This is a genomic window from Tepidamorphus gemmatus, assembly GCF_004346195.1.
GTDB lineage: Bacteria > Pseudomonadota > Alphaproteobacteria > Rhizobiales > Tepidamorphaceae > Tepidamorphus > Tepidamorphus gemmatus.
In genome coordinates this window covers 230,687-286,456 of the sequence record NZ_SMAK01000005.1, presented here as the reverse complement: position 1 = coordinate 286,456, position 55,770 = coordinate 230,687, and the positions used below count along the sequence as shown (strand labels likewise).

Genomic DNA, 55,770 nt, shown 5'->3' with positions numbered 1-55,770 from the left:
TCGCGCCATTGAAGATCTGCCGGGCCGTCTCGCCGACGGCGGCGATCTGTTCGGGCGTGTGCTTCACGAACGGATCGATGTCCGCCGTGATGCACATGTGGTAGATGTTCCAGTTGTCGTAGGTCAGGACGCCGTAGCGGTCCTTCATCGCGGGATCCAGGAACAGCTTGAAACCCTGGTCCTCGGCCATCTCGCGACTGATCTTGTCGGTGTTGACGACGAAAGAGAACGGCCCGAACCGCTGAACCATGCCGAGCAGTTCGGTGCCGCCATCGTCCATGGCCCAGTGATAGGGCGGATGGAACTGCGGCAGCATCTTCTCGAAATAGGGCTCGAAGCGGTCGCGCGGGATCGGCTTGATCAGCTTTTCGGGATAGAGAATCTCTCGCGCCCAGGGATTGTTGACGTTGAGCAGGTCCCAGACATTGTCCTCTCCGGCACGCAGCCGGTTGATCGCATCGGGATCGGAGATCAGGCCTTCAGCGCGGACGGTGGCATCGAATTCACGGCGGAAGGGATCGAGAACCTCGTCGGAGTTGTAGCCTTCCCAGCAGAAGATGTTCAGTTCCTTCTCGCGCGCGGCATGGGCCAGCCGCGGCAGTGAACCGGCTGCGGCCGCTGCGGCCCAGATCCCGGTCTGCTGGAGGAAGTTCCGTCTGGACAGCCTGTCGAACATGCTTCTTCTCCCTTGGTGAGCCCGTGTGACGTCCGCGACCGACCAGCCCGCACCATTCGACGTCCCCACCGCAGGCTGAAGGTCCCGGACCGCGTAACGCTCTCGGCGATCCCCGATCTTCGGCGATGCTCAGCCCGCACGCTTGACCGGAGGCGAGCCGGACTTGACAGCCCGCACCTAGTCGATCCCCATGATCGCCTTGAGTTCGGCCGAGGACATCACATGGCAGTAGATCATGTTGATGATCTCGAGCTCCTTGTGGTGCAGTTCGTCGGACCCGGCGGCACAGCAGTCCTCGACGACGATCACGTTGAAGCTCTCGTCGGCGAGGCTGCGCACCGTCGAGGAGACGCACTGGTCCGTGAATATGCCACAGCAGACCACATTCCGGATGCCCATGTTGTTGAGCATCAGGCGCAAATTGGTGCCGGTCAGCGCCGAATCGGTGGTCTTTATCACGCAGATTTCGTCACCGGTGGGCTGAAGCGGATCGACGAGCTGTGACGGCCAGTCATCCTTGGGCAGGAGCAGGTTGTTCCAGCCCGGCATCTTCTGGCTGAGCGAGCGTTCACGACCGTCGCGGGTGTGGGTGGCGATGCGGGCGAAGACGCATTCGATGCCGTGCTTCCGGAACCGCTCCAGAAGGTCGCGGGTCCGCGGCACGACCATGTCGCGCATCCGCTCATGAAACGGGGTCCAGGCGTCGTAACGCGCCCGCTCCGCGTCGGACAGTCCGGCAGGATCGGGCCGGTCGAGATAGGTGTTCTGGATGTCGATGACGAGCAGCGCCGTTTCCGCGAAGGCAAGCTGCGGATCCTCCGGCTCAGGCGCGTCCTGGTAGTAGATCGAACGGTAGGCGGTCTTCCAGCTCATGTCCTGCGTCCGTGGGCTAGTAGCGCGCGGCGAACAGGCCGCGGCGCTCGTAAACGTCCGCGGCTTCCTCGACGAAAGCGGCGATCAGGGGGGCGGCATGGTCGCGGCGCAGCATCGCCGCCGCCGCCTCCAGCTCGGCTCTCGAGCGGGCCCGCCCGGGGCGCAGCAGCTCGTAGATGCGCATCACCACCTCCTGGGGGATGTCGGCGAGTTCGGCGGCGCGCTCGAAGTTGGCGGCCAGCGTCGGGCGGCCGGCGGCTCGGGCGATCTCGGCCTGCTGGCGCAGCGCCTGCGGGGTGATGCGCAGATCCTCCATCGTCACCTCGCCGGACAGCACCGCCTCGATGGTCAGCGCATCGAGCGGTTTGCCGCGCCTGCCGGTCACGATCTCCGGTCGGCGCTCGGCCAGGGGATAGTCGTCCGTCCCGAGCTTGGTCATTCGGCGGTCCCCAGAAAATCCAGCACGATTTCCTCAGGCGTCGCGCCGTCGGTAGTGAGCGAGGTCTCAATGGCGTAGATCAGCGCGACGCGGCCGTGGTAACGGGCGCCGAGAGCCTCACCGCGCTGTGGTACCACCACCGGCTCCGGGGACTCGCCCCGCGCATAGGCGGCTGCATTCTCGCCCAAACCGCGATAATGGGCGAGCGTGGTGATGGGCGCGTTGGAGAACAGCTCGAGATTGTTGTGCGGAAGCCGGTCGCGCTTGTGGATGACCGCCGTACCCTTGGCCTGCAGACCTATGCCGATGCCGGAGCCGGCGAGGCGGGCGGCGCTGAGGCCGAGAAACGAGGTGTCGGCGGTGTGGCGCAGTCGGACGATACGGGCCGTCCCTCCCCCGGACTCGATGCCGGCGATGATCTCGGCGAGCACGCGGGCGAGAGAGTGGCCGGCCAGCGTCCGGAACAGCCGCGTCCCGAAGGCCGGGCTGATGCCGACGACGATCTCGCGCGGATCGCTGCCGGCGGATGCCGGTCCCATCGTGCGGTAGCGGATCACCGCAGCCTCTGCAGCCTCGAAGGCGGCCTCGGCGCGCAGCACCTCGCGGCGGTCGAGCTGGCCGCGAATTGCAGCGATCTCGCGGCGGCGCTCGGCAGTGAGCCGGTAACCGGACCCGGGTCCTTCGTAGCGGTTGGGATCGTTGATTGCCGAGATGACGCGGCCGCCACGCACCAGCGCCCCGGTCTGAAGATAGTCGCCGGATACTCTGAGCTTGACGATGAACAGCAGGTTTGCGGCTTCCTCGATAAACCCCCGGACGTGCAGCGCGCGGATCACGTCGAGGACGGTGATGTGACGCTCGCGGATCGCCTCGCTGATCACGGCAACCTGGCCGGGCGAGTAGCTGCGGGTCTCGTCGGAGCCGGATGCGTAGACCACCGACCGCTTCATCGCCGGGTCGGGATCGCCGAGCCCGAGTTCGGCGATCACCGCCGAGATCGCGTCGACCGCGCGGGTGCGCAGGTCGAGGATGCGGTCTTCGCCCTGCGGGGTGAGGCCGCCGTCGGCCTCGAAATCGCGCTGCAGGACGAGATAGTCCTCCATCTCCTCGCCGTTGAATGAGGATGGGTTGAAGGAATTGTCGTATTTCAGGATCGAGCCGAAACCCGAACAGATCAGATCGGAGCCGGCGATCAGGAAGGGCAGGATCTTGGCGCCAACCCTTATCTCGGACTCGGACGAGCGTGCGTCATTGCCGGAGGCGCATTCGAGGTCGAGCCAGACCGCGATGAGGTTCTCCGCCATCAGCTCGCGCACACCGCCGGGGATCGCGGCGGCGAGCGGTGCACCGTCGATGCCGCCGTTCTGGGTGCCCTGCACGCCCATTGCCCGCTGCATGCACAGGCAGCGCGCCTCGAGATAGAGCAGCGATTTCCGCTCGTGAAAGCCCATCAGCAATTCCGCTGCCGCGCCGGAGGTGCAGCGCATCTTGATGCCGCGCGAGGCATAGGCGGCGGCCAGGAACGCCTTCGACCACGGCGTGTCGTCGCCGTCGATGAAGGATTTCTCGGTGCCGTAGACCGAGACCGTCTCGGCATAGGAGGTGAAGCCGGCCATGCCAATCCTGAGCTCCTCTGCCTCCTCGCTCGAGCATTGGAACAAGACCCCCGGCCGCCCGACGGCCGCCCCGACGCAGCAGGCGAGCGCATTCGACCAGGCATTGCGGGAGACACGCATCGTGGTCTCGATCTCGTCGAAGCCGAAGGCGACCGCGGTCGCCGCATCGGCGGCGAGCTGCAGCGGATCATCCTTGGCGTTGGTGACGTGGGCCTGATTGCCGGGCGTCGCCCGGGCCCGCATCTTGCCGTAGGCGAACGCGATCTCGAGCGCGTTCAGATGCGCCACCACCTCGGCAAGCTTGGCAGGCGTCATGCCGTGCGCGAGCCGGACCAGCTCCTCGCGCGGCGTCGTCAGATCGACCAGCCGGCGGGCGATCTCGAGCGAATCCGTCCCCATCGCCTCCTCCACAATCGCCGGGTCGAGGTGGTAGCGGGCGATGAACAGGTCGATCATGTCGAATTCGGCCTCGTCGCGACCGTCCATCGCGACGATGCGGCCGTTGCGGACCAGCGCCGACGGCGCCGGATCGTGCGGGCCGGACATCGCACAGAAGCCGTTGTCGGGATCTTCGAGCGCGAAATTGTCGAGCCTTAGCGGGCGCCTGTCCCAGTCGTCGAAGCGGCGCCAGCGGTTCGCACTCGGCGGTTCCTCGTTCATCGCACGTCTCCGGTCGCCGCCGATCGCCATGCTGTTCGGCATGGCCTCAGGCGATGCATTCGCCGCCATCCAGCACCAGCGCATGGCCGGTCATGAAGGAGGAGCGGTCGGACGCAAGGAACAGGATTGCCTCGGCGACCTCCTCTGCCCGTGCCCAGCGGCCGAGCGGGATCTTCTCACGGACATAGGCCTCGATCGCGGCGCGGCCGCCCATCTGGCGGATGAATGGCTCGTTGAACGGGGTATCGACCCAGCCGGGGCAGAGCGCGTTCACCCGGACGTTGTAACGCCCGTAGTCGATGGCGATCTGCCGCACCATGGCGATCACCGCGTGCTTGCTGGTGGTGTAGGCGATCATTTCCTTGTCGTAGAACACGCCGGAATTCGACGAGGTGACGATGATCGAGCCGCGGCCCCGAGCGCGCATGTGTGGCATCACCAGTCGCGCCAGCATGAAGTGGGAGCGCACGTTCATTGCCCAAGAGGCATCCATGCCGGCCGGATCGACCTGTTCGAGCGTACCCTCGACCTGGATGCCGGCGTGGCTATGCAGGATGTCGATGCGCCCGCGCGCGGCGAGCGCCGTTTCGACCAGTCGCCGCAGCTGGGCATCGTCGGCGACGTCGGTCTCGACCGCCTCGGCGCTGCCGCCGGCCTCGACGATCAGGCGGACGGTCTCCTCGGCGCGCGCAGCCGAGATGTCGGCCGCGATCACATGGGCACCCTCGCGCGCCATCGCGATCGCCCCGGCGCGGCCGATCCCCGAGCCTGCGCCGGTGACGATCGCCACGCGTCCGGCGAGGATCATCGACCGTGCTCCGGGCGTCCGGTCACTCCCGGACGTCTGGCCGATTGCGAACGTCGAGTCATGCCGCTCCCCCTCCCTTCGAAGACCGCCGGCGACTATAAGCGCATCGCGGCGCGGCGCGGAATATCGGGGATGACATTGCCTGCGGCTTGCGGTCTTCTCGACGCGTGAACCGTCAGGGAGACGTGCATGGCGAAGACCATGAAGGGGCCGGGGATTTTCCTCGCCCAGTTCGCCGGCGACAAGCCGCCGTTCAACTCGCTCGCCGCGATCACCCGCTGGGCGGCGGAACTCGGCTATGAGGGCGTGCAGATCCCGACATGGGACGCGCGGCTGTTCGATCTGACCAAGGCGGCGGAATCGCATGCCTATTGCGACGAGGTCACCGGCATCTGCGCCGAGGCGGGCGTGCGCATCACCGAACTGTCGACCCATCTGCAGGGCCAGCTCGTCGCGGTCCACCCGGCCTACGACGAGGTGTTCGACGGCTTCGCCGCCCCGCATGTGCGGGGCAATCCGCAGGCGCGCACGCAGTGGGCGATCGAGCAGCTGCTGATGGCCGCCAAAGCCTCCCGCAATCTCGGGCTCGATACCCATGTCACGTTTTCGGGCGCGCTGCTGTGGCCCTATGTCTATCCGTGGCCGCAGCGGCCGGCGGGGCTCGTCGAGACGGGATTTGCCGAGCTCGCCCGGCGCTGGCGGCCGATCCTCGATGCCTTCGACGCGCAGGGCGTCGACATCTGCTACGAGATCCACCCGGGCGAGGACCTCTTCGACGGGGCGAGCTTCGAGATGTTCCTCGAGGCCGTCGACAATCATCCGCGCTGCCGCATCAACTACGACCCGTCGCATCTCCTGCTGATGCAGCTCGACTACCTCGCCTTCATCGACATCTATCACGATCGGATCGGGGCGTTTCACGTCAAGGACGCCGAGTTCAACCCGGACGGCCGGCAGGGCGTCCATTCGGGCTATCAGCCCTGGATCAGGCGCGCCGGCCGGTTCCGTTCGCCCGGCGATGGTCAGATCGACTTCAGCGGCATCTTCTCCCGACTTGCCGCCCACGACTACGACTCCTGGGCTGTGCTGGAATGGGAATGCTGCCTGAAGGCGCCCGAGGATGGGGCGGCGGAGGGCGCGCCGTTCATCCGCGACCACATCATCCGGGTGACGGACAAGGCGTTCGACGATTTCGCCGGGTCGGGGGCGGACGAAGCCGCCAACCGGCGGATGCTGGGGATCGGGTAGGATGGAGTAGCGTCGATGCAGATAAGGGCCATCACCAATGGTGTTGAAAGAGCCGCCTACAAGCTGTCGGGCAAGGTGTACAAATGTTTTCCACCGTCATCCAATAGAGCCTCTACCGCACGAGAGTTCGATTCCATCGAAGACGCGGCAGCGTTCCTCTGCAGGAATAGAGGGTGGGGGATACGAATGAATCCTGGGTCCGCGATCATATACGACAATATCGTGATACACCTTGACGACTTAATGTTTGCATGACGGACATGGGTCAGCCCATTGACTACAATACAGCCCCCATCCGCCTCGGCATGGTCGGCGGCGGGGAAGGGGCGTTCATCGGGACGGTGCACCGATACGCGGCCCGTCTCGACGGGGAGTACCGGCTGATCGCCGGCGCGCTGTCGTCGGATCCGGAACGGGCGAAGGCGTCGGGTGCCGCCCTCGGTCTCGATCCGGCCCGCACCTATGCCGACTTCCGGGTGATGGCCAGGCGGGAGCGGCGGCTGAAGGACGGCATCGAGGCGGTGACGATCGTCACGCCGAACCACATGCACTTTCCCGTCGCCAAGGCGTTTCTGAAGGCCGGCATCCACGTCATCTGCGACAAGCCGATGGTCGCCTCGTCGCGCGAGGCGCGGGCGCTCCGCAAGCTGGTGGAAGTCTCCGGCGCGCTGTTTGCTTGCACATACAATTATTCCGGATATCCGATGGTGCGCCAGGCCCGCGAGATGGTGGCCGCCGGCGAGATCGGCGCGATACGGGTGGTGCAGGTCGAATACCTGCAGGACTGGCTGACCGAACCGATCGAGGCGTCGGGCCAGAAGCAGGCCGAATGGCGCATGGATCCCGCTCGGTCGGGCGGCGCGGGCGCGATCGGCGACATCGGTACCCATGCCTTCCAGCTTGCCACATTCGTCACCGGGCTCGAACCGGTCGAGCTGTCGGCCGACCTTGCCGCCTTTGTCGAGGGCCGCCGGGTCGACGACAATGCCCAGGTGATGCTGCGCTTCGCAGGCGGTGCGCGGGGCATGCTGTGGGCGAGCCAGGTTGCGCCGGGCAACGAGAACGGACTGAAGCTCAGGGTGTACGGCGCACGCGGCGGCCTCGAATGGTCGCAGGAGGACCCGAACCGGCTGTGGGTCACGCGCTACGGCGAGCCGAAGCGGCTCATCAGCCGCGGCGGCGCCGGGGCGGGCGCGGCGGCGCAGCGCATCACGCGGATTCCGGCTGGCCATCCCGAGGGCTTCCTAGAGGCCTTCGCCAACATCTACGCCGAGGTCGCCCGGGCGATCCGCGCCCGCCGCGCCGGCAAGGCGGTCGATCCGGCGGTGCTCTTTCCAGGCATCGAGGACGGCGCACGCGGCGTTGCCTTCATCGAGGCCTGCCTCAGGTCGAGCCGCGCCAAGGGCCGGTGGGTACCGATCTGACGGAGGCCAACCGCTCCGCCACCGGGAACCGGTCGCCAGCCGGCGGACAGGCAGCCTGCTCGGTCAGGCAGCGGATTTCACTGAACATCGCATCTGGCATCCGGCGCGCGCTGTTCCGCGGCGCAGCAGGCCCTGCCGTGTCTGTACTGCGGTGCAGCACAAGTTTCTGTTGCGAAGTTTAGTGTCTTCGTTCTACTAAACATGAAAACTAAACACGCCGGATCGCGCCGGCGACAGGACACGATCCGCGGCAGGCGGCTCGTGACGCGCTGCGGACGCCGGCTCGCCCGGGCCGCCCGGCGCGGGACTCGCAAGGGAGGACTCGCAGATGACGTACCTTCGCAGACACGCCCTCGGCGCCGCGGCCCTCGCGGTCATCGCCGGCGGCGCACTCGTACCCGGCAGGGCCGATGCCGAGGAGCTGACGCTGTGCTGGGCGGCCTGGGATCCCGCCAACGCACTCGTGGAACTCTCCAAGGACTTCACCGCGCAGACCGGTATCGGCATGAAGTTCGAATTCGTGCCGTGGCCCAACTTCGCTGACCGGATGCTCAACGAGCTGAATTCCGGCGGCAAGCTGTGCGACCTGATGATCGGCGACAGCCAGTGGATCGGCGGCGGTGCCGAGAACGGCCACTACGTCAAGCTGAACGACTTCTTCGAGAAGGCCGGCATCTCGATGGACGATTTCGCGCCGGCGACCGTCTACGCCTATTCGACCTGGCCGAAGGGCGAGCCAAACTATTACGCGCTGCCGGCGATGGGCGACGCCAATGGCTGGTTCTACCGCAAGGACTGGTTCTCCAGGCCCGAGCTGCAGGCCGAGTTCAAGGCGAAGCACGGCCGCGACCTCGCGCCGCCGAAGACCTGGACGGAACTCAAGGAAGTCGCGGAGTTCTTCCAGGGTCGCGAGATCGACGGCAAGACGGTCTATGGGGTGTCGATCTTCACCGAGCGCGGCTCGGAAGGCATTACCATGGGCGCCACCAGCGCACTCTATCCGTTCGGCTTCAAGTACGAGAAGACGCCGGGCAAGTACGACATGGAGGGGGCGGTCAACTCGCCCGAGGCGGTGGCGGGGCTGGAGTTCTACAAGGAGCTCTACAAGTGCTGCACACCGCCAGGCTATACCGACTCCTACATGCAGGAGAGCCTGGATGCCTTCAAGTCGGGCCAGGTGGCGATGGCGATGAACTGGTTCGCCTTCTTCCCCGGACTGTACAAGGATCCGGTGGTTGGCGGTGACAAGATCGGGTTCTTCGTCAATCCCGGCCAGCTCGTCGAGGCCTCGACGCTGGGCGGTCAGGGCATTTCGGTCGTGTCCTATTCCTCCAAGCAGGATAAGGCGCTCGAATACATCAAATGGTTCGCCCAGCCGGACGTGCAGAAGAAGTGGTGGTCGCTCGGCGGCTATTCCTGCCACCTGGCAGTACTGAATGATCCGTCCTTCCCGGACAGCCAGCCGTTTGCCTCGGATTTCCTGCTGGCAATGGATAACGTGATGGACTTCTGGCAGGAGCCGGCCTACGCCGAGCTGCTGCTGGCCATGCAGAAGCGGCTGCATGACTATGTGGTCGCGGATGTCGGCACCGCAAAGGAGGCGCTCGATGCGCTGATCCGCGACTGGACCGAGGTGTTCGAGGACGAAGGCAAGCTCTGACCCTCCCCGCCTGCCGGCCCCGGCCGCGCTGGTCGGGGTCGGGCTTTCCAGGGCTCGAGGACCATCAGCAGCAGGTAGCCACCATGGCAGAGACGACGTCAGCACTCGACCGGATTGCGGCCCGCGCGGCGCGGGCGACGCCGGTTCCGGTCGCCCGTCGGCTGCGCGGCCTGTCCGACCGCGGCATCGCCTGGCTGTTCATCACACCGACGATCCTGTTGCTGCTGGCGATCAACATCTTCCCGTTGATCTGGACGATCTGGCTGTCCTTCACGAACTATCGCGCCAACCGGCCGACGCTTGAAACCGAGTTCATCGGTCTGCAGAACTATCAGCGGGTGCTGTCGAACCCCGACGTCTGGCATACGCTGCAGGTGACTGCCCGCTTCCTGTGCTGGACGATGGCGATCCAGACGGTGCTCGGCTTCGCGCTCGCCTGGCTGATCAACAGGCAGTTCCGGGGCCACGGCTTCTGGACCACCGTGATCCTCCTGCCGATGATGCTGTCGCCGGCAGTTGTCGGCAATTTCTGGACCTTCCTCTATCAGCCACAGATCGGCCTGTTCAATTACGTGGTGTCATTCTTCACCGGCATCCCGCCCTCCTCCTTCCAGATGATCGGCGACGTCAACCTTGCCCCCTGGGCCATCGTGATCGTCGACACCTGGATGTGGACCCCCTACATCATGCTGATCTGCCTCGCCGGCCTGAGGTCGATCCCCGACTATCTCTACGAGGCCGCCGAGGTCGACCGCGCCAGTCCCTGGCGGCAGTTCTGGTCGATCACCGTACCGATGGTGCTGCCGTTCCTGATGCTGGCGGTGCTGTTCCGGGCCATCGAGAACTTCAAGATGTTCGATCTGGTGGTCGAACTCACGTCGGGCGGCCCTGGCTCGGTGACCGAACTCGCCTCGATCAACCTGAAGCGCGAGGCCTTCGAGAAGTGGCGGACCGGCTATTCCTCGGCCTTCGCCATCATCCTGTTCGTCACGGTGTTCGGCGCTGCCAACATCTACGTCAAGGCCCTCAACGCGGTGAAGAACCGATGAGTAGCGCCGCCCATTCCGTCGTCGAGCCCTCGCGCTGGGTGCGGATCCTTGCCGGCACGGTGGTCGTCATCTACGCGATCATCACCATCGTGCCGATGCTGTGGATCTTCATGACCGGCTTCAAGACGCCGCCGGACTCGATCTCCTATCCGCCGAAGCTGCTGTTCGAACCCTCGCTCGAGGGCTATGTCAACCTGTTCACGACGCGCACGCGTCAGACGCCGGAGTACATGCAGCAGCTACCGCCGCCGCAGACGTGGTGGGATGAACTGGTGCGGTCGCGGCAGATGGTCATCGCCGGGCCGTCGAAGTTCGGCGAGCGGTTCATGAACTCGGTGATCATCGGGTTCGGCTCGACCTTCCTCTCTGTCTTTCTCGGCACGCTCGCCGCCTACGCCTTCTCGCGCTTCAGGGTGCCGCTGAAGGACGACCTCATGTTCTTCATCCTCTCGACCCGGATGATGCCGCCGATCGCCGTCGCCATCCCGATCTTCCTGATGTATCGGGCGGTCGGACTGTCCGACACGCATCTCGGCATGATCCTGCTCTACACGGCGGTCAACGTGTCGCTCGCCGTCTGGCTGCTGAAGGGATTCATTGACGAGATCCCGCGCGAGTACGAGGAGGCCGCGCTGATCGACGGCTACACGCGGCTGCAGGCCTTCGTGAAGGTGGTGCTTCCGCAGGCCGCGACCGGCATCGCCGCGACGGCGATCTTCTGCCTGATCTTCGCCTGGAACGAATATGCCTTCGCGCTGCTGCTGACCTCAGGTACGGCCCAGACCGCGCCGCCCTTCATCCCGACCATCATCGGCGAGGGCGGCCTCGACTGGCCGGCGGTGGCGGCGGGGGCGACGCTGTTCCTGATCCCGATCGTCGTGTTCACCATCCTGCTCAGGAAACATCTCCTGCGCGGCATCACCTTCGGGGCAGTCAGGAAATGAGCCCGTTCGCCATGAAACCAGCGGTCGCCAATCCCCTCCCGTCATTCTGGCTCTGCGCTGACGCTGCGACCGGTATGATGCGCTTGAACCGGAGGAACGGCGGATGAGTGCGATCGGCCCTCAGACACGTCCTGCGCCGCCTGCGAAGGAGAGTCTTCTGAGGCGCTTCCGACGGTTCCGCCGTGGGCCGTGGGAGACCTTGGCGACGCTGATCATCTTCGTCGGCGTAGTGATGCTGATGCAGCCATTCGCCATCGTCCTTTATACCTATTCCTTCGTGACGATCCTGACAGGCACGGTGCTGTTCGTGATCGTCAGCCACTTTCCGGACTGAACGCGCCATGGCCGAGATCCGCCTCGAGAACCTGCGCAAGGCGTTCGGTGAGTTCGTCGCCGTCCGGGACTCGACGCTCACCATTGCCGACGGCGAGTTCTTCGTCATGCTCGGTCCGTCGGGCTGCGGCAAGACCACGACGCTCCGGATGATCGCCGGGCTCGAACTGCCGACCGCGGGGCGCATCCTGCTCGGCGGCGAGGACGTCACCTTCCTCAGGGCCAGCCAGCGCGACATCGCCTTCGTGTTCCAGCTGTTTGCGCTCTACCCGCACATGAATGTGCGCAGGAACATCGGTTTCCCGCTGTCCTGCCAGGGGGTGCCGAGGGCCGAGGTGCGGGCGCGCGTCGAGGAGACGGCGCGGCTGCTGCGGATCGATCATCTGCTCGACCGGCCGGTCTCGGGGCTTGCCGGTGGCGACCGGCAGCGCGTCGCGCTGGGGCGCGCCATCGTGCGCCGGCCGAAGGCGTTCCTGATGGACGAACCGCTCGGCACGCTGGACGCCGAGTTTCGCGAGCTGATGTACCATGAACTGCGCCAGCTTCACAACCGGACCGGGGCAACGACGGTCTATGTCACGCACGATCAGCTCGAGGCGATGGCGATGGCCGACAGGATCGCGGTGATGAACCACGGAGTAATTGAGCAGTACGGTACGCCGCAGGAGATCTACGACCGGCCGTCGAGCATGTATGTCGCCGACTTCATAGGCTCGCCGCCGATGAACTTTCTCACCTTCCGCAGCAGTCTCGCGCGGGGCAGCCGCGAGGTGCGGATCAATGGCGCGGCCATCGCGGTGCCAGCCGTCCACGAAGACCTGGCCGATGCCGACCTGGTGCTCGGTGTTCGGCCGGAGCATATCCGCCTCGATGACGCCTCGCCGCTGCGTGGCCGGGTGATCGACAGCGACTACATGGGAACCACCCAGATCGTCACCGTGGCGACCGAGCACGGCGAGGTGAAGGCGCGGATCGCTGCCGACCGGCGGGCGGAGGCCGGCGAGACGGTCGGACTCGCCTTTTCGACCCGGCGGCTGTCGCTGTTCGTGGCGGCGTCCGGCCGTGCGATCCGTACCGATCTGACCGAAGGCGCGGGTCATGGCTGAGGTTCGCCTCGAGGATGTCTCGAAGCGCTTCGGCGCGACGACCGCCGTCGAGGGCCTGAGCCTGACGGTGGCCGACGGAGAATTCGTCGTCCTGCTCGGACCAACCGGAGCCGGGAAGACGACGACGCTCCGCCTCGTCGCGGGCCTCGAGCAGGCGGATCAGGGACGCATCCTGATCGGCGGCGAGGATGTGACCCGGGCCGACCCGGCCTCGCGCGACGTCACCTTCGTCTTCCAGCAGTATTCGCTCTACCCGCACATGACCGTCTACGACAACCTCGCCTTCCCGCTGCGCTCGCCGGCGCGGCGGCAGAGCGAGGCGGCGATCCGGGCCCGTGTCGAGGCGGTGGCGTCGATGCTGCGGATCTCCTCGAAGCTCGGCAACAAGGCGACCCGGCTGTCCGGCGGCGAGATGCAGCGTGTCGCGATAGGTCGGGCATTGGTGCGCGAGCCGCGCGTCTACCTGATGGACGAGCCGTTGTCCTCGCTCGATGCCAAGCTGCGCTCGGAAATGCGCCTGGAGCTCAAGCGCATCAAGAAGGAACTCGGCGCGACGATCCTCTATGTCACGCACGACCAGGTCGAGGCGATGACGATGGCCGACCGGATTGGCGTGATGCGCGAGGGGCGGCTGATCCAGATCGGCAGTCCGCACGCCATCTACACCGATCCCGACGACATCTATGTCGCGACCCGGCTCGGGCAGCCGTCCATAAACCTGGTTCCCGCGGGCCTGATCCCGGACGCCGGCGCGCCGGCCGGCGCGGTCACGCTCGGGCTACGCACCGAGCATCTGCGGATCACCGCGAAGCCGAACGGCGGGGCGTGCGGCACGGTTGCCTGGATCGAGCATCTGGGCGACCAGAATCATCTGCACGTCGAGATCGGAGGGCGGCGCCTGACAGTTCTCGCCGATCCCGACACTGATCTGGCGGTCGGCGACACGGTGGGGGTGGAGGCTGTGGGCGCGTTGTATTTCGGCGCGGACGGCAGCCGGATCAGGGGAGCACGCGGATGACGGACCTACCGGGCCATATGGCCGTCGCTCTCGGGGCCGACGACATCGAGACATTGTTCGGGGCCATGGCGCGCACGATCATCGCCCATGCCGAGGAACTGACAGCGCTCGACCAGGCGATCGGTGACGGCGATCACGGTGTCAACATGAAGCGCGGCTTCGAGGCGGTAACGGCGAACCTGCCGGCCATCGCCGCGAAGCCGCTGCCGGAGGCGCTGAAGGCGGCGGGGATGGAGCTGGTGATGAAGGTCGGCGGTGCTTCCGGGCCGCTCTACGGCACGCTGCTGATGACACTGGGCAAGACCCTTCCGGCGGCGCCCGGACGCGGCGACGTCGCCGCGGCGCTGGCGGCGGCGATCGACGCGGTGAAGGCCCGCGGCAAGTCGGAGACCGGCCAGAAGACGATGCTCGACGTGCTGGCACCCGTGCAGGCCGCAGTGGCCCGCGGCGAGGATCTGGCAACGATCCGCGCGATCGCCGCCGAGGCGGCCGCGGCGACGGTGCCGATGCGCGCCACCCGGGGGCGGGCGTCGTTCCTCGGCGAGCGGTCGGTCGGCCACATGGACCCCGGCGCCCGGTCGAGCCAGCTTCTGGTCGAGGCTGTGTGTGACGCAATCGGAGATTTCGCATGAGCCTTGCCAAGACCAGCGCCGGGACACCCGCCCGCGTCGGCATCGTGATCGTGTCGCATTCGCCCGACGTGGCGCGGGGCACCGCCGACATGGTGCGCCAGATGGTCGGGACCGAGGTGCCGCTTGCCTGGTGCGGCGGCAATCCGGACGGGGGACTTGGCACCAGCGTGGAGAAGATCATCGCCGCGATTGACGCGGCCTGGTCGGAGGCTGGCGTGGCAATCCTCGTGGATCTCGGCGGCGCCGAGACCAACAGCGAGATGGCGATCGAACTGCTGCCCGAAGAGCGGCAGGAAAGGACCGTTCTGGTCAATGCCCCGCTCGTCGAGGGAGCGATCATGGCGGCGACCGAAGCCTGGGGAGGAGGCAGTCTTGACGATGTCCGTCGGACGGCCGAGGAACTGGCCCCCCGGTAACAAGCCAGAGAGACGAGATGACCGCACCCTGCACCGCCTCGGTCCTGCTGTTTCACGAGGTCGGGCTGCATGCCCGGCCGTCGGTCAAGCTGACCAAGCTTGCGAAGCGCTTCGCCTCGCAGATCGAGGTCGCCCCCGCACCGGACGGGCCCTGGATCGACGCCAAGAGCATCGTCAAGGTCATGGCGGTGAAGGCGCCGAAGGACACCGTGCTGCATTTCCGCGCCACCGGTGAGGATGCCGACCGGGCGTTGGCGGCGCTGGTGCGCCTGGTTGAAACCGATTTCGCGGACGAGGCGGTATGAGACCTGCCGCACGATCGCCGGACAAGGTCGTGCATGTCGGACGGCCCGCCTCGCCCGGTCTCGTGCTGGGTCCGGTCATCATCGACCAGGCACGAACCGGGCCGCGTCGCGTCGCAGGCGATCCGGCAACCGAGCGTGCCGCGCTGGAGGCGGCACTGGATGAGGCGATGACGGCACTCGGCGAGCTGATCGCCGCCCATACCGGCGAGGCGGCGGACATGCTCGAGTTCCAGCTTGCGCTCGCCACTGACGAGACGCTGAGCGAGCCGGCCTTCGCGGCGATCGCCGCCGGGGCGGCGGCCGACGTCGCCTGGACCGACGCCGTCGATGCGTTGATCGCCGACTACCAGACCGCCGAGGAAGAATACTTCCGCGCTCGCGCCGCCGACCTTGCCGATCTGCGGGACCGGGTGCTGGCACGTCTGAGGGGGGACGCAGAGGTTTCCGCAGTCCTGCCCGAGGCGGCGATCCTGGTCGCCGACGACATCACGCCGTCGCGGTTCCTGTCGACCGACTGGACCGGGCGTGGCATCGCGCTTGCCGCCGGCAGCGCCACCAGCCATGTGGCAATGCTGGCGCGCGCGCGCGGCGTGCCGATGGCCATCGGTCTGGGGCCGGTCGACACCACGGACGGCGACCTTGCCCTGCTGGACGGGGAGGCAGGCAGACTGGTGGTGCGGCCCGATCCGGGCGAGCGGGCCGCCTTTGCGGACGCCCGGGGCGCGTTGGAGCGCCGCCGTGTCGCCGTGGCCGCGGCTGCCCGTCGGCCGGCGCTGACAGCCTCCGGCGAGCGGGTGCAGGTGATGATCAACGTCGCCGATCCTGCCGAACTCGACGGCATCGATCCGGCGATCTGCGATGGCATCGGGCTCGCCCGCACCGAGCTGATGTTCCATGCGGGCGCAGGACTGCCGGACGAAGCCGCGCAGCTTGCCGCGTATCGTCGGCTTCTCGCCTGGGCCGCCGGGCGGCCGGTGGTCGTGCGCACGCTCGATGCCGGCGGCGACAAGCCGATCCCGGGCTACACGGTCGACAACGAGCCGAACAGCTTCCTCGGCATGCGCGGCGTGCGGCTGTCGCTCAGGCACCCCGAGGTGTTCCGCGTGCAGCTGCGCGCGCTGTTGCGCGCCGCTACGGACGGCGACATCCGGATCATGGTGCCGATGGTGGCCATTCCCGGCGAGATGCAGCGCGTGCGCGGGCTGCTCGCCGAGGCTGCAGCGGCGCTGGGGCGGGAGCAGATCCCCCATCGCGTCCCGCCGCTGGGGATGATGGTCGAGGTGCCGGCGGCGGCGCTGGCGCTCGAACACTTCGATACCGATTTCGTTTCGATCGGGTCCAACGACCTCATCCAGTATGTGATGGCCGCGAGCCGCGACGCTCCCGGGCTTGGCGATCTGACCGATCCGACCGCTCCGGCGGTGCTGAAGCTCATTGCGATGACGGTGGCGACGGCCGAAGCGCGCGCCATTCCGATATCGCTGTGCGGAGATGCCGGCGGCGATCCTGCCGTCGTCCCGGCGTTGCTGGCGGCCGGATTGCGCTGCCTGTCCGTCGCGCCGTCGGCGGTCGGTGCGGTCAAACAGGCGATCGTCGGATGGGAGCCGGCCCGCTGATGAGCGATTCCGACGCACGCGCGGCCGAGCCGGGTGAACCGATTGCTGCCTACAAGGCGCTGCTGCGCGACATCATCGACCGGCGCCCTTCGGGCACCCGCCGGCGGCTTGCCGAGGCACTCGGCAAGAATCCGAGCTTCATAAGCCAAATAACCAATCCTGCCTATCCGACGCCGATCCCCGCCGGGGATGTCGAGGTCATCCTCGAGCTGTGCCATTTCTCGCCCGACGAGCGGGCGCGGTTTCTCTCTGCCTATGCCGCCGCCCATCCCCGCCGGGCCGCGGGTGCGGCGAGCCGGCCGAAGCTCCGTGCGCTGACGCTCAACGTGCCCGATCTCGGCAGCGGACGGCGCAACGCCGAGTTCGACCGCGCCGTCCAGGATTTCGTCGCGCGGCTCGCCAGGCTGATCGATGCGGATTGAGGGAGTGCCACATCCATGAAGAAACTGATCAACGGCGTCGAGACGGTGTTGCGCGAAAGTCTCGACGGATTCTGCGCGGCGCATTCGGATATCGTGGTGCTCGGCGAGGATCACAAGTTCGTGCGCCGGCGCGCGCTGAAGCCCGGCAAGGTGGCGCTGGTTTCCGGCGGCGGCTCGGGCCACGAACCGTTGCATGTCGGATTCGTCGGCCATGGGATGCTGGATGCCGCCTGTCCCGGGCAGGTGTTCACCTCGCCGACACCCGACCAGATGCTGGCGGCCGCCGAGGCGGTCGATCAGGGGGCGGGCGTGCTCTATGTGGTGAAGAACTACGAAGGCGACGTGATGAACTTCGAGATGGCCGCGGAGATGGCGTCCGGCACGGTCGCGACCGTCGTCACCAATGACGACGTGGCGGTCGAGGCGTCCAGCTTCTCGACCGGACGGCGCGGTGTGGCCGGCACCCTTGTGGTGGAGAAGGTGGTCGGCGCGGCGGCCGAGGCAGGCGCCGATCTCGCAAGCTGCCAGGCCCTCGGAGAGCGCGTCAACGCCCGCACCCGCTCGATGGGGATCGCGCTGACCTCCTGCACGGTGCCGGCTGCGGGCACGCCGACCTTCAGCCTTGCCGAGGACGAGATGGAGATGGGCGTCGGCATCCACGGCGAGCCCGGCCGCAGGCGCGTGAAGCTCATGCCCGCTCGGGAGATCGCCGATGAGATGGTTGCGGCGATCCTCGGCGATTTCGGTGCGGATGCCAGCGGTGAGGCGCTGCTGCTGGTCAACGGATTCGGCGGCACGCCGACGATGGAGCTGTATCTGATGTATGACAACGCCCGCAAGCTGATCGAGCGTCGCGGCATTCGGATCACCCGCTCGCTGGTCGGCAACTATGTCACCTCGCTCGAGATGGCCGGCTGCTCGCTGACGGTGACCCTGCTCGATGAGGAGATCGCACGGCACTGGGACGCGCCCGTCCACACGGCGGCCTTGCGCTGGGGAATGTGAGCGGGGATTCTCTCCGACGTCATCCCGGGAACGACGCAGCCGTCTTCGGCATCGGAAGTCTTCCGGCGCGGGCAATGGTCCGATCGAGCGCTCGTCGCGGGCTATCGGCAGGGATGACGGCATTCTTGCCACAGCCGACATCAGTGGCAGGCCATCGGCAGCCGCGCCGGCGTCCCGAAACGGGCGGCCGGGCGCGGGCCTGCGCACAGCGGGGCGCTCGGCACCAGCCTCTCTCGCTCGCCGGCGGACAGGCGAGGCGGTCACCCCCTCCCGCTTGTCGCGGCGCCGGCTGCGGGTGGACTGGCGGGCGCGGCGTGGTATCAGTCGCTCGCGAGGAGCGGAAGAGTGGCCAGGCGCATCAGCGGAGACGGCGTCATGAGCACATACCAGGACATTTCGCTGGCGGTCGAGGACGGTATCGCCCGAGTGACGGTCGAGCGCGCCGAGAAGCTGAACGCGATGCGCAACCGCACGGCGGACGAACTCCGCGACGCCTTCGAGCGTCTCGAGGCCGATGCGGAGGTCCGCGCGGTGATCCTGACCGGGGCGGGGCGCGGCTTCGGCGCGGGCTACGATCTCGCGACCATCGACCCCGACGAGACGCCGGCGCTCGATCATGTGCTGGAAGCCCATTTCAACCCGCTGATCCGGCGGATGCGCTCCTCGCGCCTGCCGATCGTCAGTGCGGTGAACGGACCCTGTGCCGGCGCCTCGGTGGGTGTCGCGCTCGCAGGCGACATCGTGCTGGCCGGGCGGTCGGCCTTCTTCTACGAGCCCTTTGTCGGCATCGCGCTGGTGCCCGACGCCGGCAACACGCTGTTCCTGCCAGGGATTGCGGGGCGCATCCGCGCCTCCGCCGCGATGCTGCTCGGCGAGCGTATCGCCGCCGAGGAGGCGATGGCCTGGGGGCTGGTGTGGCGGGTCGTCGAGGACGCCGAACTCGAGGCGCAGGCGATGGCGATCGCCGGCAGGCTCGCCCGCCTCGCCCCGGCAGCCGTGGCGGCGACCAAGCGGCTGATCGCCCGAGCGAGCGAACCTGCTCTTGATGCCCAGCTCGATCTCGAACGCGACCTGCAGGCCGAAGCGGGCCGCAGTCCCGAGATGAAGGCGGCGGTCGCGGCGTTCCTTGCAAGGCGCGCGCGGTGACGACGGACGGCGTTCCGGCTCGTCGCCTCGCGGGGCCTGACTCGCGCCATCAGCCTGGTGTCGGCGGCTCGCGTGCGTGCGGCAGGCGAACGATCGGCGCAGCCTTCTCCTCGCCGACCGCAACCCGCCGCCGCCGGCGACGGCTGCGAGACTGGTCATGACCGCGTTCTGGGTCGCGGTGCCGGTCGCCGCGGTCGCCAGCGTGCTCAACGGGAGTTTCGGATCATGAGGCCGTTCACGTTCAACACAGCCGGCAGCATCGTCTTCGGCGCGGGGGAATCGCGGCGGATCGGCGCGCTGGCCGCGGCGAGAGGCTGGCGCCGGGTGCTGGTGGTCACCGATCCCGGTCTGGTCCGGGTCGGCCTCATCGAACCGCCGCTCGCGGCGCTTGGTGAGGCGGGCCTCGACGTGGCGGTCTTTTCCGATGTCGCGGCGGACCCACCGGAACACGTCGTGCACGCGGCGACGAAGCGCGCAAGGGACCACGAGGCGGATGCCGTGATCGGCTTCGGCGGCGGCTCCTCGCTCGATGTCGCCAAGCTGGTGGCGCTGCTGGCGTCAGGCCGCGAGACACTGCCCGAGGTCTATGGCATCGGCAATGCCCGGGGTCCGCGGCTGCCGCTGATGCTGGTTCCGACCACTGCGGGAACCGGCTCGGAGGTGACGCCGATCTCGATCGTCACCACCGGCACCCACGAGAAGATGGGGGTCGTCTCCCCGGTCCTGTTGCCGGATGTCGCGCTGCTCGATCCCGACCTGACGATCGGCCTGCCGCCGGCGGTAACCGCCGCGACCGGGATCGATGCCATGGTTCATGCGATCGAGGCCCATGCCTCGGCCAGCGCCAACAACAATCCCGTGTCACGGGCGCTTGCCCGCGAGGCCTTGCGGCTGATGGGCGCGGCGATCGAAACGGCCGTGCATGACGGCAAGGACCGCGCGGCGAGAGCCGACATGCTGCTTGGCTCGATGCTTGCCGGCCAGGCCTTTGCCAATTCGCCGGTGGCTGCCGTGCATGCGCTGGCCTATCCGATCGGCGGGCATTTCCACGTGCCGCATGGTCTGTCCAACGCGCTGGTGCTGCCGCACGTGCTGCGCTTCAACGCGGAGACGGCGGGCGAGGCCTATGCCGACATCGCGCCGATCGTGTTCCCCGATCTCGCCGAGATCGGCACGCAGGCGCGCGGCGCCGCATTCGCCGACCGTCTTGCTGATCTCGCCGCCCGGTGCGGGCTGCAGCCGCGTCTGCGCGACGTCGGCATTCCGGAAGACGCGCTGGAGATGATGGCCGACGATGCGATGAAGCAGACGCGGCTGCTGGTCAACAACCCGCGGCCGATGAGCCGCGCGGACGCGCTCGCGATCTATCGGGCGGCGTGGTGACACGGAGCGAAGACGGATCCGGCAGGCCGGACAGGAAGCGCCCTTGCGGGGCCGCTGCCTTTCCCCGGCGAGACGAACTGAATCGGGGGCGAGCGGGCCGGCACCGATGACGGCGGGATCCTCGACGTGACCAATCCGGCGACGGGCGAGGAAACGTCTGGTCCGCTGGCGCCAGTCGTCGGCTTCGGGTCCGAGGACAAGGCGGAGGCGATGGCCAACGATACCGGGTACGGGCGCGCGGCATCGAATTGCGGTCTCGACGAGTACCTCGACGTCAAGTACGCCTGCCTGGGGATCCGAACCCGAATAGCGAAGAGGACTGAACCCGATGACCATCACCCGCCATCAGACCGGACCGCGCATGAGTCAGGCCGTCGCCTATGGTGGCCTCGTGTTTCTCGCCGGCCAGGTCGACCTGGACGGCCCGGCCGCGACGGTCGGCGAGCAGACGGCGAACATTCTGCGGCGGATCGACGGCCTGCTGGCGGAGGCCGGCACCGACAAGAGCCGCCTGCTGTCGGCGACCATCTGGATCACCGATATGGCCCGCTTCAACGAGATGAACGAGGTCTGGGACGCCTGGGTGTCGCCCGGCAACACCCCGGCCCGGGCAACCGTCGAGGCGAAGCTGGCCGCGCCGCACTATCTGGTCGAGATCGCCGTGGTGGCGGCCGCCGGCGGCTGACGCCGGTCTTGACGGCGCAGGCCTCCATCGTCCTGTGCGCTGGCCAGCGCATTGGGGCAAGCCACCGATCCTGATCAACACCTGGCGCGACGCGGTGCAGGCGGCTGCGGAGACGGCGCACGATCTCGCCGATTGCGCGGCGGCGCCGATCGACGCCGCGGCCCGCATCGATCCGTCCGGCTGCGGGCTGAGCCATCGGTCGCGCTTCCGGATCGCCCTGCATGCCGGATCGGTCTCCGCGTCCTGCTGATGGCCGCGAAGAAGAGCAAGGCAGGCGCGGTGCCGCTGGCGCTGTCGGGCATGGCACCCCAGCTGCGCGAGGTGTTCCAGCTCAGCGGCCTCGCCAGGCTGTTCGCGATCCATGACGACGCGGCCGCCGCGGTTACGGCACTGTCGGCTCAGGGCGGCTCGTCGTTTCACAGACCCGATGATCCGCTCCGCCTCCCAGCTTCGTCGCAATTCCTGACGCGGACCCAGTTCCCACGTCTCCCGGATTTGCGCTAAGGGAGGGCGGCCGCGGCGACGCGCGGCTGCACGGACGCGGAAGGCGGATGATGGCGAAGCCGGTCTACATTCTCAACGGGCCGAATCTCAACCTGCTCGGCCAGCGACAGCCGGAGATCTATGGCCATGAGACGCTGGCCGACGTGGAGTCCATGTGCCGGCGCGCGGCCGCAGGCCTTGGGCTGGACATCCGCTTCCACCAGTCGAATGCCGAGCATCAGATCATCGACTGGATCCACGAGGCGCGACAAGGAGCCGACGGCATCATCATCAACCCGGCCGCTCTGACACACACCTCGGTCGCCATTCTCGATGCCCTGAACGCCTGCGACTGTCCGGTGCTGGAGGTGCACATCTCGAACGTTCATAGACGCGAGGCCTTCCGACACCATTCCTATGTGTCGCTGCGCGCCGACGGCGTGATCGCCGGCTGCGGAACCCAGGGTTACGTGCTGGCGCTGGAGCGACTGGCCACGCTGCTGGGCAGGCAACACAGCGATTCCCGGAGAGGGTGAGCCGGAATCGCCGCCGCAGATCGTGACGACACGAGGAATCGGCGCAAGGCTACGGATCGACGCCGGGCGTCTTCCGGGCCGGCGACTTTGTGGCAGTTGAGCCGGCCTTGACAGCCGGTCCGCGCCTGGGCGGCACGGGCGAGGGAAGCGTTTCCCGATCGGAAGACGCGGGCTGCGACCGGCGGCCGCAGATGACGGGTGAAATGCGAGCAGATCGCATGGTGGGAGACGAGGAACAGTCCGTCCCACCCGCGCGATGCATCTGCGCCTTGCCCCATGTGTTTGCGCTTTGCGCAGACGACGACCGATTCTATGCTGCACTGCGATAGAGACGATGGTCCGGGGAGACGGTGATGACGGGCGAGCGCGACAGGCCGTGGATCTTTCGCACCTATGCCGGGCATTCGACCGCGGCGGAATCGAACCGGCTCTATCGATCCAATCTCGCCAAGGGCCAGACAGGCCTGTCCATCGCCTTCGACCTGCCCACCCAGACGGGCTATGACTCCGACCATCCGCTTGCCAGAGGGGAGGTCGGCAAGGTCGGCGTGCCGGTCTGTCATCTGGGCGACATGAGGACGCTCCTCGACGGCATTCCGCTCGAGCGGATGAACACCTCGATGACGATCAATGCGACGGCGGCCTGGCTGCTGGCGCTCTACGTCGCCGCTGCGGACGAACAGGGTGCGGACCGCGCGAAGCTGACCGGCACGACCCAGAACGACATCATCAAGGAGTATCTGTCGCGCGGCACCTATGTGTTTCCGCCGGCGCCCTCGATGCGGCTGACCACCGACGTCATTGCCTGGACCTGCCGCGAGATGCCGAAGTGGAATCCGATAAACGTCTGCTCCTACCATCTGCAGGAGGCGGGTGCGACGCCGGTGCAGGAACTTGCCTTCGCGCTCGCCAACGCCATCGCCATTCTCGACGAGGTGAAGGCCTCGGGCGCCGTCCCCGAGGCAGAATTCCCGGCTGCCGTCGCGCGCATCTCGTTCTTCGTCAACGCCGGAATCCGGTTTGTCACCGAAATCTGCAAGATGCGCGCGTTCACCGAGCTGTGGGACGAGATCACCGCGGAACGCTATGGCATCGAGGATCCCCGCCTGCGCCGCTTCCGCTATGGCGTCCAGGTCAATTCGCTCGGTCTCACCGAGCAGCAGCCCGAGAACAACGTCGCGCGCATCCTGCTCGAAATGCTGGCCGTCACGCTGTCGAAGGATGCCCGCGCCCGCGCCGTGCAGCTGCCCGCCTGGAACGAGGCGCTGGGACTGCCGCGTCCGTGGGATCAGCAGTGGTCGTTGCGGATGCAGCAGATCCTCGCCTACGAGACCGATCTTCTCGAATACGGTGACATCTTCGCCGGTTCGACGGTGATCGGCGCCAAGGTTGCCGAGCTGAAGGCGGCGGCCCGCAAGGAACTCGACACGGTGCTCGCCATGGGCGGTGCGGTGGCAGCGGTCGAATCGGGCTACATGAAGCGGGCGCTGGTCGACTCCAATACGGCCCGCCTGGACGCGATCGAACGGGGCGAGCAGATCGTCGTCGGCGTCAACGCCTTCACCGAGACCGAGCCCTCGCCGCTGTCGACCGGCACGGGCGCCGTGCTGAGCGTGCCCGAATGGGTCGAGCGCGACCAGATCGAGCGGTTGACGGCCTGGCGCGCGGCGCGCGACGCTGCAGCGGCCGCAGCGGCGCTCGCCGAACTGAAGCGGGCCGCTGCCGAGGGGCGCAACGTGATGGATGCATCGATCGCCTGTGCCCGGGCCGGCGTCACCACCGGCGAGTGGGGCGCGGCGCTGCGCGAGGTCTTCGGCGAGTATCGAGCGCCGACCGGGGTCGGTCGTGCCGCTCGCAACGATGGTGAAGGGCTCGACGAGGTAAGGGCGGCCGTGGAGCGCGCCTCGCGCCGGCTCGGCCGCAGGCTCAAGTTCCTGGTCGGCAAGCCCGGCCTCGACGGCCATTCCAACGGCGCCGAACAGATTGCCGTCCGCGCCCGCGACGCCGGCATGGAGGTGGTCTACGAGGGCATCCGCCTGACCCCTGCCGAGATTGTCGCGGCGGCGGAGGAGGAGAGTGTCCACGTGGTCGGCCTGTCGATCCTGTCCGGCAGCCACGTGCCTCTGGTCGGCGAGGTGATGGAGCGGATGCGCAAGGCCGGTCTCGAGCGGATCCCTGTCGTGGTCGGTGGCATCATTCCGCCAGAGGATGCCGAGACATTGAAGGCCGCGGGTGTCGCCGCCGTCTACACGCCGAAGGACTTCCGACTGAACGACATCATGGCCGACGTGGTCAGGATCGCCGTGGCCGGCGTCGAGAGGGAGGTGGCGTGAGCGGCCGGGATCGGTCCGGCGGACCTATCGCCGCTTGCGGATCGCCAGCACGTGGACCGACTGCCCCTTCAGGCGGGTAAAATGCGCGGCCCGCTCATGGGCGACGATGTCGATGCGGCCGTCGCGTTCCAGTTCGGCCAGCGTCCCCTCGAAACCGCCGCGCCGCCAGATCGTCGCATAGACGGTGAAGGCGAGCAGGCCGCCCGTACGGGTCGCCGCAAGGGCCGGTTCGAGCGCCTCGGCGCCGACATGGCCGTGGGTGAAGAGGCCGGACGACACCACGCCGCCGTAGCTGCCGTCAGGTACCGGGTAGGGCCTGGTTGCGTCGGCGCGGATCAGGCGTCGGTAGATTCCCCTCTCCGCGGCTCGCTCCAGCATTTCCTCGGAAAAGTCGAGCCCGTCCACCTCCACATCGAGCCGTGCCTTCAGCGCCGCAGCGGTCAGCCCGGTGCCGCAGCCCAGATCGAGCACCGGGCCACGATCCTCGTCGGTCCAGTGCCGAACCAGCGCATCGACCGCGCATTCGTGGGCCCTGTAGCCCAGCGCGCCGACGAGCAGCCGGTCGTAGACGCCGGCGCCCACCGCGTAGATACCGCGAATGAGGCTCTGTCCCGCCGACCTGATGGCGCCTTCGACGGCGCTCCTGCGCGGCACCGCGCCCGATTGTCCGCTGTCCATGGTCTTTCAACGCCCCACCACCGATGTCGTTCACGCACGGCGTTACAGGATCGGGATGACCGTATTGTAAACCTCATTCTACCGTGAGGGGGACGATCGTGACCACGGCGTTGTTCGGCGCCGACCAGTAGCGCAGCTCGTAGGCGCCGGGAATGGCCGGGGCCTTGAGCCTGACCGGTCTGCCGTCGCTGGTGACGCGGACCGTCGTCTCGTGCTCTCCGGGTTCAGATCCGGGCCTGGCAACCTGGATGTCGTCACGGAATTCACCGGGACCGGTCCATTCCACCGTGAACGTCTCGCCGGCCCTGACCGGTCCGGACGGCCGCATCGTCACTTGCGGGGCGGTGACGGTGATCGGCACGCGATGCAAGACGGTGCGTGTCGGAGCAGCCCAGTAGCGCAGCTCGTACTGGCCCGGTTCGACCGGCAGCTGAAGGGTTACCGGCTTGCCGTCCTGGGTGACGCGCACACGGTGGATGGCCTCGCCATCGGCGGCGCCGGGACGAACGATCTGGATGTCGTCGCGGGGGGTTCCGGGGCCGGACCAAGCAATGCGGATTCGTCGACCACCCTCGGCGGAGGCTGGCGCCGTCATCGACACCTCTGGAGCCACGACGCGGATCGGGCGGGTCGCCAGCACCTCGCGGCCCGCGCCCGACCAGTAGCGCAGTTCGTAGTCGCCGGGCTCGACGGGCGAATTCAGCGTTACCGGCTTGCCATCCTGCGTCACCCTGACGGCAAACAGGTACCGGCCTGCATCGTCTCCCGGCCGTGCGATCTGGATGTCGTCGCGTGGTGCGCCGGGCCCCTCCCATCCGACGCGGAAGCGTGCACCGCCCTCAATTTCCTCCGGCGCATCAATCTCGACGATGACCGGCATGACAGTGAGGGCGACCGTGTGCAGCACCTTCCGGTTCGCCCCCGACCAGTAGCGCAGTTCATAGTCGCCGGGCTCCACGGGTGCATCGAGGCGGACCGGCTTGCCATCGCTGGCGACGCGGGTGGTGTCGAGATAGGTACCGGGATCGGCGCCAATTGCAGCGATCTGGATGTCGTCGCGCGGCGCCCCCGGACCCTTCCAGGCAACGTTGAACACCGTGCCGGCCTCGACGGCCTCCGGCGGGGATAGGACGATCGGCCTCTCGATCACGGTGATCTGCCGGCTGGCAAGGATCACGCCATCAGCCCCGGAGTAGTAGCGCAGCTCGTAGTCGCCGACCTCGGCCGGCACGTCGAGCATCACCGGCCCGCCGTCGGAGGGCACCCGCGCTGAGAACGCGGGGCGATTCGGCTCGGCGCCGGGGCGGGCAATCTGGATGTCGTCGCGCGGCTCACCCGGCCCCTTCCAGGCGACCCGCACCCGCGTGCCTTGCTCGACGGTCTCCGGCGCATCGAACAGTACGGCCGCCTCGACGACGTTCAGCGTCGCCCGGCCGATCACCGCGCCGCCCTCGCGGTACCAGTAGCGCAGCTCGTAGTCGCCGATATCGGCCGGCGCGATCGCCCTCAGCGGCGCGCCGTCGGGGTCGATTCGGACGGTGCGGAGGTACTTGCCGTCGTCCATGCGGGGCAGGGCGATGTGGATGTCGTCGTATCGGCCGTTCGGACCGTCGTAGGCGATCTCGAAGCGAGTTCCCTGCGGAACCTCGTCCGGCACCATGATCGTGGCGGTCGGCAGGCTCACGGACGCCGGCGGCTCGGCCGGCGCGGCGACCGTCTGCCTCAGTGCCGTCTGCAGGTCGGAGGCGTTGCGAGCGTCGAGGTAGGAGCCGCCCGTGGCCTCGGCCAGGCAGGCGACCTGCCGCCCCTCCGACTCGGAGAGGCCGAATCCGACCACATGGGCGGTGAAGTCGACGCCAAGCCGTGCCAACTCCTCGCCGAGCGCGCAAGGGTCGGCGTCGCAGGTTTCGATCCCGTCGGTGACGAGGATGACCGTTGCCTTCGTCTCGGTGAACCTCATCGTCTCGGCGGCCTGGCGCACGGCAGCCGTCAGCGGCGTCTTACCTTTCGGAGTGATGCGGTCGACGATATCGGCGATGCGCGCGCCGGTACCGGGCGCGGGCGGCACAATCACCTCGATATCGGCGCAACTTCCCTTCTGGCGGTGACCGTAGGCGGTCAATCCGAGGGCGGTGTCCGCCCGCACGTTCCCCAGCACCTCGCGCATCGTGTCGCGGGCGATCTCGATGCGCGTTCGCCCTTCAATCGTTGCCCACATCGAGCCTGAGGCATCGAAGACGATCATCGTCTGCCCGGCCATGCCGGAGGCAGGGCCGAGCCCCGAGCAAAGCACCGTGGCAACGATGATCCGGTGAAGCGAGCCGGGGGAACAGTGTCGCATGACACCCTCGAAACGACAGGCAGAAGCCTCGACAGGGTTGCAAGAGTAACCGGCAGACGGATCGGCGCAAGCCTCTGCGCCACGGCGGCGGCGCAGTCGGGCGGCTAACCGCCGATATGTTCGGAAAGCTGCTTCTCGAGCGCAGCGATCAGGGCGCGCGCGAGCCGGCGGGTGTCGAGCGGTGCGTCGGCGACCGCCGCAAAGCCCGCCGCCTGCAGGAAATCCTCGTCGAGATTGGCGCGGCCGAGCGCGACCAGCGGCGGCAGGCCGTCCCCGCCGAGATCGCCGAGCGCCTTCGCCAGAGCGAGACCCGCCAGGCCGTCCATGGCGACATCGAGGAGGATCGCGTCGAACGGTTCCCGGGCCATGCGCAGGATCGCCTCCTCGCCGCACCCCACCGCGACATGCTCCAGACCGAGCCGGTCCAGCAGGACGCCAACCAGCAGGCGATTGACCGGATTGTCCTCGACGAGCAGCACCCGGGGTCGCGGATAGTCGATGCCCGCAACCGGCGCGGCGGTCTGCGTCGCGCCGCCATCCGCGCGCGGGCTCAGGTCGGCTAGGGCGACGGCAAGGTCGTCATGGCGGAGCTTGTTGCGGCGCGCAGCCGCCAGCTCGGCCAGCGCATCGAGGCCCGCTGCGTCGTCCTTGCCGGAGTCGCCGAATGCCACGTCAGGTCTTTCCCGCATCACCGATGCACGGTTTGCGGTGTCCGCGACCGCTCCGTGCCACATGGCAGCGCCCCCGCCAGCCGATCTCGGTGGGGCCGGCGGGGGCGGCGCCTCCCTGTTTGTTGCGAGGATGATAGATCGGGCCGCTTAAGGGAAGACCAACGAAGATGCTTTCCGATGCTTAAGGTAAACGTCTCCCGCAGTCCCGCCAGGCGGCCCGCGCAGAGGCGGTCCGTACATGCGGCGGCCCGGTCGCCGGTTGACCTCCCCCGCGCCTGATCCCTAAGGTCTGCCGGCGTCCGACGGGACCGGTCTCGGCCAGGCGGCGTCTGCGACCCCAGCATTGGCGGCCCGCCCGTGAGCGACACACTCCTCCAGATCGCCTACATTGTCCTGCCGGTGTTCGGGCTGATGGGCCTCGGGCTCGGTTCGGCGTGGACGGGCTATCTGTCGGAAAGCGTCGGCGAGGCGCTCGGCGATTTCGTCTTCCTGGTGGCGTTGCCGCTGTTGCTGTTCCGGACACTGGCGACGGCGGAAATGCCCGACCAGTCGCCCTGGCCGCTGTGGATCAGCTATTTCGGAGGACTGGCCGTGGCATGGATCGTCGCGGACCAGATGATCCGTCGAATGTTCGGGCGCGACTTCAAGGCCGGTGTGATCGCCGGCGTCTCCGCCGGGTTCTCTAATGCGGTGCTGTTCGGTGTGCCGCTGGTCTTCACGGCCTTCGGCGAGGCGGGGGCGGTGCCGCTGCTGCTGGTGGTTGCAGTGCAGCTTCCTGTGATGATGACGGTCGGAACGATCCTCATCGAGCAGGCCGCACGGCGCGACGGCAGCCACATGGGACCGATCTCGCTGCGCTCGATTGCCGGCTCGGTCGCCTACAACCTGATCCGCAATCCATTGATCATCGGCGTCCTGGCCGGGCTCGCCTGGCGATTCGCCGCGTTTCCTTACGATGGCATACCCGCGGTGATCGTCGATCGGCTGTCGGCGGCGGCGTTGCCCTGCGCTCTGTTCGCGCTCGGCATGAGCCTGCGCAGATACGGCATCCGCGGCCATGTGCTGCCCGGCGTGCTGCTCGCCGGGCTGAAGCTGATCGTGATGCCGGCCATCGTCTGGTTGCTGGTGGCAAAGGTGTTCGGGCTGCCGCCGCTGTGGACCACGGTGGTCACGGTCGTCTCCGCCTGTCCGACCGGGGTCAACGCCTGGCTGATCGCCAACCGGTTCCGCACCGGCCACGCGATCGCCGCCAACACCATCTCGATCAGCGCTGCGGCGTCGCTGCTGACGATGTCGTTCTGGCTGGCGGTCCTCGGCGTCTAGAGCGGTTCGCCGGTTGACGGGATCGATGCACGGGTCCGACCGCTTGTTTCCTCGCTGTTGCGGCGGGGGAACCGGTGCCGGCTGGTCCGGCAGCGCTAGCGGTCCGCCGGCAGGCCTGCCATCCGGCGGATGTCGCGGGGGCTGTGGCCGGCCTCGCGCAGTGCCCTCAGCGAGAGGTCGCGCCGGCTCTTCGCCAGCTTCAGCCCGTCGGGGCCGGTCAGCAGCCGGTGGTGGGCGTAGGCCGGCGCCGGAAGTCCGAGCAGCACCTGCAGCAGCCGGTGGACAGACGTCGCCCAATACAGATCGCGGCCGCGCGTCACATGGGTGATTCCCTGCAGCGCATCGTCGACGACCACGGCGAGATGATAACTGGTCGGTGACCCCTTCCGGCAGATGACCACGTCGCCCCAGGCTGCGGGATCGGCGCTGATGCGCGCGCCGCGGCTCGAAAGGTCGAATGCGTCACGATAGAACGCCTCGCCATGCTCGGACCAGCTGAGGCTGTCGGGGATGGTGGCGAGCGCGCGGGCGATGTCGAGTCGCAGGGCGACCTCGCCCGCTTCGGCCCGGCCGATCGCGGCCCGGTCGGCGCGGACGGCGCGGCAGGTGCCCGGATAGAGCGGGGCGCCGTCCGGGTCGCGCGGCCAGATGATGCCCTGCGCCTCCCGCTCGGCGACCGCGGCGGCGATCTTGGCGCGCGAGCAGCTGCAGGCGAACAGCAGACCCATGTCTGCGAGGCGCGCTGCGGCGGCGCGATAGTCGTCGAAATGCTCGGACTGGCGGCGCACCGGCTGCTCCCAGGTCAGTCCGAGCCAGGCGAGGTCGCGCAGGATGCCGGCTTCGTAGACCGGACGGCAGCGGTCGCGATCGATGTCCTCGAGTCGCAAGAGGAACCTGCCGCCGAGCCGGTCGGCGGCCCCGTGCGCCAGCAGGGCCGACAGCGCATGGCCGAGATGCAGCTCGCCGTTCGGACTGGGCGCGAAACGCAGGATCGGGATCTCGGCCATCGGCCTCCGTCGGATCGCAGGAGCGGTGTGGCGACCGGCCGGGCCGGCCCCTGATCGGGTACCACGCCCGGCCGCCGCCGACTATGCTCCAGGCGATGCAGGCTCCCCGACCTGAACGCCTCGACACGCCCGGCGCTCTCGAGGCAGCGCTCGATGCGCTCGCCGACCGCGACGACCTGATCGCGCGGCTGCGCGCGGCGGTCGATCCGCCGGTGCTGCGCCGGTATCCCGCCGGCCTGGCCGGGCTGGCGCGCATCGTCGTCGGCCAGCAGGTCTCGACGGCGAGCGCCGAGGCAATCTGGACGAGGCTGTCGGCCCAGGTCGATCCGCTCGATCCGGCGGCATGGCGGCAGACCGGTGAGGCGGCGCTGCGCGCGGCCGGCCTGTCGCGCCCCAAGATCGGTACGCTGATGGCCTTGGCGGACGCGATCGCGTCCGGCGGGCTAGATCTGGGCCGATTGGATCGGCTCGACGCCGAGACGGCCCGGGCCGAACTGTGCCGGATCCGCGGGATCGGCCCCTGGACCGCGGAGGTCTATCTGATGTTCTGCCTCGGCCATGCCGACAGCTGGCCGGCGGGCGATGTCGCCCTGCAACATGCGGCCGCGGTGGCCATCGGCCTGCCGGGGCGGCCCGATGCGCGCGCGCTGGCAAGGCTCGGCGAACGATGGCGTCCATGGCGCAGTGCCGCCGCGCATCTGCTGTGGGCCTACTATCGCGCGCTACGCGGCCGGGCGGGCGTTTCGGCCTGACGATCGCCGCAGCGGCGCACGGCAGCTCCGGTAGCGCCGGCTCGCGTCTCCCGGCTTCACAAGACCGACACCGGGCCTATACTATATATCGTCGTGCCCGCCCGAGGGCGGCGCAAGACTGCGGTGGAGTGCTGTTCTTGACGGTCGTCTCGCCCGAAGCCTGTCCCGCGCTCGTCCTCAATGCGGACTTTCGTCCGCTCAGCTATTTCCCGTTGTCGCTGTGGTCCTGGCAGGACACGGTGAAGGCGGTGTTCCTGGATCGGGTCAACATCGTGTCGGAGTATGATCGGACTGTCCGAAGTCCGAGCTTCGAGATACGCCTGCCCAGCGTCGTCTCGCTGCGCGAATATGTCCGACCCGCCGCCTATCCCGCCTTCACCCGCTTCAACGTCTTTCTCCGCGACCGCTTCACCTGCCAGTATTGTGGTGCGCAGGACGATCTCACCTTCGATCATCTGATCCCGCGCTCGCGCGGCGGCCAGACCGTCTGGGAGAATGTCGTCGCGGCCTGCTCGCCCTGCAATCTGCGCAAGGGCAGCCACCATCCGCGTGAGGTGGACATGTGGCCGCAGCAGATGCCGTATCGGCCGACGGCCTTCGATCTTCAGAAGAACGGCCGGCTGTTCCCGCCGAACTATCTGCACGAAAGCTGGCTCGACTATCTGTACTGGGATACCGAGCTCGAACCGTAGGTTGGGCTATCTCAGAAGTGCGGCCCTGAGCGACACGGCCGACAGGGCGAGCGAAATCACCGCGTTCCAGGCTGCCAACGACAGGCCAAAGACGAGCAGTGCCGGCTCGTCACAGCGGATCAGGACGGCTTCGTTCAGGCTGTCGAGCAGTCCGCCTGTGGCCGAGGGACCGCCGGTGCCGACCGCGCAGTCGCTCGGACCGGCCCACAGCTTCCATTCGACGCCGGCGTGATAGGCCGCCAGACTGGCCCCGTACAGGAACAGGAGGCCGACGAGGCCGATCAGCGCGCGCGGCAGCCGCCGGCCCTCTGCGCGGCGTGTCGTGACGAGCACCACGGCGGCGAGCGGGATGCCGGCGTAGTAGGGAAGGCGCTGGTCGAGGCACAGCGGGCAGGGCGCGTAGCCCATCAGCTCGAAGATCCACGCGCCGGCAATCGTCGCGGTGCCGACAAGAACTACGAGGATCGCCGCGACGCGGACCGGATCGGACTTCGGGATCGACACGGCAGGGGCTCTCATGGCGGCGGGGTCTCCGACAGACTCCGGACCGAGCCGGAGCATGCGACTGCTCTTGGCTAGAACATGTAGCGGGCGACAACGAAACCGCCCAGCAGGAGCACCACGAATGCGGTGAACACAAGGCCGAGGCGCCGCTCGATGAAGTCGCGGATCGGCGGGCCGAGCCAGTAGAGCAGGCCGGCGACCGCGAAGAAGCGCAGACCGCGCGACAGGATGCTCGCGACGATGAAGATCGGCAGCGACAGGCCGGTGGCGCCGCTGGCGATGGTGATCACCTTGTAGGGAAACGGGGTCAGACCGGCCATGAAGACGATCCAGGCACCCCACTGGTTGTAGCGGGCCGCGAACTCGGTGAACTTGTCGGCGTAGCCATAGACCTGAAGGATCGGCTGGGCCACCGTCTCGAAGAGGAAGGCGCCGATCACCCAGCCGAGCAGGCCGCCGAGGACCGAGGCGACGGTGCAGACGGTGGCGAACTGCCAGGCCCGGCGCCGCTCGGCGATGACCATCGGGATCAGCAGGACATCGGGCGGAATCGGAAAGAACGAGCTCTCGGCGAAGGAAACGCCGGCGAGCGCACGGGTCGCCTGCCGGTGGGCGGCAAGGCTCATCGTCCAGTCATAGAGACGGCGCAGCATGGCGGGGGATGTACGCGCTTCGCCGGGGCGTGTCCATCGCCGGTGATGCCGAGCCGCGGACAGGGTTACGGCCCGGCCGCCGCCGTCCTGCTGGACTTGCCGTGCCGGCTCATGGCAGATAGCCCGTGCGTGCCGAAACTGGCGCGACGCTGTGCGGGCGTGGCGGAACTGGTAGACGCGCCGGACTCAAAATCCGGTTCTGGTGACAGAGTGTCGGTTCGACTCCGACCGCCCGCACCAATCCCCCCTCCCTTCCGCAGTTCTTTCCGGCCACACACCACTCTGATTGGCGATCTGTCGGCTGTGGTGCCGGTGACGGCGCTCCGGGCGGCGCCGGTCTTCTCGCAGGAGCCGCCGCGGCCTCCGCAGCCAAGACAATCCTGCATGGCCAGATCCCCGGAATCGCTGGTTGACAATCGCGTGAACAAGAAACATGACTCTCAAAGTCATATTTTAAGCGTGTATCGCGTCGGGGCAGGGGGCTGGAGTTGAGTGGGCGTGTTGTTGGTGCCGTGCGCGTTGCGGCGGCCTGCGTCGTGGCCGGCTGCGCGACGCAGGCTCCGAACGTGGATGCCTATGTCACCGATATCGGGTCGGGCGAGACGGTCGTCGTCTCTCCCGGTTGGCCTTCCGCCGTGTCCCTGGCATCGCCGCCCTTGCATCAGCCGCCGACCTGGCATCTGCGGCGCGGCGCCCAGCTCGATCAGGAACTGCAGGCGTGGGCGCGGGAGGCCGGCTGGACGCTGCTGTGGCGGCCGGATTTCTCCTGGCGCGTGGCCGAGGACGCGGTGTTCGCCGGATCGTTCGAGGAGGCGGTCCAGGCCGTGATCGCCGGCCTCTATGCCGACGGCGAGCCCGTTCGCCTGCTGCTGTGGCTGGACAACCGGGTCGCGGAGGTCGTCAGCGATGCGCGGGTTTAGCCGCCTGACCCTGGCCCTGCCTGCAGCGGCCGCGCTCGGCGGCTGCGTGCTGACGGAGGCTCCCAGGCAGATCGCCGCTGACCAGGCGACGGCGCAGGCGCTGTCCAACGACATGGTGTACTCCGCCGGCTCGCGGGCGGTGACGGTGCACGAGCGGCCGAAGATCGCCGGCGACAAGGTGGCGCTGCGGTCGCAGGACGAGCTGCCGGCTCTGTTCCAGACCCCCGTCGTGCTGGCGGCGAGCGGACAAACGCTCGATTCGATCCTTGGGACCCTGTCGGAGACCTCCGGCATGCCGATGCGGATCACCGAATTCGCTTCCGATGGCGGCGGCAGCGCGACCGCCTCGACGGGCACCTCGGCACAGATGGCCGCGCGCCTCAACAAGCCCCTGTCGGTGAACTGGGAAGGTCCGCTGCGCGGCATTCTCGACCAGCTCGCGCGCGACAGCGGTCTCTACTGGCGCTACGACCCAGGTCGCAGGCGCGTCGAGTTCTATCTCTACGAGACCCGGCATTTCGCCGTCAGCCTGCCGATGGGTACGCGCACGGTGACGGGCTCAATCTCCGGCGCCGCGACCGGGGCTTCCGGAGCGCAGGCCGCTGCCACCGGCAACATCGGTGTCAATGTCCCGAGCTTCACCGTCGATCCCTACGGCGCGGTCGCCCGTACCATCGCCTCGATGCTGCTCGAGGAGGATCAGGACGTCGACGTCGTCGACACGGCGGCCCAGACCGGCGACAGCTCCGGCGGCGCGTCGACCAGTGCCGCGGCCAGCAGCCGACGCAACAGCAGCCGCGTCGTGGTGTCGCCGGAAATGGCGATGGTGACGGTAACTGCCCCGCCGCCGTCGCTGGCGCGTGTGGCCAGCTATCTGGACGCAATCAACGCACAGTATTCGCGCAACCTGACGATCGACCTCAAGGTGTTCGACGTCACGACCAGCGACGAGGGCGGCATCTACCTGTCGTTTGACGTGTTGTTCAGGGAGCTCGGCAAGTACGGACTTGCGGTGATCGGCGCTCCGTCGGTTCCGCTCGGCAGCGGCACGCCTGGCCAGATCATCTTCGAGGTGCTCGACCCAAACTCGCGCTTCGAAGGCTCGCAGATGCTGGCCCGTGCGCTCGCCACGCTCGGCGACGTTTCGGTGGTCACCTCAGGCCAGGTCCTCGCCATCAATGGCCAGCCGGCGCCATACCAGGTTGCGGACCAGGTTACCTACCTTGCCTCGACCTCCGTCTCGCAGTCCTCGACGGCGATCGACCCGACCCTGACCACGACGCTGACACCGGGCACGGTGGTAGTTGGGCTTACGGCAAACTTCCTGCCACAAATCCTTCCCGACAACCGCATCCTTCTGCAGTACCAGCTTACCATGTCGTCGCTGCGCTCGCTCGACACGGTCTCGAGCGGCAATTCCACCATCCAGACGCCGAACGTCTTCACCCAGTCGCTCCAGCAACAGGCGGTACTGCGCGATGGCCAGTCGGTGGTGCTGTTCGGCTATGCCCAGGACCGCAGCACGGCCGACGGCAACCTGTCATTCTCGAGCGGCAGCAAGGCCGCCACCAAGACCCGTACGCTGCGGGTGATCCAGCTGCAGGTGTTCGGCGGAGGCAGCAATGTCTGAGCGTCGCCTGGCCGGCATTGTGCTGATCGCGCTGGTCGCGCTGACGGCGACAGGGAGCGAGGCGCAGACGCCGACCTGGCTCGACGAAATGGCGACCATCGACGCCCAGATCCAGCTGCTCCAGAAGCAGATGGAACTCGACGTTCTGCTCGAGCAGCGCGCCGCCCAGCGATCGTCGATGCTGCCGAGCATTCTCACGATCGTCGGGTTCGGCGACCGCTACTCCGTTGAACTGCTGTTTCCGAACGGCCGCATCGGGCGATACCGCGTCGGTGACGAGATTGCGCCCGAAGTCTGGATCAGCGCCATCCGGCCGCGCGGTGTCACGGTCGACATGGCAATCGCCGATGGCAAGCGCCGCGCGGTGGCGCTCGAGTTTGCCGCCGCGGGCAGCGACGCGACCGCTGTCGCCACGGACACCGCAACAGCCCCGGCCCAGTCGCCTGCGCTCCTGCAGGCGGTGCGCCCCGACCCGCCAGCGATCAATGTCCGCGCCCAGCCCTGATCGATTTGGCAGTAGACCGGCCCGGACGGCCGCCGCTCGGCCTTGCGTGGAGGGGCGGCCGTGACGATCGTCGTGATCCGCGCCCTGCAGCTTGCCGCCGGCCTGACATGGCAGTTCCATGCCAGCCGCCGCGACCATCGTTCCGCGGCCGCCGAGGGCCAGGTCGAGGGCTGGGTCGAAGTCGCCTGCGACGATGGCCTTCTGTCTGGCTGGTATTCGCTCGCGCCACCGCCGGGGCAGCGGATCTACGCGGGCGGTCTCGTAGTCGGCGCCGTCGCGCCGGACGCCCTGATCTACCACGAGTTCGAGCCGGGGCGGGTTTGGGTCTGTGCCCTGCGGGACGGGTTGCCGCTGCCGGACACCGACCGGATCGGCGCGCCCGTCATGGCCGAGGCGGTCATGGCCGAGATACTGGCCTACCAGCCGGACACGCCGGTGTTCGGAAGCCATGCCTCGGCCCGCGCCGGTCTCGACGACCTGCTGGCCGATGTCACGCCGTCGCGGGCCTTCAGGGTACGGCGTCCGGGTGCTGACTGGCGCCGACGCGCAGTGTTGGGGGGGCTTGCCGTAGCGGTGCTCGGGCTCGTCTGGGTCGCCATCCGGCCCGAACCCGCGATGCGCCCGCCGGCGCCCGTCGAGACGCGATCGCAGCCAGCGCTGACCCAGGCCCCCGCGCCGCTGCGCCCGCTGCGCGGTCCGAGCACCGAGGCGATCGCTGCCGCGATCCATGACGCGACCGAGAGATGGTTACAGCGGCCGAGCTTCGATGTGACCGCGGACGCCTGGCTGGCGACATTGCGGACCCTGCCGCCATCGCGCGTTGGCTACCGGCCCCGCCTCCTTGAATGCCAGACTGACCACTGTATCGCGGAGTGGATCTGGACCGGCGGCATGCTCACCAGCGCCGTGCCGGGCGATCTTCCTGGCGCATTGCTGCCCGTGGCCGCGCCGCGCGACTATGCCTCGCAGGTGCGCACGCGAATGCCGCTGCCACCGCGCCAGACACAGCGAATGCCGGTGGTCGCGCCGGCAGCCGTCGAGGACCTTGTCCAGTCGGCCACCGCCGCGCTGACCCAGCCCGGCATACGGCTGGAGCTGCAGAGGCCGCAGACGGCGATCACCATCGCGGTCGACGTTGCAGGCGAGCGCCACGAAGCGGTGATCGGCCACTACGGGCTCGTCCGCGTTTCGACTTCGAACCTGGTCGCCGCCGAATACGTGCTTCGGATCCTGCAGGATTTTCCAGTGGTTGCCGAACGCTCGAGCTTCACCATCAGCGGCGGCAGTGTCACGTTCACCCTGGAGGCGCGCTATGTCGTCCTCCGGTCCTGACCGTTTCGGCGGGCCGGCAACCCCCGGGCGGCCGGCCGTAGCCCTGATCACGCGCCTCGCCGACGTTCCGGGCGGCATCCCGGTTGACGACATGGTGCCGGAGGAGTGGCGCGATCGCTTCGTCGCGCTGATCGACGAGGTTGCGGCAAGCGTTCACGTGCTGACCGTCCCGGAGGCGATGGGCAGCCATGCGATGTTCGACCTGCGGCGACGGCTTGGCGAGCGCGGCATCGCCAACCCGATATTCGTTCGCACCAGTGCCGAGATCGTCAAGGTCGTACGCGAGCACCGTCGCGCGGCCGGCTCCTCCAGTCTCGCGGGCGCGGACGCCACCGGGATCGAGCGCTTCGCCCGCGAGCTGATCGACGAGGCCCTGCTCAGCCGTGCCTCCGACATTCACGTGGAGACCCGCAGTACCCATGCCGAGGTCTTCTTCCGCGTCGACGGCCTGCGCCGCAGGCACAGCAACATCTCGATGGAGTCGGCGCGCGGCCTCGGTGTTGTGCTCTACTCGGTGCACGCCGACGCCAGCTCCAAGGACGTGGCCTGGGATCCACAGCAGGTCATGGACGGCGTGATCGAACATCAGGGGCTCGGCGGCGAGACGGTTCAGTTGCGCTTTTCCTCTGCACCGATCTTCCCGACCGGCAATTTCCACATCGTCATCCGGCTGTTGCGCATGGACGTCTCGCAGCTGACGCTTGATCAGCTCGGCTATACGCAGGACCAGCGCGCACTCCTGGAGACCTTCATCGCCAGCCTGTCGGGCATGGTGCTTCTGTGCGGGCCGACCAACTCCGGCAAGAGCACGACGCTGCAGGCCCTTATGCGGCGTCTGCACGCCCATCACGGCGAGGCGTTGAAGATGATCACCGTCGAGGATCCGGTCGAGTACCTGGTTCCCGGTGCCTGCCAGATCAGCCTGTCGCGCCGCCGTCGCAACCAGATCGACGAACGCACTGGCAGCGTGTTCACCACCTATCTGCGCGGCGCGCTGCGGCAAGACCCCGACGTGGTGATGATCGGCGAGATCCGCGATCACGACTCTGCCGTCGTCGCCAAGGATTTCGTTCTGACCGGCCGCAAGCTGTTCGCCACCCTGCATACCTATTCAGCTGTCTGGGCGTTCGTAAGGCTCCGCGAACTTGGCCTACCAAGCGAACTGCTGGCAATGCCGGGATTCATCTCCGGCATCGTCTATCAGCGGCTGGTGCCGACAGTCTGCAACGGCTGCGCCGCGCCACTGCGTACCGCAGATGCCCTGCCCCGTGCTCTGTATGCGCGCCTCGAAGGCCTGGGCGCGGATCGCCTCGCCGGCATCAGGCTGCGCGGACCGGGATGCCTTGCCTGCGGCGGTAGCGGGATCGGCGGCCGCACTCTGTGCGCCGAGTTCGTCGCGACCGATCCCGAGCTTCTCGATCTCATCGGCAAGGACCGTCACCACGACGCCGAGCGCCATTGGCTGGCCCGCGGCGGTGTGGCGGTCGGCCACTTCGGTGTCACGGCGCTGGCGCACGGTGCAGACAAGATGTGCCGCGGCGAGGTCGACCCGCGCGACCTGGAAAGCAGCGTCGGCCTGTTGTCGATGCTTTCCGGTCGGGATCGCAGAGGCGCGCCATGAAGCTGCCCGCATTCCGGCTGCCGCCCTCGACCGGGCAACGCGCCGACTTCTACGAGCTGCTCGCAGGCTTCACTGCCGACGGCATTCCAACCTACGATGCGCTCACCGAGATCGACCAGCAGTATCGGCGCTTCCGCAGCCCGATGGCGCCGGTGACCGGACGCCTGCTGCGGCGGATGCGCGGCGGCGAGGGGCCGGCCCGTTCCTGCGGCGCGGCGTTACAGGGGCTCGTCCCAGTCGTCGAGGCGCTCGCCGTGTCGAGCGGCGAGGATGCCGGCGACATCCCGCAGGGGCTGCGGCGTGCCGCCGCGGTGGCACGGGTCAACCAGGAAATCGTCCAGACGATCCGCAGCGAGCTGTCCTATCCGCTGCTGCTGCTCGTCCTGCTGGCGGGCCTCCTGCTCGTCATCTCGTTCTACGTCGTTCCTGCCATGACCGAGGTGATCGGCGAGGAGCGGTGGCCGACAAGCGCCAGGCTGGCTGCCTCCTTCGCCCGTGCCGCGCCTTGGCTGGTGCTCGCCGGCACCCTGCTGCTGGCCGGCGGGACCGTGCTCTTCCTCATGTTGCGCAGCCGCTGGACGGGCCGGTTCCGTGATCTGCTCGACCGTTTCGTGTTCCCCTGGACCATGCATCGCCGCGTCACGGCGGCGATGCTGCTCGCCTCGCTCGCCTCGCTCTTGCGCATCGGCGTCCCCTTCTCCCATGCGCTCGAACGCCTGGCGGCGGCCTCCGGCGCCTGGGAGCGGGTCCATATCCAGCGTGTCCGCGCCCGGCTGCGGCGCGGCGAGCGTGAGGGCGCGGCACTGGCCGGTCCGCTGTTCGACGACGAGTTGCGCTGGCAGATCCAGCTCTATGGCCGGATGAGCCGCTTCTCGGAAGCGCTCGATGCCTTCTCCGAGCGTTCGCTCTCCCACACCCGCGCCCGTATCCGGTCGGGCTTCGCCACCATCCGTATCGGCCTGCTGATCGCGGTCGCCGGGATCATCTACTGGATCTACAGCGCCGTCCTCGCGGTCACGCTGGCGGCGCGCAGTTGACGGCCGATCCGTCCATCCCAGGAGGTTGAAACATGGATCCGAACATCGCAGTGCCCACCCTGACGGGAGCAATCACCGTTGCCGCCGGACAAGGGCGGCTGCGACGGCAGGCGGGAGTCACGCTGACCGAGACGCTGCTGGTGCTGGCCCTCGCGGCGGCGCTCGGCGCCGTTGCCTACCGATCCTACAGCAGCGCCCGCGAAGAGGCCCGGCTCTCCGACATGACGACCGGCGCGATCGCCCTGATCGGCAAGATCGGCCAGTTCTACAGCGCGGCCGCCGATTACAGCGGTCTGACGCCGGAGATCCTGCACAAGGCAGGCATCGTGCCGCCGCAGTTCCGGACCGTAACCGACTCCAATGGCACCGTCGAACTGCGCGATCCGTTCGGCAACACGGTCGACATCAACGGAACCGGCGGCTCCTATGCTCTCGCCTTCCGCCGCCTGACGCAGGCCGCCTGCTCGTCACTCGCCACGGCGTTGACCAGCATCGCCCATCGCATTGCCGCCGGTGCGTCCGTGACGGCAGCCAACGGCGTGATCGACACTGGGGCGAACGGCCGCATCTACAAGGACGAGACCACCAGTGCCGACCTCGCCGGTCTTGTCGACGGCTGCAGCCAGGACAGCGCGCTGCTCGCCGTCGAGGTCCGCTAGAAGCGGTGCGGCCATGGAACGGGGCGGATTGCTCGGGCGGCACAGCGATCTTCATCTCAAGGCGGATGATCTCGCACGATCGCTGGCTTTCCCTGGCCCCATCCGGCTGGCGGAGGCGCATCTGGGACTGGCCGCGGAGCTCTTGGAGCTGTGCCAGTCGATCGGGCGGGACGACTTCACCGTCGAGCATCTCGGCGTGACTTGGCGGGGCCGGCGCGACAGGCTGGTCGTGGACGGGATCTGGTATCGCCTGCGACGGCTCCCCGACGCGCCGCCACGGCTCGACGCGCTGCCCTCGCCGCTGCCCCGTCATGTCCAGGCGATGTTGATGTCGGAGCGGCTGCAGCCCGGCGGGCTCGTCTATGTCACCGGTGCTGCCGGCGCCGGCAAGACTACCACCGCGTCGGCAATGGTTGTTTCCCGGCTCGCCCGCTTCGGAGGCATCGCCTACACGATCGAGGATCCCCCGGAGATGCCGCTCAACGGCTGGCATGGCGACGGATACTGCTCGCAGACCACGGTTGCCGGGGACAGCAGCGCCGACTGGATGGAATCCTTTCGCGGTGCGCTGCGTTCGCAGCCTGCTGCAACGCACCAGATGCTGTTCGTTGGCGAGATCCGCAACCGGGAGAGCGCGCAGTTGATGCTACGCGCGGCGTCGAACGGCTTTCTGGTGGTGGCAACCGGTTTCGGAACCGACATCGTTTCGGCACTCGACAGCTTGGCGAAACTGGCCGGCGCCGAGCATCAGGCGATGCTCGGCAACATGGTCCGGCTCGTCATCCACCAGCGGCTGCGCGACGGTCGGCTGGAGGCGCGGGCGCTGGCATCGCCATCGGCCTCGGGGCCTGTTGCCGCGCGCATCCGCGGTGGCCAGTTCGTGCATCTGGTCGGCGACATCCAGCAGCAGGAGGCGCTGATGATCCGCAACATCTCCCCGCTCGAGGTGCAAGACCATGCTGCTTAAGATGATCATGGCGCTTGGCATGCTGGTCATGCTGGCGCACGCGATGGCGCTGGGCATCTGGCGCTTGCCGGAGGACGAGTCGGCCCGCGACGCTGCGGTACAGTACGAGGCGCTGCGCGGCTTTGCCTACTCGGTCGACCAGTACGTCAAGGCAAACGCGGGCTTCTCGGGCGAGCTGGTGTGGCGCCAGGCCGTCGGCCAGGTGAGCTCGCAGACCGTGGCGCTCGCCGAGCAGTCGACGACCCCGCCGGGACTGCGTGGCATGGCCATGCCCCCGTCATGGCGGGCGGTTGCGGACGACGGCGACTACGTGATCTGTGCCGCGGTGAGTGAGCGCGTCCTGCGAAGGGTCGGTGCGGGCATGCCGGCGACGCTGCCGGGCGTCGTCGTCGCCGGCGGCAGCGGCCACGACTTCCTTGTCTTCGACGATGTCGGGAATGCCGAAGCGAGGGCCGCCCGATGCCGCTAGTCCGTGCCCGCTCGCTGAAGCGGCAAGGCGGCTTCACGCTCGTCGAGATGGTGCTCGCCGTCGGGTTGACCATCCTGATGATCGCCTCGCTGAGCAGCCTGCTGCTCGATGCACAGCGCGAAGCGAAGGCAGGCCGCGAGGCCGAAACGCTGCTGGCGTTCCAGCGGGCGGCTGCCGAGTACTTCCTTGCCAATCGCACGTCGATGATGGTCGCCATGGAGAGCGGGGAGGATCCGGACAGGCTTTGCCGCACCCATCTCGGGAATCCTCTCGACGGCCGGCCCGGCGCCGATGCCGTACGGCATACCTGCCGCGTCGATGCGAGCCTCCTGAAGGCCAGGCGTCTGTTGCCGTCCGGTACGGCGGAAACCAACAGCTATGGCGAGCGCCTGATCGCCATCTTCCGCAGGATCTACGACGACGACGGCGATCCGACCGACAATGTCGAAATGGTGGTGCTGGCGGCCCTGGAGCCGGACCGCAGCTACGTCCGGTCCGATGCCCGCCTGCGGGTCAGCCAGTCGGTAGCTGCCGCGCTCGGCGCTTCCGGCGGCACCGTCGCCGATGCCGATCGCGGCCTGTGCCGCTCGGTGGCAGCGGACCGTGTCTACGAGGTCTGCGGATCGAGCTGGAAGGTCGATCTCACCCTCTACCTGAGCGAGAGCGAGCTGTCGGCATTCGCGCAACTTCTTCCCCGATGAACCGAGGCACCATGGATATGAAGAGAGCCGAAATGACGAGATACCCTGGACTTTGCCTTCCTGCGTTGCTGCTGGCGCTCATTCCGGCAACGGCAACAGCCGATTCGATCATCGTCGTTCCGGGAAGCAATGCCGGTTATCTGTATTTCCCGGCCTCGACCGGCGGACCCGGCGAGGAGCAGACGCATCTCGTCTCGGTCCAGAAGGAGGACGGCTACACCGACTTCAGGATCACCAGCCTGCCAGCGGGGATCGACTGCGACGCAAGCTGCGACGCGGCAAGCGCGGAGCTGCCGCTCGGGGAGGTGACGCTCGTCATCGAGGGCAATTATGACCTCTTCGGCATCCAGCTGCCGAAGCGTGGGACGTGGAGCGGCGGCTGCACCTCGGCAATGGCGAGAACCTGCAGGTTCATCCTGACGACGGCGCTGGCCGAAATCGTCAGGGTCAAGGTTCCGCCGAGCGCGCTGGGTGCCCAGATTCCGCTCGGTGCCGACGACGGGCCGCTGGTTCGATATGTCGGACAGAGCGGCGGTTACCACCTCGTCGCAGCCGATCTCCACGCCAAATCGGGTCTGAAGCTCTCGGAAAGCGAGAAGAAGGTCACCGGCGCCACGAGCATGACTGACGGCGTCGTGAATACAGACACCCTCATCGCCAACGACAGTGGTGCGCGAGCTGCCGCCTACTGCAAGAACCTTGCTGCGGAAACCGGCAACCAGGCCTTGGGCGGTAACTGGTATCTGCCTGCCTACAACGAGCTCAGCCTTCTGCAAGGTCTGTCTCCGGCGATGCTGACCGACATTTTCGGCACCGGCGATATGAAGATATGGTCCTCTACGGAAAAGAGTGACGGTAGTGGATACCGGGCAAAGATAAAGAAGGAAGGCGGCGGATTCGAGAAGATGGAGGAAAAGGAGAAAAACAAGACCGACTCCCTCACGCTCTGTTTCAAGCGCATTAACCCCTAACGACCTCGCCGCGCCGGGAAAATAGGAGGTCAGAAATGGAAATAATATTGTCTAAACTGCAGAGCAAGGTATGGTCCGTCTTGCGCAACTGGCACATATGGCTCGGCGTGGCGTCGGCGATCCCGATCCTGATCATCGCCGTCTCGACGGTCTTCCTCGTTCACAAGAGCCTCGATTTCCACATTCCAAATCTCCTCGCGGCAGGGGCCGACACGGGGTTCAGCGCGCCCGGTAATGGTGAGATCGATCGCGAGATCAGCCATCTCGAGGGCCTGCTCGCCCAGGCCGAGGCCCGCCCGCAGCCGGGCAAGGCCGATAAGCCCGAAAAGGACCATCGCGAGAAGGACAGACGCGAGAAGGACGCGGCGGCGAAAGATCGCGACAAGCGCAAGCCCAAGGGTTCGATGGACGCAAAGGGAGGCCACGCGCCTGACGGTCGCGAACCTGACGGCCGGCCTGTCACTCAGGCCGAAGAGCCGGAAGGGCAAAGCGGCACCGTGACGCTGCCTGATACGGGCGTTCGAACGGTTAGGGTCGACGGCTTCATCCCGACCTTCATTGCGACGGCCCATGCCGATCCCGGCGAGGGCGAGCGAAAGTTCGAGAAGGAAAGGAAGGATAAGGACAAGTCCGGTGTCTCTGTGCGAAAGCTCATGAAGAGCCTGCACACCGGCAAATTCCTCGGCCCGCTCGACTGGCTGTGGGCCGATCTGATCGCGCTCAGCCTGTTCTTCTTCGTGCTGTCGGGTGTGATGACCTGGTGGCGGTCGAGCCGGCGGTCGGCCGGAGGCGGTACGGGCGCGGCGTGATCGCAAGCGGGATCGGGCTGCTGCTCGTGGCGGCATGGATCGCCGTGTCGGGCCTTGCCGTCTGGATGACCGTATCCGGAGTGAAGGCGGCGCGTGCGGCGGCGCTGGACATCCGCGCCGCCACGCCGTTGACGCTGGTGGTGACGGAGCGCAGCGACCATGGCCGGTTCGCGCGGATCGTGCTCACCGCTCCAGGCGGCGACGGGCGGCTGCCGCGCTACAGCGCCGGCGACTATCTGACAGTGCTGGCCAGCCCCCAGGGGCAGCGCCCCCAGCGACGCTGCTATTCGCTGGCGGGCTGGCAGGCCAGCCCGGACAGCTATGAGCTGCTGGTCAAGCGCGAGGAGAACGGTCTGGTCTCCGGCTGGATCCACGACGTGCTGCAGGTCGGCGCGCGCATCGAGGCGCTGGGGCCGCGTGGTGGATTCCACCTGACCGAGCACCGCGGCGAGCGGCTTCTGGTCGCCGCAGGCGTGGGCATCACGCCGCTGCGGGCCATGCTGCACCGGATCAGCGCCGGCCGGACCATGTCGCCGACGACATTGTTTTGGTCCGTGCGCCATGTGACGGAGCTGGAATGCTATCATCCAGAGTTTCTTGACCTGTCGCGCACCTGCGACTGGTTTCGATACGTTCCCTGTGTGACACGTCCAGGGCCGGGCTGGCGCGGCACGGCGAGGCGCCTCGATGCCGGGATCGTGCTCGCCGCTCGGCGCAACATGCCCCTTGCTGGCGTATGGATCTGCGCCTCCGCCACGATGACGCGCCAGCTGACCGAGGATCTCGCGCAACGAGGCGTTCCGGCCGATCGCATCCATTTCGAGCTGTTCGGCGCCGATGCGGCCGGGGCGCCCGCCGAGGTGGCGCTGGTGACCGTGCAGCCAGGTGGCCGCTGCGCGAATTACCTCGGCGAACCGACCCTGCTGCATTGTCTCGAGCGTGAAGGGATTCCGATCAGCAGCGACTGTCGCGCCGGCCATTGCGGCGCCTGCCGCATGCAGCTGGTAGGCGGTCGGGTCGACACCGTGCTGCCGCCGCAGATGGCCGTGCCCGAATCCCAGGTTCTGACGTGTTGTGTTCGGCCGGCGAGCGACATCGTCATCGCATTTCCGGACCGTTGACGCACATGGTCGAACCGGCACTCGTCCTCATCGCCGCCTGTGGCGGCGGCCTGGTCGGTCGTCTGGTCGCCCATCTGGCGGTGGTGGTCCCGCGCCGTGTCGTCTCGGAGGCGATGGCGGAGGCTCGCGCGATGCTGTGCTCGCCGGGCATGCCTTGCCAGACGACGCGCAGCTTCGACTTCGCGCCGAAGCATCGCTGGGAAGGCGTTGTGATCACGGTCCTGTCCGTGCTGATCTGGACGCTTGCCACCGTGTTGGCCGAGACCGCAGAGCGGGCCTTCGCTTGCGCCTGCGTTGGCAGTGTGCTGCTGCTGCTGGCCATCATTGACGGCAGGTCGCGGCTGTTGCCGGATATGCTGGTGCTGCCGTTGCTGTGGGGCGGACTGCTGTTCAGCGCGCTGGGCGGTTCGGTCGCTCCGGCCGACGCGATCCTGGGGGCGGCCATGGGCTATGGCGGCCTGATGGCGCTGGCGATCGGCTACGGCGCGATCCGGCGGAAGGAGGTGCTCGGTGCGGGCGATGCCAAGCTTGTCGCCGCCCTCGGCGCCTGGCTTGGCTGGATGGCGCTGCCGACGGTGCTGGCAATTGCCGTTGCGGTCGGCCTCCTGTACAGCGCCGTGGCGCTCGCCACGCGCCGCATGGCCTTCGACAGCCGCATGCCGATGGGTCCGTTCCTCGGCCTCGCCGGCTGGGCGGTCATGCTCGTGGAGGCGTCGCGATCGCTGCCGCTTGGCGGTCCATGAGGTCGGAGAACGCTGCCGTCCCGGCGAGCCGCGCCATCGACATCATTGTCGCGGCTTGACTGCCCTTGGTCGGTGTCGCGTCGACCCGGGCCGTGTCGTTGCGTTTCCGATCGGCCCGCCGCTGTGGGGGGCGAAGAAGGAAAGACGCGGTCCGACGGGGGCGAGGCGTCGGACCGCGCAGCCTTCCCCCACCTGTCTGCGGGAGCGGGGGAAACGCGAGTAGAGGTCAGGTAGGGCTTGCCGTATCAGTTCTCCGGATCGTCCGACCGGGGGCCGACGTCGCCGGCCGGCCCATCGCCGCCGCGCCAGTAGCCGTGCGGATGCGGACCGCGGGGCTGCCAGCCGTGCCATGACCCCCCGTCGGAGCCGCCCTCGAACATGCGCACCAGCCGATCGGTGGGCCGCAGGAACTCTTCCGACGTGATCTGGCCGTCGCCGTCCGGATCGAGGAACTGGAAGGATCGGACCATGATCGGCCGGGTGATGTCCCGGAACAGAGCGTCATACTCCTCGAGCGACAGGCGCCCGTCGCCGTCGCGATCATGTCTGGCGAAGATGTCGGAGCGGAAGGTCTCGATCTCCTCGGCAGACAGGCGCCCGTCGCCATCCTTGTCGGCAAGCTCGATGACGCGCTGCATCATCATGAAGCGCATCATGCCGCCCATCGGCCCGCCCATCTCCCCGGGCGGCATGGCGCGCCAATGATGGCGATAGCTGGTCAGCCTGACCGGTCCGGATGTCATCATGCCGGCCTCCGGCGAGCTGTCGGACCAGCCGATCCGATGACCGCCGGCCACCGCCGCCGAGGCGAGGCCGACCGTGATGGCGACGGCTGCCGCAGCGATCGCCAGGGACGTAGAGGTCTTCATCTCAAGACTCCTGATGTCTCGTGCGTCCGACTTGACGGGCATTTGACGGGCGACCGGTCGCAGGAGTTTGTCAGCGAGCGCGCGATTTGTATCGGATTGTGTCGAATCGCCCGCCGGGCCGTGTCCGCGCCGGCTCGGCCGCCCGGATGGATACCGATCGCGGTGAAGTCGGCCGTCGGATAGTAGGACGCCTGCCGGTGGATCCGGCCGCGCTGGGCCTCCGTCAGCGCTGCGCCGCGCCCGACAATGCCCTGGTTGAACAGGACGGGGCGGGTCGCTGCGGCGGCGATCGCCCGGTCGATGTCGGTTGCCGACGCCTCGAGGCCGAGCCGGCGGACAAGACCTGCCACGACGGCGGGCGGATCGCGCACCAGATCCTCGTAGCGCACCAGCACGGCATCAGGACACGACAGCCACGAGACGTAGAAGTCGATGTACCAGGGCGCAGCCATGTCGACGACGAAGTCGAGAAGTTCGTCGTCCAGGGCGAGAACCTCGGGCGTGACCAAGGCCTGGGGCAGTTCGGACCAGTTGCTGCGCAGGTGGTCGGCGAGGCTGACCAGGCAATCGAAGATATCGCGCACCAGGACCACGGGCTTCAGGCCGAAGCGGCTGATCTGACGGCGGGTTCCATCGTGGAAGCGCACATGATGCTGGGCCACGAAATCGTGGAAGCCGGCGCCGGCGAGTCGGTGCGCCGACAGTTCCTGCTCCGCGCGTCCGGCGCCCTCGCTGATCCAGGCCGCCCGCATGCCGGGCAGTCCGGCCAGGATCGTGCGCAGCCAGGTCGAGCCGGACTTCGGGAAGCAGGCGAGAAGGATCCGATGGCGCCGGCCTCCCAGCCGTTGCAGCCTGGGGGCCGCACGGACGATGTACCGCTGGGCGGCGCGGACGGCGGTCGAGGCGCACAGGGCTACCAGCCCGGAGCCTGTGCAGGCGGCGGCGCGGCGGGCCGCAGGTGACGGCCGCCGGGTCATCCGACATTCTCCGCCGTTGCGAGCGGCCCGGTCGGGCCGACGGCCTCCGGCTGAGCAAGCCGTCCGGCACCGGCGATCAACAATGCGGCGATCATGCCCGCGAGAACCGCGGCACAGGCAAGTCGACGGGTTATCATTGACGGTATCACTGGCAGTCGGGAGCCCCCTGCCCGATGGACGGCAGTTTCGGTCCGGCCTGTCGCGGAGATTTGCGCGCCGGGGACCGTTTGGTCACGCCCTGTGTCGGACCCCGGCCGCGGAGACCTTGTGATACAAATTCATGGCGGCGCATGCCGGCTGCGACTGTATGTTCCGCCCCATGGAAGGCCAACCGCACATTCTCGTCGTCGACGATCACCGCGACATCCGCGAGCTCGTCGGACGCTATCTCGGCAAGAACGGCTATCGGGTGTCGACGGCCGACGGCGCGCCCTCGGCGCGCAAGATCCTGAAGTCCTCCGCCATCGATCTCGTCGTCCTCGACATCATGATGCCGGGGGAGGATGGCCTGTCGCTGTGCCGCCACCTGCGCGAGACGACGGACATACCCGTCATCCTGCTCACCGCGATGGCGGAGGAGACCGACCGGATCGTCGGGCTGGAGATTGGCGCCGACGACTATCTGGTCAAGCCGTTCAACCCGCGCGAGCTGCTCGCGCGGATCCGTTCGGTGCTCAGACGTACCCAGGCACTGCCGCCAAGCCGCGAGCCGAAGCCGGGTCCGGCCTACCGGTTCGCGGGATGGCTGCTCGACCCGGGCCGGCGCGAGCTGGTGCGCGAGGACGGGGTGGCAATGCCGCTGTCGACCGGCGAGTTCAGGCTGCTCGTCGCCTTTCTCGACCGCCCCGGCCTCGTGCTCACCCGAGACCAGCTGCTCGACATCACGCGCGGCCGGGAAGCGGCCCCGTTCGATCGGTCGGTCGACAACCAGGTCAGCCGGCTGCGCCGCAAGATCGAGCCGGATGCGCGCAATCCGACCCTGATCAAGACGGTATGGGGCGGCGGCTACTGCTTCAGTGCCGAGGTCGAGCGGACATGAGGCTCATGCCGCGGAGCTTCACCGGCCAGCTGGCGTTGCTGCTGGTGCTTGCGCTGCTGGTCGCGCAGGTGGCCGCCATCCTGATCTACAGCCACGAACGGCTGCAGGTGGCGCGTGACATGTTCCAGGAGTCGATCGTCGAGCGCACGGCCGCCATCCTGCAGCTGCTCGAGGACGCACCTGAGGAACTGCATTTCCGGATGCTGGACACCGCGAGTTCGCCGTTCTTCCGCTTCTCGACCTCGGCGCAGGCCCGCACGCCGCGGCAGGAAACGGCCGAGGCCGAACTCGCCGCACGTACCCTCGCCCGCCAGCTCGGCATACCGCCGCGCCGGGTGATCGTGGCGCTCGGGCAGGGCGCGAGGGAAAGTCGGTGGCCGGCGCTTCAGGTCGTCAGGATGCTGGTCCCTGGCGTGAAGCGCCCGGACCCAAGGAACGCCGAACCGCCATACTGGTTGCGGGTCTCGATCGCCATGCGCAACGGATCGTGGCTCAACCTGGCGGTTGGGCCACCGCCGGGCCCGCCGCCGTTCGGCCGGCCATTCCTGATCAGCCTTGTCCTCTCGTCGCTGGCGACACTGGCGGTGGCGATGCTCGTGGCCGGACGGATGGCGCGGCCGATGCGCCGGCTCGCCGATGCAGCCGATCGGCTGGGCCGTGGCGAGCAGGTCGAGCCGCTGCCAGAGACCGGCCCCGACGAGGCACGACGGACCGTGCGGGCGTTCAACACCATGCGCGAGCGCCTCGGATGCTTCGTAAGCGATCGCACGACAATGCTCGCTGCGATCTCGCACGACCTGCGCACGCCGCTGACCAGCCTGCGGCTGCGCGCCGAGATGGTCGAGGACGAGGAGACCCGCGACAGGCTGGTCGAGACCATCGAGGAAATGCGCAGCATGAGCGATGCGACGCTGGCATTCGTGCGCGCCGATCAGGCTGGGGAGGAGACCCGCGCCGTCGATCTGGCAGCCTTGGCCGAAAGCGTCGTCGAGGATCTTGCCGAGCTTGGCCAGACGGCGACGCTGGAGGAGGGCGATCATCCCGTGGTGCGATGCCGCCCGGTTGCTGTCAAGCGGGCGCTGCGCAATCTGGTCGAGAACGCCGTCCGTTACGGACGTGACGTCCGGGTCGTGGTGACCGGCAAGGGCGGTGAGGCGGTGATCCGGGTCTCGGACCGCGGTCCGGGCCTGCCCCCGGAGGATCTCGACCGGGTGTTCGAACCGTTCGTGCGCGGCGAGACGTCCCGCAATCGCGAGACCGGTGGCCTCGGTCTCGGTCTGGCCATCGCCAGGACCATCGCCCGCAGCCACGGTGGCGACATCCGCCTCCGCAATCGGCCGGAGGGCGGACTGGAGGCGACCCTGTCGATCCCCGTGTCAACCTAGCATCCGGCCGGGCGCGGCCGCAGGGCAGGGAACCGCGGCCCGGACTCTGCTGCCGTCATGGCGGGGCCGTGCGGACCGAAGCCGGCAGCAGGCCGGATGCATTCTTTACCATATGTTCAAGGCGGAGGGGCGATAGTCCTGTACGGACCGGAGCCCTGACCGAGCAGCATGCGTCTGCCACTGCCCCTCCCACGTCACGCGCTGGCCGAGCTCCTGTCGGGCGGCGTGGCGCGGCACGTAGCGCTGACGGTGTTCGTCTGCGGGCTCATCGCCAGCGCCCTTGCGGCCGTACCCTCCTACATGAGCGCCAAGGCGCGATTCATCGAGGGATTGCGCGGGCATGCGACGGCCCTGTTCGTCGCCGCGGTCGACCCGTCGCGCTACCCGGGGGTGGACAGCCTTCTGCGCCTTGGTGAAACGGTGATGTCGCAGTCCAACATCGTCGGCGGAACCATCTACAGCGGTGCCGGCGAGGAGCGGGGGCAGTTCGGTACGCCGCCCGATCTCGACTGGACGAATGCGCGCCTCGGGCGGGAGGTCACCCGGTTCACGCCGCTGGACGGATCGTTCGAGACCTATCTTGCGCCCGAGGTCACCGGCATTCCCTACGGGATCATGCTGCGCCTTGATGCGAGGGATGGCTGGGCGCGGATCGTGACCGATCTCCAGGAGCGCTTCCTGGTCTCGGCGCTCGCCGCGCTGTTGGTCGCGATCGCCAGCGGCCTTGCCGTCTCGGTCTGGGTCACCCAGCCCGTGCGCTCGATCGCGGCGGCGGTCGACAATGCCCTCAACGATCCGGCCGAAGCGACCAGGCTGCTCGCCCGCGTGCCGCAGCGCGACGAGCTCGGCCGTCTGGCGCAGGCGATCGACCAGCTGCTGTTCTTCACGGCCGCCTCGCAGGAGGAGGAGCTGATGCCGGTCTTGATGATGCTCGACCAGTGCGCGCACGGCATCCTCATCATGTCGGCCGAGGGACATCTCATCTCGGCGAACCCGGCGGCGCTGCGGTTGTTCGGAGTGCGCAGCCTTGCAGCCCTCAGGGCCCGGCCGCCCGACAGACTGCTCCGGTTCGAGCAGCGGCCGGTCGAACCGCTGGCTCTCGTCGCGAAGGGGCCGGTGATCGGCCATGGCGAGATCCTGCGCGGCGATGGGGAAATCCCGTGTCTCGTTTCTGGCGATTCGATCCGTGGCCGCAACGGCGAGATCACGCGCCGCTTCCTAATGCTGGTGGACATGCGGGGGCTGCTCGACGAGGTGCGCAACGAGGTTCTCAACCGGCAGCGGGCGGAACGCGAGGTCGCCCGGCTGGCGCTCGATCTGCGCCGCGCGCGCAAGGCCTTCGATGCCTGTCTGGTGCTGCTGGAACTGGACGGGGCGGACGCGCCCCGGGCAAATGCAGTGACGGTGCAGCCGGACGAACTGATCGACGCCTGGATCGAGCGGCTCGCCGCCGAATCGACGGCGGCGCCGAAGCTGTTTCGCGCGGCTCTGCCGCCGCTACTCGGCGATCCGGGCGAACTGCGCCGCCTCGTCGACATGGCTCTCGAGATCGTCAGGATGCGCAGTTCCGCCCCAATCCCGCAGATGAGGATCGTGGCGACGGTCGAAGATGACGAGACCGCGCTGTTCGTCGTCAGCGAGATTTCGCAGCAAGACGGCAGCGATACGGTGGCGCCGATCGCACGGGCAGAAGATGCTGCCATCTTCCTTGCTGCCCTGTCGGTGCTGTGCCGTCGCCAGCAGGGGGCGCTGCAGAGTGCAGCGGCACGCGACAACGGCAACGCCATCGCGGTGCGGCTGCGGATCGACCGGACGACCATGGAACTGACCGGACAGGGCCGGTCGGCGGCCTGAGACGGTTCCGGCATCGCCCTGCCTGCCGCGATTGTCGCCGCGCACCTCGGGCCCGGCCGCGGCCGACTTTGCGTCGGGCCGGGAATCCGGGTAACAAGGAACCATGATCACCCGCCGGCGACCCAGTCCGCCGGAGCGTCGTGGCCGCTGGCGTGCGCTGCTCCTGGCATTCGCAGCCGGCTGGTCCGTGCTGTTCGCCCCGAGCGAGGGCGAGGCCGGCCCAGCCCTGGTCTTCGACGCGCGCAGTGGCGAGGTGCTGCATGCCTACGGAGCCTACACGCCCTGGCATCCCGCCTCGCTGACCAAGCTGCTCACGGCATATGTCGTGTTCGACGCGGTGCGCAGCGGGCGCGTCTCGCTCGACAGTCCGGTCAGGATCTCCGAATACGCCCTGTCGCAGCCGCCCAGCAAGATGGGCTTTGCGGTGGGAACCGAGATCAGCCTGGAGTACGCGCTCCGCATCCTGATGGTGAAGTCGGCGAACGACATCGCCGTTGCCGTCGGGGAGGCGATTTCCGGCAGCGAGCAGGCCTTTGTCGCGGAGATGAATGCGACCGCGCGGCGGCTTGGCATGATCGACAGCCATTTCGTCAACCCGCACGGACTGCACGATCCCGCACAGCGCACGACGGCGCGCGACATGGGCATCCTCGCTCGCGCCCTGATCCGCGACTTTCCGCAGTATCAGCGCTTCTTCGACATCGAATCGATCCGGGTCGGCCAGGCGGTGATGACCAATCACAACAAGCTGATCGGCCGCTTCCAGGGCGCCGACGGCATGAAGACCGGCTATATCTGTGCCTCAGGCTTCAACATCGTCGCTACCGCAACGCGCGGCGGACGCCGGCTGGTTGCGGTGGTACTCGGCGGCATGACCGCGGCGCAGCGCAACGAGGTGACGGCCGGGCTGCTCGAGGCGGGGTTCGCCGCCGGCACGGGCAGCTTCGGGCTGTTGTCGGGCAACCGCACGACGCTGGACAGCCTGCACCGTCCGGTGAACGTCGGCGCGCCCATCGATGTCAGTCCGTATGTCTGCCAGAAGAAGAAGGCGCCGCCGGAGATCCTTTCGTTCGGAACGGAGGCGACGACGGTAGCGGCAGGCAGACCCTCGGAGGCAGATGGCGCACGCATCATCGACAATGCCGGCGCTGGCGTCCTTGCGCTTGCCTCCGCACCGGTCATGGGTCTGCCGGCGGCGCGGGTGGCGACCGATCCTCTGGTGGCCTTCGATGTACCGCTGCCACGGCCCAATCCCTTCCGTCAGGCGTCGCCGACCGGCCCCGCCGTGCCGGCGCCGCCGGCAACGCCGGTGTCGACGATGGCAAAGCCGCGGCCGATGGTCAATCCGTTCGAGCCGCGGCCCAATCCGCTGCGCTGAATCGGTCTCCTGCCCGGGCCGCTCTCATCCGTCCTTGCGGCGGATCAGGAACCGGTAGATCGGACCTGCGCGCGTCTGCTCGACGAGATGGTGGCCCGACTCCGCGCAGAAGTGCGGAATGTCGATGACGGAGGCGGGATCGGTTGCCTCGACCGCGAGAAGATCGCCGGGCTCAAGCCCCTGCAGCGCCTTGCGCGCCTTCAGCACCGGTAGCGGGCACAGCAGGCCCTTCACGTCGAGCTCCGCCACCATGTCGTCTCCTTTGCCGCTGACCGGGGATGGGAACCATTCTGCCGCCGCGATGTCAAATCGCGACCGGTTCCATTCGCCGCAGCAGGGTGGTACTCAATGAGGCAACAGGACGAGCACCTTTCGCCAAGAACCAGCTCGCAAATTCCGGTTGAGTGGCGCGACGACCATGATCCGGGGGAGGATATGGGGCTCATCGAACGGCTGCGCAGCGAGTATCTCTACGCCGCAGGTGCGCTGCGTATCCTCAGGCGTGTCACGCCGATCGCCAGGAACCGGACCCGGACATTTCCCGACGTCCTCGACGATCTGGCGGCGCAGCATGCCGACAGCGTCGCGATTCTCGACGAGAGCCGTAGCCTGACCTACCGCGGCTTGCTCGCCCGCTCGAACCAGTATGCGCAATGGGCGCGCGCGGCCGGCATCGGCAAGGGCGATACGGTTGCGCTGCTGCTCTCCAACCAGCCCGAGTATCTCGCCGTGTGGATGGGCATCATACGGGTCGGTGGCATCTGTGCGCTGCTCAACACAAACCTGACCGGGGCAGCGCTGGCGCACTGCATCAACATCGTCGGCGCCCGCCATGTCATCGTCGGTGCCGAGCTGATCGGCGCCTACGAGACGGCCGAGCCGTTGCTGACGGGTGGGCCGCAGGCATGGGTGTCGGGACGGACCGCCTCGGGCCGGGAGCGGATCGACTATGCCCTCGAGCAGTTCACCGGCGAGGCGCTGCCGCGGTCAGAGCTGCCGGGGCTCACCATCGACGACCCGGCGCTGTACATCTACACCTCCGGAACGACCGGGCTGCCGAAGGCAGCGGTGATCAATCATTACCGCATCCAGGCGATCATGGCGGGCTTCGCCGCGCTGTGCAATTCGAAGGCGAGCGACCGGATCTACGTCGCGCAGCCGATGTATCACACCGCCGGCGGCGTGATCGCGCCCGGCATTGCGCTGATGGCCGGCGGGTCCTGTTTCGTGCGCGAGAAGTTCTCGGCCAGGCAGTTCTGGGACGACATCGTCGCCCACGACTGCACGATGTTCCAGTACATCGGCGAACTGTGCCGCTACCTGCTCAACGCGCCGACGAATCCCAA

At 67.9% G+C, this 55,770-nt stretch carries 57 protein-coding genes and 1 tRNA gene (2 of these 58 only partly in view); 44 read left to right on the top strand and 14 right to left on the bottom strand.

Annotated features, from left to right (window positions below; genetic code table 11):
- The 5 genes from EDC22_RS10575 to EDC22_RS10555 form a co-directional block, all read right to left on the bottom strand.
- Positions 1–676, bottom strand: partial view of an ABC transporter substrate-binding protein gene (locus tag EDC22_RS10575; RefSeq protein ID WP_132806602.1) — the 5' portion only. The gene continues 476 nt to the left of window position 1, outside the view; only the first 676 of its 1,152 coding nucleotides appear in the window; it begins with the start codon at positions 674–676; its stop codon lies beyond the left edge, outside the window.
- 177 nt (positions 677–853) lie between these two features.
- Positions 854–1,549: a cysteine hydrolase family protein gene (locus EDC22_RS10570; protein ID WP_132806601.1), complete on the bottom strand. Its 696-nt coding sequence runs from the start codon at positions 1,547–1,549 to the stop codon at positions 854–856.
- Between the two features lie 16 nt (positions 1,550–1,565).
- A complete protein-coding gene (locus EDC22_RS10565; RefSeq protein WP_132806600.1) occupies positions 1,566–1,988 on the bottom strand; it encodes a diol dehydratase small subunit in 423 nt (140 codons plus the stop codon).
- Positions 1,985–4,264, bottom strand: a complete 2,280-nt coding sequence (locus EDC22_RS10560) for a propanediol/glycerol family dehydratase large subunit (RefSeq protein WP_132806599.1) — start codon at positions 4,262–4,264, stop codon at positions 1,985–1,987. Before EDC22_RS10560 ends, EDC22_RS10565 begins: the two co-directional genes overlap by 4 nt.
- Positions 4,265–4,310: 46 nt before the next feature.
- Positions 4,311–5,072 carry an SDR family NAD(P)-dependent oxidoreductase gene (locus tag EDC22_RS10555; protein ID WP_132806598.1) on the bottom strand — a complete coding sequence of 254 codons (762 nt, stop codon included), beginning with the start codon at positions 5,070–5,072 and terminating at the stop codon, positions 4,311–4,313.
- A 189-nt stretch (positions 5,073–5,261) separates the two neighbouring features.
- Between EDC22_RS10555 and EDC22_RS10550 the strand changes: the two genes are divergently transcribed.
- The 21 genes from EDC22_RS10550 (at position 5,262) to EDC22_RS10450 (ending at position 24,816) form a co-directional block, all read left to right on the top strand.
- On the top strand, positions 5,262–6,320 hold the full coding sequence (locus EDC22_RS10550; RefSeq protein ID WP_132806597.1) for a sugar phosphate isomerase/epimerase family protein: 1,059 nt from the start codon (positions 5,262–5,264) through the stop codon (positions 6,318–6,320).
- A 251-nt stretch (positions 6,321–6,571) separates the two neighbouring features.
- The gene (locus EDC22_RS10545; RefSeq protein ID WP_132806596.1) at positions 6,572–7,744 is read left to right on the top strand and encodes a Gfo/Idh/MocA family protein; all 1,173 of its coding nucleotides are present in this window, start codon (positions 6,572–6,574) and stop codon (positions 7,742–7,744) included.
- Between the two features lie 328 nt (positions 7,745–8,072).
- Entirely contained in the window at positions 8,073–9,404 is a 1,332-nt protein-coding gene (locus tag EDC22_RS10540; RefSeq protein ID WP_132806595.1) for an ABC transporter substrate-binding protein, read from the top strand.
- Positions 9,405–9,487: 83 nt separating this feature from the next.
- Complete coding sequence (locus tag EDC22_RS10535; RefSeq protein WP_132806594.1) at positions 9,488–10,453, top strand: carbohydrate ABC transporter permease; 966 nt, start codon at positions 9,488–9,490, stop codon at positions 10,451–10,453.
- Entirely contained in the window at positions 10,450–11,397 is a 948-nt protein-coding gene (locus EDC22_RS10530; protein ID WP_132806593.1) for a carbohydrate ABC transporter permease, read from the top strand. Before EDC22_RS10535 ends, EDC22_RS10530 begins: the two co-directional genes overlap by 4 nt.
- 103 nt (positions 11,398–11,500) lie before the next feature.
- A complete protein-coding gene (locus tag EDC22_RS18095; RefSeq protein ID WP_132806592.1) occupies positions 11,501–11,731 on the top strand; it encodes a hypothetical protein in 231 nt (76 codons plus the stop codon).
- A gap of 7 nt (positions 11,732–11,738) precedes the next feature.
- On the top strand, positions 11,739–12,836 hold the full coding sequence (locus EDC22_RS10520; RefSeq protein WP_132806591.1) for an ABC transporter ATP-binding protein: 1,098 nt from the start codon (positions 11,739–11,741) through the stop codon (positions 12,834–12,836).
- Positions 12,829–13,854, top strand: a complete 1,026-nt coding sequence (locus EDC22_RS10515) for an ABC transporter ATP-binding protein (protein WP_132806590.1) — start codon at positions 12,829–12,831, stop codon at positions 13,852–13,854. The genes EDC22_RS10520 and EDC22_RS10515 overlap by 8 nt, the downstream gene beginning before the upstream one ends.
- A complete protein-coding gene (gene dhaL, locus EDC22_RS10510) occupies positions 13,851–14,486 on the top strand; it encodes a dihydroxyacetone kinase subunit DhaL (RefSeq protein WP_425385528.1) in 636 nt (211 codons plus the stop codon). Before EDC22_RS10515 ends, dhaL begins: the two co-directional genes overlap by 4 nt.
- Positions 14,483–14,902 carry a dihydroxyacetone kinase phosphoryl donor subunit DhaM gene (gene dhaM / locus EDC22_RS10505; RefSeq protein WP_132806589.1) on the top strand — a complete coding sequence of 140 codons (420 nt, stop codon included), beginning with the start codon at positions 14,483–14,485 and terminating at the stop codon, positions 14,900–14,902. Before dhaL ends, dhaM begins: the two co-directional genes overlap by 4 nt.
- Positions 14,903–14,919: 17 nt before the next feature.
- Positions 14,920–15,207: an HPr family phosphocarrier protein gene (locus tag EDC22_RS10500; RefSeq protein WP_132806588.1), complete on the top strand. Its 288-nt coding sequence runs from the start codon at positions 14,920–14,922 to the stop codon at positions 15,205–15,207.
- Positions 15,204–16,823 carry a putative PEP-binding protein gene (locus tag EDC22_RS10495; RefSeq protein ID WP_132806587.1) on the top strand — a complete coding sequence of 540 codons (1,620 nt, stop codon included), beginning with the start codon at positions 15,204–15,206 and terminating at the stop codon, positions 16,821–16,823. The genes EDC22_RS10500 and EDC22_RS10495 overlap by 4 nt, the downstream gene beginning before the upstream one ends.
- A complete protein-coding gene (locus EDC22_RS10490; protein ID WP_132806586.1) occupies positions 16,823–17,245 on the top strand; it encodes a ferritin family protein in 423 nt (140 codons plus the stop codon). Before EDC22_RS10495 ends, EDC22_RS10490 begins: the two co-directional genes overlap by 1 nt.
- Positions 17,246–17,260: 15 nt before the next feature.
- Positions 17,261–18,250 carry a dihydroxyacetone kinase subunit DhaK gene (gene dhaK / locus EDC22_RS10485; RefSeq protein WP_132806585.1) on the top strand — a complete coding sequence of 330 codons (990 nt, stop codon included), beginning with the start codon at positions 17,261–17,263 and terminating at the stop codon, positions 18,248–18,250.
- A 375-nt stretch (positions 18,251–18,625) separates the two neighbouring features.
- The gene (locus EDC22_RS10480; RefSeq protein WP_132806584.1) at positions 18,626–19,396 is read left to right on the top strand and encodes an enoyl-CoA hydratase-related protein; all 771 of its coding nucleotides are present in this window, start codon (positions 18,626–18,628) and stop codon (positions 19,394–19,396) included.
- Positions 19,397–19,621: 225 nt separating this feature from the next.
- Positions 19,622–20,779 carry an iron-containing alcohol dehydrogenase gene (locus EDC22_RS10475; protein ID WP_132806583.1) on the top strand — a complete coding sequence of 386 codons (1,158 nt, stop codon included), beginning with the start codon at positions 19,622–19,624 and terminating at the stop codon, positions 20,777–20,779.
- A gap of 328 nt (positions 20,780–21,107) precedes the next feature.
- Positions 21,108–21,464 carry a RidA family protein gene (locus EDC22_RS10470; RefSeq protein WP_132806582.1) on the top strand — a complete coding sequence of 119 codons (357 nt, stop codon included), beginning with the start codon at positions 21,108–21,110 and terminating at the stop codon, positions 21,462–21,464.
- Positions 21,465–21,498: 34 nt separating this feature from the next.
- Positions 21,499–21,714, top strand: coding sequence for a hypothetical protein (locus tag EDC22_RS10465; protein ID WP_132806581.1), 216 nt, complete (start codon positions 21,499–21,501; stop codon positions 21,712–21,714).
- Positions 21,714–21,968: an STAS domain-containing protein gene (locus EDC22_RS10460; RefSeq protein WP_132806580.1), complete on the top strand. Its 255-nt coding sequence runs from the start codon at positions 21,714–21,716 to the stop codon at positions 21,966–21,968. Before EDC22_RS10465 ends, EDC22_RS10460 begins: the two co-directional genes overlap by 1 nt.
- A gap of 50 nt (positions 21,969–22,018) precedes the next feature.
- Positions 22,019–22,483: a type II 3-dehydroquinate dehydratase gene (aroQ, locus tag EDC22_RS10455; RefSeq protein ID WP_132806579.1), complete on the top strand. Its 465-nt coding sequence runs from the start codon at positions 22,019–22,021 to the stop codon at positions 22,481–22,483.
- Positions 22,484–22,836: 353 nt separating this feature from the next.
- A complete protein-coding gene (locus tag EDC22_RS10450) occupies positions 22,837–24,816 on the top strand; it encodes a protein meaA (RefSeq protein WP_132806578.1) in 1,980 nt (659 codons plus the stop codon).
- A 24-nt stretch (positions 24,817–24,840) separates the two neighbouring features.
- Here EDC22_RS10450 and EDC22_RS10445 read toward each other — a convergent pair whose 3' ends face one another.
- The 3 genes from EDC22_RS10445 to EDC22_RS10435 form a co-directional block, all read right to left on the bottom strand.
- Positions 24,841–25,494: a class I SAM-dependent DNA methyltransferase gene (locus tag EDC22_RS10445; protein ID WP_132806577.1), complete on the bottom strand. Its 654-nt coding sequence runs from the start codon at positions 25,492–25,494 to the stop codon at positions 24,841–24,843.
- Positions 25,495–25,567: 73 nt separating this feature from the next.
- Positions 25,568–27,835 carry a vWA domain-containing protein gene (locus EDC22_RS10440; RefSeq protein WP_132806576.1) on the bottom strand — a complete coding sequence of 756 codons (2,268 nt, stop codon included), beginning with the start codon at positions 27,833–27,835 and terminating at the stop codon, positions 25,568–25,570.
- Positions 27,836–27,939: 104 nt separating this feature from the next.
- The gene (locus tag EDC22_RS10435; RefSeq protein ID WP_165926871.1) at positions 27,940–28,506 is read right to left on the bottom strand and encodes a response regulator; all 567 of its coding nucleotides are present in this window, start codon (positions 28,504–28,506) and stop codon (positions 27,940–27,942) included.
- A 357-nt stretch (positions 28,507–28,863) separates the two neighbouring features.
- Between EDC22_RS10435 and EDC22_RS10430 the strand changes: the two genes are divergently transcribed.
- Positions 28,864–29,829 (top strand): AEC family transporter, encoded by a 966-nt coding sequence (locus tag EDC22_RS10430; RefSeq protein ID WP_207903752.1) that lies wholly within the window; start codon positions 28,864–28,866, stop codon positions 29,827–29,829.
- A 95-nt stretch (positions 29,830–29,924) separates the two neighbouring features.
- Here the strand turns inward: EDC22_RS10430 and gluQRS are convergent, their stop codons facing one another.
- On the bottom strand, positions 29,925–30,836 hold the full coding sequence (gene gluQRS, locus EDC22_RS10425) for a tRNA glutamyl-Q(34) synthetase GluQRS (protein ID WP_132806574.1): 912 nt from the start codon (positions 30,834–30,836) through the stop codon (positions 29,925–29,927).
- A gap of 95 nt (positions 30,837–30,931) precedes the next feature.
- Between gluQRS and EDC22_RS10420 the strand changes: the two genes are divergently transcribed.
- Together EDC22_RS10420 and EDC22_RS10415 are read left to right on the top strand one after the other, a co-directional pair.
- Entirely contained in the window at positions 30,932–31,588 is a 657-nt protein-coding gene (locus EDC22_RS10420) for a DNA-3-methyladenine glycosylase family protein (protein WP_132806573.1), read from the top strand.
- A gap of 137 nt (positions 31,589–31,725) precedes the next feature.
- Entirely contained in the window at positions 31,726–32,280 is a 555-nt protein-coding gene (locus tag EDC22_RS10415; protein WP_132806572.1) for an HNH endonuclease, read from the top strand.
- A gap of 6 nt (positions 32,281–32,286) precedes the next feature.
- Here the strand turns inward: EDC22_RS10415 and EDC22_RS10410 are convergent, their stop codons facing one another.
- Entirely contained in the window at positions 32,287–32,799 is a 513-nt protein-coding gene (locus tag EDC22_RS10410) for a disulfide bond formation protein B (RefSeq protein ID WP_132806571.1), read from the bottom strand.
- A gap of 56 nt (positions 32,800–32,855) precedes the next feature.
- Positions 32,856–33,437 (bottom strand): YqaA family protein, encoded by a 582-nt coding sequence (locus EDC22_RS10405; protein ID WP_132806570.1) that lies wholly within the window; start codon positions 33,435–33,437, stop codon positions 32,856–32,858.
- Positions 33,438–33,590: 153 nt separating this feature from the next.
- Between EDC22_RS10405 and EDC22_RS10400 the strand changes: the two genes are divergently transcribed.
- The 15 genes from EDC22_RS10400 to EDC22_RS10330 all read left to right on the top strand — a co-directional run bounded on the left by EDC22_RS10400 (position 33,591) and on the right by EDC22_RS10330 (position 46,922).
- Positions 33,591–33,677, top strand: a tRNA-Leu gene (locus EDC22_RS10400).
- Between the two features lie 248 nt (positions 33,678–33,925).
- Complete coding sequence (locus tag EDC22_RS10395; RefSeq protein ID WP_165926870.1) at positions 33,926–34,357, top strand: TcpQ domain-containing protein; 432 nt, start codon at positions 33,926–33,928, stop codon at positions 34,355–34,357.
- A complete protein-coding gene (locus EDC22_RS10390; RefSeq protein ID WP_165926869.1) occupies positions 34,344–35,987 on the top strand; it encodes a type II secretion system protein GspD in 1,644 nt (547 codons plus the stop codon). Before EDC22_RS10395 ends, EDC22_RS10390 begins: the two co-directional genes overlap by 14 nt.
- The gene (locus EDC22_RS10385) at positions 35,980–36,492 is read left to right on the top strand and encodes a hypothetical protein (protein WP_132806567.1); all 513 of its coding nucleotides are present in this window, start codon (positions 35,980–35,982) and stop codon (positions 36,490–36,492) included. Before EDC22_RS10390 ends, EDC22_RS10385 begins: the two co-directional genes overlap by 8 nt.
- Before the next feature lie 60 nt (positions 36,493–36,552).
- A complete protein-coding gene (locus EDC22_RS10380) occupies positions 36,553–37,824 on the top strand; it encodes a hypothetical protein (protein ID WP_132806566.1) in 1,272 nt (423 codons plus the stop codon).
- On the top strand, positions 37,805–39,445 hold the full coding sequence (locus EDC22_RS10375) for a GspE/PulE family protein (RefSeq protein ID WP_132806565.1): 1,641 nt from the start codon (positions 37,805–37,807) through the stop codon (positions 39,443–39,445). The genes EDC22_RS10380 and EDC22_RS10375 overlap by 20 nt, the downstream gene beginning before the upstream one ends.
- A complete protein-coding gene (locus tag EDC22_RS10370; protein WP_132806564.1) occupies positions 39,442–40,482 on the top strand; it encodes a type II secretion system F family protein in 1,041 nt (346 codons plus the stop codon). The genes EDC22_RS10375 and EDC22_RS10370 overlap by 4 nt, the downstream gene beginning before the upstream one ends.
- A 32-nt stretch (positions 40,483–40,514) precedes the next feature.
- Entirely contained in the window at positions 40,515–41,141 is a 627-nt protein-coding gene (locus tag EDC22_RS10365) for a hypothetical protein (RefSeq protein WP_132806563.1), read from the top strand.
- Between the two features lie 13 nt (positions 41,142–41,154).
- The gene (locus EDC22_RS10360; protein ID WP_132806562.1) at positions 41,155–42,108 is read left to right on the top strand and encodes an ATPase, T2SS/T4P/T4SS family; all 954 of its coding nucleotides are present in this window, start codon (positions 41,155–41,157) and stop codon (positions 42,106–42,108) included.
- Complete coding sequence (locus EDC22_RS10355) at positions 42,098–42,577, top strand: hypothetical protein (protein WP_132806561.1); 480 nt, start codon at positions 42,098–42,100, stop codon at positions 42,575–42,577. Before EDC22_RS10360 ends, EDC22_RS10355 begins: the two co-directional genes overlap by 11 nt.
- Positions 42,568–43,278: a type II secretion system protein gene (locus EDC22_RS10350; RefSeq protein ID WP_132806560.1), complete on the top strand. Its 711-nt coding sequence runs from the start codon at positions 42,568–42,570 to the stop codon at positions 43,276–43,278. Before EDC22_RS10355 ends, EDC22_RS10350 begins: the two co-directional genes overlap by 10 nt.
- Before the next feature lie 11 nt (positions 43,279–43,289).
- Positions 43,290–44,249, top strand: coding sequence for a hypothetical protein (locus EDC22_RS10345; protein ID WP_132806559.1), 960 nt, complete (start codon positions 43,290–43,292; stop codon positions 44,247–44,249).
- 47 nt (positions 44,250–44,296) lie between these two features.
- Complete coding sequence (locus EDC22_RS10340) at positions 44,297–45,058, top strand: PepSY-associated TM helix domain-containing protein (protein WP_165926868.1); 762 nt, start codon at positions 44,297–44,299, stop codon at positions 45,056–45,058.
- Positions 45,010–46,179 (top strand): 2Fe-2S iron-sulfur cluster-binding protein, encoded by a 1,170-nt coding sequence (locus EDC22_RS10335; protein ID WP_165926867.1) that lies wholly within the window; start codon positions 45,010–45,012, stop codon positions 46,177–46,179. The genes EDC22_RS10340 and EDC22_RS10335 overlap by 49 nt, the downstream gene beginning before the upstream one ends.
- A gap of 5 nt (positions 46,180–46,184) precedes the next feature.
- Positions 46,185–46,922, top strand: coding sequence for a prepilin peptidase (locus EDC22_RS10330; RefSeq protein ID WP_132806556.1), 738 nt, complete (start codon positions 46,185–46,187; stop codon positions 46,920–46,922).
- A gap of 245 nt (positions 46,923–47,167) precedes the next feature.
- Here EDC22_RS10330 and EDC22_RS10325 read toward each other — a convergent pair whose 3' ends face one another.
- Both EDC22_RS10325 and EDC22_RS10320 read right to left on the bottom strand, forming a co-directional pair.
- Complete coding sequence (locus EDC22_RS10325; protein WP_165926866.1) at positions 47,168–47,791, bottom strand: EF-hand domain-containing protein; 624 nt, start codon at positions 47,789–47,791, stop codon at positions 47,168–47,170.
- Entirely contained in the window at positions 47,788–48,768 is a 981-nt protein-coding gene (locus EDC22_RS10320) for a sulfotransferase domain-containing protein (protein ID WP_132806554.1), read from the bottom strand. The genes EDC22_RS10325 and EDC22_RS10320 overlap by 4 nt, the downstream gene beginning before the upstream one ends.
- A gap of 319 nt (positions 48,769–49,087) precedes the next feature.
- On the opposite strand from EDC22_RS10320, the gene EDC22_RS10315 reads away from it, so the two are divergent.
- The 4 genes from EDC22_RS10315 (at position 49,088) to EDC22_RS10300 (ending at position 54,424) form a co-directional block, all read left to right on the top strand.
- A complete protein-coding gene (locus tag EDC22_RS10315; protein WP_132806641.1) occupies positions 49,088–49,807 on the top strand; it encodes a response regulator in 720 nt (239 codons plus the stop codon).
- 5 nt (positions 49,808–49,812) lie between these two features.
- Positions 49,813–51,192, top strand: coding sequence for an ATP-binding protein (locus EDC22_RS10310; RefSeq protein WP_165926865.1), 1,380 nt, complete (start codon positions 49,813–49,815; stop codon positions 51,190–51,192).
- 168 nt (positions 51,193–51,360) lie between these two features.
- Positions 51,361–53,046 (top strand): PAS domain-containing protein, encoded by a 1,686-nt coding sequence (locus tag EDC22_RS10305; protein ID WP_132806552.1) that lies wholly within the window; start codon positions 51,361–51,363, stop codon positions 53,044–53,046.
- A 103-nt stretch (positions 53,047–53,149) separates the two neighbouring features.
- A complete protein-coding gene (locus EDC22_RS10300; RefSeq protein ID WP_132806551.1) occupies positions 53,150–54,424 on the top strand; it encodes a D-alanyl-D-alanine carboxypeptidase family protein in 1,275 nt (424 codons plus the stop codon).
- Positions 54,425–54,448: 24 nt separating this feature from the next.
- On the opposite strand, the gene EDC22_RS10295 is transcribed toward EDC22_RS10300, so the two are convergent.
- Complete coding sequence (locus tag EDC22_RS10295) at positions 54,449–54,676, bottom strand: sulfurtransferase TusA family protein (protein WP_132806550.1); 228 nt, start codon at positions 54,674–54,676, stop codon at positions 54,449–54,451.
- Positions 54,677–54,859: 183 nt separating this feature from the next.
- On the opposite strand from EDC22_RS10295, the gene EDC22_RS10290 reads away from it, so the two are divergent.
- Positions 54,860–55,770, top strand: partial view of a long-chain-acyl-CoA synthetase gene (locus EDC22_RS10290; RefSeq protein WP_132806549.1) — the 5' portion only. It continues 889 nt past the right edge of the window; only the first 911 of its 1,800 coding nucleotides appear in the window; its start codon is at positions 54,860–54,862; its stop codon lies off the right edge, out of view.

Excerpts from the sequence above, each read along its gene's own strand:
- EDC22_RS10565 (WP_132806600.1), bottom strand. The coding sequence starts at position 1,988 with ATGACCAAGCTCGGGACGGACGACTATCCCCTGGCCGAGCGCCGACCG.
- EDC22_RS10410 (WP_132806571.1), bottom strand. The coding sequence starts at position 32,799 with ATGAGAGCCCCTGCCGTGTCGATCCCGAAGTCCGATCCGGTCCGCGTC.
- dhaK (WP_132806585.1), top strand. The coding sequence starts at position 17,261 with ATGAAGAAACTGATCAACGGCGTCGAGACGGTGTTGCGCGAAAGTCTC.
- EDC22_RS10350 (WP_132806560.1), top strand. The coding sequence starts at position 42,568 with ATGCCGCTAGTCCGTGCCCGCTCGCTGAAGCGGCAAGGCGGCTTCACG.
- EDC22_RS10490 (WP_132806586.1), top strand. The coding sequence starts at position 16,823 with ATGAGCGATTCCGACGCACGCGCGGCCGAGCCGGGTGAACCGATTGCT.
- EDC22_RS10420 (WP_132806573.1), top strand. The coding sequence starts at position 30,932 with ATGCAGGCTCCCCGACCTGAACGCCTCGACACGCCCGGCGCTCTCGAG.
- EDC22_RS10370 (WP_132806564.1), top strand. The coding sequence starts at position 39,442 with ATGAAGCTGCCCGCATTCCGGCTGCCGCCCTCGACCGGGCAACGCGCC.
- EDC22_RS10325 (WP_165926866.1), bottom strand. The coding sequence starts at position 47,791 with ATGAAGACCTCTACGTCCCTGGCGATCGCTGCGGCAGCCGTCGCCATC.
- EDC22_RS10310 (WP_165926865.1), top strand. The coding sequence starts at position 49,813 with ATGCCGCGGAGCTTCACCGGCCAGCTGGCGTTGCTGCTGGTGCTTGCG.
- EDC22_RS10355 (WP_132806561.1), top strand. The coding sequence starts at position 42,098 with ATGCTGCTTAAGATGATCATGGCGCTTGGCATGCTGGTCATGCTGGCG.
- EDC22_RS10545 (WP_132806596.1), top strand. The coding sequence starts at position 6,572 with ATGACGGACATGGGTCAGCCCATTGACTACAATACAGCCCCCATCCGC.
- EDC22_RS10475 (WP_132806583.1), top strand. The coding sequence starts at position 19,622 with ATGAGGCCGTTCACGTTCAACACAGCCGGCAGCATCGTCTTCGGCGCG.
- EDC22_RS18095 (WP_132806592.1), top strand. The coding sequence starts at position 11,501 with ATGAGTGCGATCGGCCCTCAGACACGTCCTGCGCCGCCTGCGAAGGAG.
- EDC22_RS10520 (WP_132806591.1), top strand. The coding sequence starts at position 11,739 with ATGGCCGAGATCCGCCTCGAGAACCTGCGCAAGGCGTTCGGTGAGTTC.
- EDC22_RS10560 (WP_132806599.1), bottom strand. The coding sequence starts at position 4,264 with ATGAACGAGGAACCGCCGAGTGCGAACCGCTGGCGCCGCTTCGACGAC.
- EDC22_RS10470 (WP_132806582.1), top strand. The coding sequence starts at position 21,108 with ATGACCATCACCCGCCATCAGACCGGACCGCGCATGAGTCAGGCCGTC.
- EDC22_RS10530 (WP_132806593.1), top strand. The coding sequence starts at position 10,450 with ATGAGTAGCGCCGCCCATTCCGTCGTCGAGCCCTCGCGCTGGGTGCGG.
- EDC22_RS10345 (WP_132806559.1), top strand. The coding sequence starts at position 43,290 with ATGGATATGAAGAGAGCCGAAATGACGAGATACCCTGGACTTTGCCTT.
- EDC22_RS10305 (WP_132806552.1), top strand. The coding sequence starts at position 51,361 with ATGCGTCTGCCACTGCCCCTCCCACGTCACGCGCTGGCCGAGCTCCTG.
- EDC22_RS10300 (WP_132806551.1), top strand. The coding sequence starts at position 53,150 with ATGATCACCCGCCGGCGACCCAGTCCGCCGGAGCGTCGTGGCCGCTGG.
- EDC22_RS10460 (WP_132806580.1), top strand. The coding sequence starts at position 21,714 with ATGGCCGCGAAGAAGAGCAAGGCAGGCGCGGTGCCGCTGGCGCTGTCG.
- EDC22_RS10375 (WP_132806565.1), top strand. The coding sequence starts at position 37,805 with ATGTCGTCCTCCGGTCCTGACCGTTTCGGCGGGCCGGCAACCCCCGGG.
- EDC22_RS10405 (WP_132806570.1), bottom strand. The coding sequence starts at position 33,437 with ATGCTGCGCCGTCTCTATGACTGGACGATGAGCCTTGCCGCCCACCGG.
- EDC22_RS10295 (WP_132806550.1), bottom strand. The coding sequence starts at position 54,676 with ATGGTGGCGGAGCTCGACGTGAAGGGCCTGCTGTGCCCGCTACCGGTG.
- EDC22_RS10535 (WP_132806594.1), top strand. The coding sequence starts at position 9,488 with ATGGCAGAGACGACGTCAGCACTCGACCGGATTGCGGCCCGCGCGGCG.
- EDC22_RS10390 (WP_165926869.1), top strand. The coding sequence starts at position 34,344 with ATGCGCGGGTTTAGCCGCCTGACCCTGGCCCTGCCTGCAGCGGCCGCG.
- EDC22_RS10515 (WP_132806590.1), top strand. The coding sequence starts at position 12,829 with ATGGCTGAGGTTCGCCTCGAGGATGTCTCGAAGCGCTTCGGCGCGACG.
- gluQRS (WP_132806574.1), bottom strand. The coding sequence starts at position 30,836 with ATGGCCGAGATCCCGATCCTGCGTTTCGCGCCCAGTCCGAACGGCGAG.
- EDC22_RS10315 (WP_132806641.1), top strand. The coding sequence starts at position 49,088 with ATGGAAGGCCAACCGCACATTCTCGTCGTCGACGATCACCGCGACATC.
- EDC22_RS10360 (WP_132806562.1), top strand. The coding sequence starts at position 41,155 with ATGGAACGGGGCGGATTGCTCGGGCGGCACAGCGATCTTCATCTCAAG.
- EDC22_RS10320 (WP_132806554.1), bottom strand. The coding sequence starts at position 48,768 with ATGACCCGGCGGCCGTCACCTGCGGCCCGCCGCGCCGCCGCCTGCACA.
- EDC22_RS10500 (WP_132806588.1), top strand. The coding sequence starts at position 14,920 with ATGACCGCACCCTGCACCGCCTCGGTCCTGCTGTTTCACGAGGTCGGG.
- EDC22_RS10450 (WP_132806578.1), top strand. The coding sequence starts at position 22,837 with ATGACGGGCGAGCGCGACAGGCCGTGGATCTTTCGCACCTATGCCGGG.
- EDC22_RS10330 (WP_132806556.1), top strand. The coding sequence starts at position 46,185 with ATGGTCGAACCGGCACTCGTCCTCATCGCCGCCTGTGGCGGCGGCCTG.
- EDC22_RS10555 (WP_132806598.1), bottom strand. The coding sequence starts at position 5,072 with ATGATCCTCGCCGGACGCGTGGCGATCGTCACCGGCGCAGGCTCGGGG.
- dhaM (WP_132806589.1), top strand. The coding sequence starts at position 14,483 with ATGAGCCTTGCCAAGACCAGCGCCGGGACACCCGCCCGCGTCGGCATC.
- EDC22_RS10445 (WP_132806577.1), bottom strand. The coding sequence starts at position 25,494 with ATGGACAGCGGACAATCGGGCGCGGTGCCGCGCAGGAGCGCCGTCGAA.
- dhaL (WP_425385528.1), top strand. The coding sequence starts at position 13,851 with ATGACGGACCTACCGGGCCATATGGCCGTCGCTCTCGGGGCCGACGAC.
- EDC22_RS10570 (WP_132806601.1), bottom strand. The coding sequence starts at position 1,549 with ATGAGCTGGAAGACCGCCTACCGTTCGATCTACTACCAGGACGCGCCT.
- EDC22_RS10385 (WP_132806567.1), top strand. The coding sequence starts at position 35,980 with ATGTCTGAGCGTCGCCTGGCCGGCATTGTGCTGATCGCGCTGGTCGCG.
- EDC22_RS10550 (WP_132806597.1), top strand. The coding sequence starts at position 5,262 with ATGGCGAAGACCATGAAGGGGCCGGGGATTTTCCTCGCCCAGTTCGCC.
- aroQ (WP_132806579.1), top strand. The coding sequence starts at position 22,019 with ATGGCGAAGCCGGTCTACATTCTCAACGGGCCGAATCTCAACCTGCTC.
- EDC22_RS10365 (WP_132806563.1), top strand. The coding sequence starts at position 40,515 with ATGGATCCGAACATCGCAGTGCCCACCCTGACGGGAGCAATCACCGTT.
- EDC22_RS10480 (WP_132806584.1), top strand. The coding sequence starts at position 18,626 with ATGAGCACATACCAGGACATTTCGCTGGCGGTCGAGGACGGTATCGCC.
- EDC22_RS10440 (WP_132806576.1), bottom strand. The coding sequence starts at position 27,835 with ATGCGACACTGTTCCCCCGGCTCGCTTCACCGGATCATCGTTGCCACG.
- EDC22_RS10540 (WP_132806595.1), top strand. The coding sequence starts at position 8,073 with ATGACGTACCTTCGCAGACACGCCCTCGGCGCCGCGGCCCTCGCGGTC.
- EDC22_RS10495 (WP_132806587.1), top strand. The coding sequence starts at position 15,204 with ATGAGACCTGCCGCACGATCGCCGGACAAGGTCGTGCATGTCGGACGG.